This window comes from Streptomyces sp. NBC_01017, assembly GCF_045162795.1.
In the GTDB taxonomy this organism is placed as follows: domain Bacteria; phylum Actinomycetota; class Actinomycetes; order Streptomycetales; family Streptomycetaceae; genus Streptomyces; species Streptomyces machairae.
In genome coordinates this window covers 7732123-7788275 of record NZ_CP108683.1, presented here as the reverse complement: position 1 = coordinate 7788275, position 56153 = coordinate 7732123, and the positions used below count along the sequence as shown (strand labels likewise).

The 56153-nt window shown below is 71.3% G+C and carries 57 protein-coding genes and 1 riboswitch (2 of these 58 only partly in view); of the genes, 27 read left to right on the top strand and 30 right to left on the bottom strand.

Annotation, left to right across the window (positions count from 1 at the left end):
* The 4 genes from OG331_RS35755 to OG331_RS35740 form a co-directional block, all read left to right on the top strand.
* Window positions 1-189 carry the end of a beta-class carbonic anhydrase gene (locus OG331_RS35755; protein WP_406204106.1) on the top strand. 423 nt of this gene lie to the left of the window's left edge, so the window shows 189 of its 612 coding nt (coding positions 424-612); its start codon lies beyond the left edge, outside the window; it ends in the stop codon at window positions 187-189.
* A gap of 232 nt (window positions 190-421) precedes the next feature.
* Complete coding sequence (locus OG331_RS35750) at window positions 422-1465, top strand: AAA family ATPase (RefSeq protein ID WP_406204103.1); 1044 nt, start codon at window positions 422-424, stop codon at window positions 1463-1465.
* On the top strand, window positions 1462-2835 hold the full coding sequence (locus OG331_RS35745) for a DUF58 domain-containing protein (protein ID WP_406204100.1): 1374 nt from the start codon (window positions 1462-1464) through the stop codon (window positions 2833-2835). The genes OG331_RS35750 and OG331_RS35745 overlap by 4 nt, the downstream gene beginning before the upstream one ends.
* Complete coding sequence (locus tag OG331_RS35740; protein WP_406204097.1) at window positions 2832-5216, top strand: DUF3488 and DUF4129 domain-containing transglutaminase family protein; 2385 nt, start codon at window positions 2832-2834, stop codon at window positions 5214-5216. Before OG331_RS35745 ends, OG331_RS35740 begins: the two co-directional genes overlap by 4 nt.
* 142 nt (window positions 5217-5358) lie before the next feature.
* On the opposite strand, the gene OG331_RS35735 is transcribed toward OG331_RS35740, so the two are convergent.
* From OG331_RS35735 to OG331_RS35725, 3 genes are all read right to left on the bottom strand, one after another.
* Complete coding sequence (locus tag OG331_RS35735; protein WP_328882228.1) at window positions 5359-5751, bottom strand: DUF3040 domain-containing protein; 393 nt, start codon at window positions 5749-5751, stop codon at window positions 5359-5361.
* A gap of 290 nt (window positions 5752-6041) precedes the next feature.
* The gene (locus OG331_RS35730; protein WP_406204093.1) at window positions 6042-6869 is read right to left on the bottom strand and encodes a class I SAM-dependent methyltransferase; all 828 of its coding nucleotides are present in this window, start codon (window positions 6867-6869) and stop codon (window positions 6042-6044) included.
* Between the two features lie 212 nt (window positions 6870-7081).
* The gene (locus OG331_RS35725) at window positions 7082-7672 is read right to left on the bottom strand and encodes an SAV_6107 family HEPN domain-containing protein (protein ID WP_406204090.1); all 591 of its coding nucleotides are present in this window, start codon (window positions 7670-7672) and stop codon (window positions 7082-7084) included.
* A gap of 169 nt (window positions 7673-7841) precedes the next feature.
* On the opposite strand from OG331_RS35725, the gene OG331_RS35720 reads away from it, so the two are divergent.
* The 5 genes from OG331_RS35720 (at window position 7842) to OG331_RS35700 (ending at window position 14017) form a co-directional block, all read left to right on the top strand.
* Window positions 7842-8615 (top strand): ATP-binding cassette domain-containing protein, encoded by a 774-nt coding sequence (locus OG331_RS35720; protein WP_406204087.1) that lies wholly within the window; start codon window positions 7842-7844, stop codon window positions 8613-8615.
* On the top strand, window positions 8587-10671 hold the full coding sequence (locus tag OG331_RS35715; RefSeq protein ID WP_406204084.1) for a YhgE/Pip family protein: 2085 nt from the start codon (window positions 8587-8589) through the stop codon (window positions 10669-10671). The genes OG331_RS35720 and OG331_RS35715 overlap by 29 nt, the downstream gene beginning before the upstream one ends.
* Window positions 10672-10694: 23 nt before the next feature.
* Window positions 10695-11324 (top strand): TetR/AcrR family transcriptional regulator, encoded by a 630-nt coding sequence (locus tag OG331_RS35710; protein ID WP_328882223.1) that lies wholly within the window; start codon window positions 10695-10697, stop codon window positions 11322-11324.
* Between the two features lie 387 nt (window positions 11325-11711).
* Window positions 11712-12326 carry a DUF4126 domain-containing protein gene (locus tag OG331_RS35705; RefSeq protein ID WP_406204080.1) on the top strand — a complete coding sequence of 205 codons (615 nt, stop codon included), beginning with the start codon at window positions 11712-11714 and terminating at the stop codon, window positions 12324-12326.
* Window positions 12327-12499: 173 nt separating this feature from the next.
* Window positions 12500-14017, top strand: a complete 1518-nt coding sequence (locus tag OG331_RS35700) for a phytoene desaturase family protein (RefSeq protein ID WP_406204077.1) — start codon at window positions 12500-12502, stop codon at window positions 14015-14017.
* A gap of 30 nt (window positions 14018-14047) precedes the next feature.
* On the opposite strand, the gene OG331_RS35695 is transcribed toward OG331_RS35700, so the two are convergent.
* The 6 genes from OG331_RS35695 to OG331_RS35670 all read right to left on the bottom strand — a co-directional run bounded on the left by OG331_RS35695 (window position 14048) and on the right by OG331_RS35670 (window position 19399).
* On the bottom strand, window positions 14048-15013 hold the full coding sequence (locus OG331_RS35695) for a hypothetical protein (RefSeq protein ID WP_406204074.1): 966 nt from the start codon (window positions 15011-15013) through the stop codon (window positions 14048-14050).
* Window positions 15014-15070: 57 nt separating this feature from the next.
* Window positions 15071-15994, bottom strand: coding sequence for a methylenetetrahydrofolate reductase [NAD(P)H] (metF, locus tag OG331_RS35690; protein ID WP_406204072.1), 924 nt, complete (start codon window positions 15992-15994; stop codon window positions 15071-15073).
* Between the two features lie 136 nt (window positions 15995-16130).
* A complete protein-coding gene (thiE, locus tag OG331_RS35685) occupies window positions 16131-16793 on the bottom strand; it encodes a thiamine phosphate synthase (RefSeq protein WP_406204069.1) in 663 nt (220 codons plus the stop codon).
* Window positions 16794-17320: 527 nt separating this feature from the next.
* Window positions 17321-17686 carry an Rv2175c family DNA-binding protein gene (locus OG331_RS35680; RefSeq protein WP_406204066.1) on the bottom strand — a complete coding sequence of 122 codons (366 nt, stop codon included), beginning with the start codon at window positions 17684-17686 and terminating at the stop codon, window positions 17321-17323.
* A 76-nt stretch (window positions 17687-17762) separates the two neighbouring features.
* A complete protein-coding gene (locus OG331_RS35675; RefSeq protein WP_406204063.1) occupies window positions 17763-18992 on the bottom strand; it encodes an NAD(P)/FAD-dependent oxidoreductase in 1230 nt (409 codons plus the stop codon).
* A gap of 32 nt (window positions 18993-19024) precedes the next feature.
* On the bottom strand, window positions 19025-19399 hold the full coding sequence (locus OG331_RS35670) for a hypothetical protein (protein WP_406204060.1): 375 nt from the start codon (window positions 19397-19399) through the stop codon (window positions 19025-19027).
* 52 nt (window positions 19400-19451) lie between these two features.
* Window positions 19452-19563, top strand: a riboswitch (TPP riboswitch).
* Between OG331_RS35670 and thiO the strand changes: the two genes are divergently transcribed.
* From thiO to OG331_RS35640, 6 genes are all read left to right on the top strand, one after another.
* Window positions 19561-20727: a glycine oxidase ThiO gene (gene thiO / locus OG331_RS35665; RefSeq protein ID WP_406204057.1), complete on the top strand. Its 1167-nt coding sequence runs from the start codon at window positions 19561-19563 to the stop codon at window positions 20725-20727. Its footprint overlaps the riboswitch before it by 3 nt.
* Window positions 20724-20936 (top strand): sulfur carrier protein ThiS, encoded by a 213-nt coding sequence (gene thiS / locus OG331_RS35660; protein WP_406204054.1) that lies wholly within the window; start codon window positions 20724-20726, stop codon window positions 20934-20936. Before thiO ends, thiS begins: the two co-directional genes overlap by 4 nt.
* 3 nt (window positions 20937-20939) lie before the next feature.
* Window positions 20940-21734 carry a thiazole synthase gene (locus OG331_RS35655; protein WP_406204051.1) on the top strand — a complete coding sequence of 265 codons (795 nt, stop codon included), beginning with the start codon at window positions 20940-20942 and terminating at the stop codon, window positions 21732-21734.
* A gap of 131 nt (window positions 21735-21865) precedes the next feature.
* On the top strand, window positions 21866-23806 hold the full coding sequence (pknB, locus tag OG331_RS35650; protein ID WP_406204048.1) for a Stk1 family PASTA domain-containing Ser/Thr kinase: 1941 nt from the start codon (window positions 21866-21868) through the stop codon (window positions 23804-23806).
* A 74-nt stretch (window positions 23807-23880) separates the two neighbouring features.
* On the top strand, window positions 23881-24783 hold the full coding sequence (locus OG331_RS35645; RefSeq protein WP_406204045.1) for a deoxyribonuclease IV: 903 nt from the start codon (window positions 23881-23883) through the stop codon (window positions 24781-24783).
* A 106-nt stretch (window positions 24784-24889) separates the two neighbouring features.
* Complete coding sequence (locus OG331_RS35640; RefSeq protein ID WP_406204042.1) at window positions 24890-25378, top strand: DUF4396 domain-containing protein; 489 nt, start codon at window positions 24890-24892, stop codon at window positions 25376-25378.
* A gap of 24 nt (window positions 25379-25402) precedes the next feature.
* On the opposite strand, the gene OG331_RS35635 is transcribed toward OG331_RS35640, so the two are convergent.
* Window positions 25403-26035, bottom strand: coding sequence for a sulfite oxidase-like oxidoreductase (locus OG331_RS35635; RefSeq protein ID WP_328882208.1), 633 nt, complete (start codon window positions 26033-26035; stop codon window positions 25403-25405).
* 176 nt (window positions 26036-26211) lie between these two features.
* On the opposite strand from OG331_RS35635, the gene bfr reads away from it, so the two are divergent.
* Window positions 26212-26688, top strand: coding sequence for a bacterioferritin (gene bfr, locus OG331_RS35630; protein ID WP_328882207.1), 477 nt, complete (start codon window positions 26212-26214; stop codon window positions 26686-26688).
* Here bfr and OG331_RS35625 read toward each other — a convergent pair.
* Together OG331_RS35625 and OG331_RS35620 are read right to left on the bottom strand one after the other, a co-directional pair.
* Window positions 26685-26918, bottom strand: a complete 234-nt coding sequence (locus OG331_RS35625) for a (2Fe-2S)-binding protein (RefSeq protein ID WP_328884504.1) — start codon at window positions 26916-26918, stop codon at window positions 26685-26687. The two genes, bfr and OG331_RS35625, sit on opposite strands and share 4 nt — an antisense overlap.
* A 144-nt stretch (window positions 26919-27062) precedes the next feature.
* Window positions 27063-28415 (bottom strand): class II 3-deoxy-7-phosphoheptulonate synthase, encoded by a 1353-nt coding sequence (locus OG331_RS35620; RefSeq protein ID WP_406204038.1) that lies wholly within the window; start codon window positions 28413-28415, stop codon window positions 27063-27065.
* 103 nt (window positions 28416-28518) lie between these two features.
* Here OG331_RS35620 and OG331_RS35615 point away from each other — a divergent pair, with 103 nt between their 5' ends.
* Both OG331_RS35615 and OG331_RS35610 read left to right on the top strand, forming a co-directional pair.
* Window positions 28519-28575 carry a trp operon leader peptide gene (locus OG331_RS35615; RefSeq protein ID WP_071528813.1) on the top strand — a complete coding sequence of 19 codons (57 nt, stop codon included), beginning with the start codon at window positions 28519-28521 and terminating at the stop codon, window positions 28573-28575.
* Window positions 28576-28693: 118 nt separating this feature from the next.
* On the top strand, window positions 28694-30628 hold the full coding sequence (locus OG331_RS35610) for an anthranilate synthase family protein (RefSeq protein ID WP_406204036.1): 1935 nt from the start codon (window positions 28694-28696) through the stop codon (window positions 30626-30628).
* On the opposite strand, the gene OG331_RS35605 is transcribed toward OG331_RS35610, so the two are convergent.
* From OG331_RS35605 to OG331_RS35585, 5 genes are all read right to left on the bottom strand, one after another.
* A complete protein-coding gene (locus tag OG331_RS35605) occupies window positions 30580-31575 on the bottom strand; it encodes a 2-hydroxyacid dehydrogenase (RefSeq protein WP_406204033.1) in 996 nt (331 codons plus the stop codon). The two genes, OG331_RS35610 and OG331_RS35605, sit on opposite strands and share 49 nt — an antisense overlap.
* A gap of 112 nt (window positions 31576-31687) precedes the next feature.
* Window positions 31688-32716: a 6-phosphofructokinase gene (locus OG331_RS35600; protein WP_406204031.1), complete on the bottom strand. Its 1029-nt coding sequence runs from the start codon at window positions 32714-32716 to the stop codon at window positions 31688-31690.
* Window positions 32717-32864: 148 nt separating this feature from the next.
* Window positions 32865-33566 (bottom strand): response regulator, encoded by a 702-nt coding sequence (locus OG331_RS35595; protein WP_391402990.1) that lies wholly within the window; start codon window positions 33564-33566, stop codon window positions 32865-32867.
* The gene (gene macS / locus OG331_RS35590) at window positions 33563-34801 is read right to left on the bottom strand and encodes a MacS family sensor histidine kinase (protein WP_406204028.1); all 1239 of its coding nucleotides are present in this window, start codon (window positions 34799-34801) and stop codon (window positions 33563-33565) included. Before macS ends, OG331_RS35595 begins: the two co-directional genes overlap by 4 nt.
* A 34-nt stretch (window positions 34802-34835) precedes the next feature.
* The gene (locus tag OG331_RS35585; RefSeq protein WP_406204025.1) at window positions 34836-35567 is read right to left on the bottom strand and encodes a lysophospholipid acyltransferase family protein; all 732 of its coding nucleotides are present in this window, start codon (window positions 35565-35567) and stop codon (window positions 34836-34838) included.
* Between the two features lie 195 nt (window positions 35568-35762).
* Here OG331_RS35585 and OG331_RS35580 point away from each other — a divergent pair, with 195 nt between their 5' ends.
* The gene (locus tag OG331_RS35580; protein ID WP_406204022.1) at window positions 35763-36542 is read left to right on the top strand and encodes an alpha/beta hydrolase; all 780 of its coding nucleotides are present in this window, start codon (window positions 35763-35765) and stop codon (window positions 36540-36542) included.
* Window positions 36535-37179 carry a hypothetical protein gene (locus tag OG331_RS35575; protein WP_406204019.1) on the top strand — a complete coding sequence of 215 codons (645 nt, stop codon included), beginning with the start codon at window positions 36535-36537 and terminating at the stop codon, window positions 37177-37179. The genes OG331_RS35580 and OG331_RS35575 overlap by 8 nt, the downstream gene beginning before the upstream one ends.
* Before the next feature lies 1 nt (window position 37180).
* Here the strand turns inward: OG331_RS35575 and OG331_RS35570 are convergent, their stop codons facing one another.
* The 6 genes from OG331_RS35570 to OG331_RS35545 form a co-directional block, all read right to left on the bottom strand.
* Window positions 37181-37930, bottom strand: a complete 750-nt coding sequence (locus OG331_RS35570; protein WP_406204016.1) for an endonuclease/exonuclease/phosphatase family protein — start codon at window positions 37928-37930, stop codon at window positions 37181-37183.
* A 113-nt stretch (window positions 37931-38043) separates the two neighbouring features.
* Complete coding sequence (locus OG331_RS35565; protein WP_369270505.1) at window positions 38044-38997, bottom strand: ROK family glucokinase; 954 nt, start codon at window positions 38995-38997, stop codon at window positions 38044-38046.
* A 139-nt stretch (window positions 38998-39136) separates the two neighbouring features.
* Window positions 39137-39631 (bottom strand): DUF5304 domain-containing protein, encoded by a 495-nt coding sequence (locus tag OG331_RS35560; RefSeq protein ID WP_406204012.1) that lies wholly within the window; start codon window positions 39629-39631, stop codon window positions 39137-39139.
* 57 nt (window positions 39632-39688) lie between these two features.
* Window positions 39689-40864, bottom strand: coding sequence for an ArsA family ATPase (locus tag OG331_RS35555; protein WP_406204009.1), 1176 nt, complete (start codon window positions 40862-40864; stop codon window positions 39689-39691).
* 148 nt (window positions 40865-41012) lie between these two features.
* On the bottom strand, window positions 41013-41453 hold the full coding sequence (locus tag OG331_RS35550; protein WP_406204007.1) for an SRPBCC family protein: 441 nt from the start codon (window positions 41451-41453) through the stop codon (window positions 41013-41015).
* Window positions 41454-41585: 132 nt separating this feature from the next.
* On the bottom strand, window positions 41586-42383 hold the full coding sequence (locus tag OG331_RS35545) for a metallophosphoesterase (RefSeq protein WP_406204004.1): 798 nt from the start codon (window positions 42381-42383) through the stop codon (window positions 41586-41588).
* A 310-nt stretch (window positions 42384-42693) separates the two neighbouring features.
* Between OG331_RS35545 and OG331_RS35540 the strand changes: the two genes are divergently transcribed.
* A complete protein-coding gene (locus OG331_RS35540; protein ID WP_406204001.1) occupies window positions 42694-44490 on the top strand; it encodes an AMP-dependent synthetase/ligase in 1797 nt (598 codons plus the stop codon).
* A gap of 41 nt (window positions 44491-44531) precedes the next feature.
* On the opposite strand, the gene OG331_RS35535 is transcribed toward OG331_RS35540, so the two are convergent.
* Window positions 44532-45674, bottom strand: a complete 1143-nt coding sequence (locus OG331_RS35535) for a glycosyltransferase family 4 protein (RefSeq protein WP_365064751.1) — start codon at window positions 45672-45674, stop codon at window positions 44532-44534.
* Window positions 45675-45793: 119 nt separating this feature from the next.
* Here OG331_RS35535 and OG331_RS35530 point away from each other — a divergent pair, with 119 nt between their 5' ends.
* Entirely contained in the window at window positions 45794-47029 is a 1236-nt protein-coding gene (locus OG331_RS35530) for a glycosyltransferase 87 family protein (protein ID WP_406203998.1), read from the top strand.
* Here the strand turns inward: OG331_RS35530 and OG331_RS35525 are convergent.
* Entirely contained in the window at window positions 46990-48309 is a 1320-nt protein-coding gene (locus tag OG331_RS35525; protein WP_406203995.1) for an MATE family efflux transporter, read from the bottom strand. The two genes, OG331_RS35530 and OG331_RS35525, sit on opposite strands and share 40 nt — an antisense overlap.
* 90 nt (window positions 48310-48399) lie before the next feature.
* On the opposite strand from OG331_RS35525, the gene OG331_RS35520 reads away from it, so the two are divergent.
* Window positions 48400-48930: a PadR family transcriptional regulator gene (locus OG331_RS35520; protein ID WP_406203992.1), complete on the top strand. Its 531-nt coding sequence runs from the start codon at window positions 48400-48402 to the stop codon at window positions 48928-48930.
* On the opposite strand, the gene OG331_RS35515 is transcribed toward OG331_RS35520, so the two are convergent.
* The 5 genes from OG331_RS35515 to OG331_RS35495 form a co-directional block, all read right to left on the bottom strand.
* Window positions 48918-50120, bottom strand: coding sequence for a hypothetical protein (locus OG331_RS35515; RefSeq protein WP_406203989.1), 1203 nt, complete (start codon window positions 50118-50120; stop codon window positions 48918-48920). The two genes, OG331_RS35520 and OG331_RS35515, sit on opposite strands and share 13 nt — an antisense overlap.
* A gap of 65 nt (window positions 50121-50185) precedes the next feature.
* Window positions 50186-51199 (bottom strand): NlpC/P60 family protein, encoded by a 1014-nt coding sequence (locus OG331_RS35510; protein ID WP_406203986.1) that lies wholly within the window; start codon window positions 51197-51199, stop codon window positions 50186-50188.
* A 228-nt stretch (window positions 51200-51427) separates the two neighbouring features.
* On the bottom strand, window positions 51428-52462 hold the full coding sequence (locus tag OG331_RS35505; protein ID WP_406210507.1) for an NlpC/P60 family protein: 1035 nt from the start codon (window positions 52460-52462) through the stop codon (window positions 51428-51430).
* 211 nt (window positions 52463-52673) lie between these two features.
* On the bottom strand, window positions 52674-54017 hold the full coding sequence (locus OG331_RS35500; RefSeq protein ID WP_406203983.1) for an NYN domain-containing protein: 1344 nt from the start codon (window positions 54015-54017) through the stop codon (window positions 52674-52676).
* A 37-nt stretch (window positions 54018-54054) separates the two neighbouring features.
* On the bottom strand, window positions 54055-54294 hold the full coding sequence (locus OG331_RS35495) for a hypothetical protein (RefSeq protein WP_406203980.1): 240 nt from the start codon (window positions 54292-54294) through the stop codon (window positions 54055-54057).
* A gap of 164 nt (window positions 54295-54458) precedes the next feature.
* Between OG331_RS35495 and OG331_RS35490 the strand changes: the two genes are divergently transcribed.
* The 4 genes from OG331_RS35490 to OG331_RS35475 all read left to right on the top strand — a co-directional run.
* Window positions 54459-55244 (top strand): rhomboid family intramembrane serine protease, encoded by a 786-nt coding sequence (locus OG331_RS35490; protein WP_406203977.1) that lies wholly within the window; start codon window positions 54459-54461, stop codon window positions 55242-55244.
* A 42-nt stretch (window positions 55245-55286) separates the two neighbouring features.
* Window positions 55287-55568 carry an Lrp/AsnC ligand binding domain-containing protein gene (locus OG331_RS35485; RefSeq protein WP_328428302.1) on the top strand — a complete coding sequence of 94 codons (282 nt, stop codon included), beginning with the start codon at window positions 55287-55289 and terminating at the stop codon, window positions 55566-55568.
* A gap of 81 nt (window positions 55569-55649) precedes the next feature.
* The gene (locus tag OG331_RS35480; RefSeq protein ID WP_406203974.1) at window positions 55650-55946 is read left to right on the top strand and encodes a small secreted hydrophilic protein; all 297 of its coding nucleotides are present in this window, start codon (window positions 55650-55652) and stop codon (window positions 55944-55946) included.
* A 199-nt stretch (window positions 55947-56145) separates the two neighbouring features.
* Window positions 56146-56153 carry the beginning of an ATP-binding protein gene (locus tag OG331_RS35475; protein ID WP_406203971.1) on the top strand. The gene runs 1438 nt beyond the window's last position, so the window shows 8 of its 1446 coding nt (coding positions 1-8); its start codon is at window positions 56146-56148; its stop codon lies beyond the right edge, outside the window.

Below are 56153 nucleotides of genomic sequence, written 5' to 3'. Positions count from 1 at the left end.
ACCGAGCTGGAGCTGGAGGTCGGCCAGCGCCCCGCCTGGGCGGTGGAGTCCTTCCGCGACGTCGACCAGGACGTGCGGCAGTCGATGCAGCGCGTGCGCACCTCGCCGTTCCTGGTGCACACCGACGACGTGCGCGGCTTCGTGTTCGACGTGAAAACGGGTCTGCTGCGCGAGATCGACCCCGCGTAACGCTCCGCTGCACCTGTCGTTTCGCTGTCAATTCGGCCTCGGGAGCGCACAAAAGGCCCTAAGCCCTGACATATCGCGGACAGTTGTCCACAGTCGAGTGACACGAATCGGTAACGGCAGCAAGAATGCGAGTGTGGCAGTACGCGGAACGTTTCACGCGTGGTGTCCGTGTTCAAGGGGTGGGCCGGTCCGCATCGCGTCGGCCCGGAAAGAACGGGCCGAGGAGGGCCGGGTGACGACCTATGACGATCGAGCGAGCCTCACTGATCTGACCGCCACTGCGGAGCGTGTCCGCAGTTCGGTGGAGGGTGTGATCGAGGGCAAGCCCGAGGTCGTACGGCTTTCGCTGACCGTACTGCTCGCCGAGGGACATCTTCTGATCGAGGATGTCCCCGGCGTGGGCAAGACAATGCTGGCCAAGGCGCTGGCGCGATCCATCGACTGTTCGGTCCGGCGAATCCAGTTCACGCCCGACCTGCTGCCGTCCGACATCACCGGTGTGTCCATCTGGGACCAGCAGCGCAAGGACTTCGAGTTCAAGCCCGGCGCGATCTTCGCCCAGATCGTGATCGGCGACGAGATCAACCGTGCCTCGCCGAAGACCCAGTCCGCGCTGCTGGAGTCCATGGAGGAGCGCCAGGTCACGATCGACGGGCAGACCTACGAGCTGCCGAGCCCCTTCATGGTGGTGGCCACGCAGAACCCGGTCGAGATGGAGGGCACCTACCCGCTGCCCGAGGCCCAGCGCGACCGCTTCATGGCCCGCGTCTCCGTCGGCTACCCCAGCGTGGAGGCCGAGCTGCAGATGCTGGACGTGCACGGCGGTGCCTCGCCGCTGGAGGACCTGCAGCCGGTGGCGCACGCCCACGACATCGTGAAGCTGATCGACGCCGTCCGCGGCGTCCACGTGGCCGAGCCGGTCCGGCGGTACGCGGTGGAGCTGGTCGCCGCCACGCGCACGCACCCCGACCTCAGACTCGGCGCCTCGCCGCGCGCGACGCTGCATCTGCTGCGCGCGGCGAAGGCGTCAGCAGCCCTGAGCGGCCGGGAGTACGCGCTGCCGGACGACGTGCAGGCCCTCGCCGTGGCCGTCCTGGCCCACCGCCTGCTGCCCACCGCACAGGCCCAGCTGAACCGGCGTACGTCCGAGCAGGTCGTCCAGGAGATCATGCAGCGCACCCCGGTGCCCGCCGCGCCCCAGCAGCAGACCGGCTTCGGGGGCCTCGGCCGGGGCACTCCGACGTACGGCCAGCAGCCGCCGCGGAGGCTGGGATGACCTTCGGTGGGACCGGCCAGGCGGAGGCGGACCGCGGTGAGAAGAGCGGGGTCCGCACCGCGCTGGCCGGTCTGACCACGCGTGGCCGCTCCTTCCTGGCCGCCGGCATCGCGGCCGCGATCTGCTCCTACGTCCTCGGGCAGAGCGACCTGCTGCGCGTCGGGCTGCTGCTCGCGGTGCTCCCGCTGGTCTGCGCGACGGTGCTGTACCGCACGCGCTACCGGGTCGCGGGCAGCCGCAGGCTCTCCCCCGCGCGCGTGCCCGCCGGCAGCGAGGCCCGTGTCCATCTGCGGATGGACAACGTCTCCCGGCTGCCCACGGGCCTGCTGATGCTCCAGGACCGGGTGCCGTACGTCCTCGGACCCCGCCCCCGCTTCGTCCTGGACCGGGTGGAGGCGGGCGGCCGCCGCGAGGTGTCGTACCGCGTGCGCTCCGACCTGCGCGGCCGCTATCCGCTGGGCCCGCTGCAGCTGCGCCTGAGCGACCCGTTCGGCATGTGCGAGCTGACCCGCTCCTTCTCGACGCACGACACCCTGACGGTCATCCCGCGCGTGGAGCCACTGCCGTCGGTGCGCTTCAGCGGGGAGGCGAAGGGCTACGGCGACGGGCGGCACCGCTCGCTCGCGCTGGCCGGCGAGGACGACGTGATCCCGCGCGGGTACCGCTACGGCGACGATCTGCGCCGCGTGCACTGGCGCTCCACCGCCCGGTACGGCGAGCTGATGGTGCGCCGCGAGGAGCAGCCGCAGCGCGCCCGGTGCACGGTGCTGCTGGACACCCGGGGCCCGGCTTTTCAGGGCGCGGGCCCGGACTCGCCCTTCGAGTGGGCCGTGTCGGGCACGGCGTCCGTGCTGGTCCACATGCTCGAACGGGGCTTCTCGGTGCGGCTCCTGACGGACACCGGCAGCTCGGTGCCCGCCGAGGGCGCCGACGGGTTCGCGGGCGCGAGCCAGGAGTCGGCGGACGCGGCCGGGCTGATGATGGACACCCTCGCGGTGATCGACCACTCGGACGGTACGGGTCTGTCGCGGGCGTACGACGTCATGCGCGGCGGCAACGAAGGGCTGCTGGTCGCCTTCTTCGGCGACCTCGACGAGGAGCAGGCGGCGGTGGCCGCCAAGATGCGGCAGCGCAGCGGGGGCGCGGTGGCCTTCGTGCTGGACAGCGGGTCCTGGGTGCGGGAACCCACCGATGTGCCCGGCGCGTTGGACAGGGGCGAGGAGCGGCTGCGGATGCTGCGGGAGGCGGGCTGGACGGCCCTGAGCGTGCCGCGGGGAGCTTCGCTGGACGAGTTGTGGCGCCAGGCGGACCGTGCGCGCACGGACGCCGCCGCGATCAGTGGCGCGTTCGGCGAGGGGGGACGGGTATGAGCGGGCGGACACGGATGGCGCTGAGCGCCGCGGCGGCCACACTGATGGCGGCCTGTGCCCTGCTGCCCCTGGTCTCCCCGGTCACCTGGCTGCTGCAGGCGGTCTTCCTGCTGGCGATCCAGACGGGCGTGGGCATGGCGACCCGGCGGGTGCCACTGGCCCGGCCCCTGACGGTGGCGGCGCAGGCCCTGGCCGCCCTGATGCTGCTGACCCTGACCTTCGCCAACCAGCAGGCGATCATCGGAGTGATCCCGGGGCCGGAGGCGTTCGCCCACTTCGGCGAGCTGCTGCAGACGGGCGCGGACGACGTCAGCCGGTACTCGATCCCGGCGCCGCTGTCGGACGGCATCCGGCTGATGCTCATCGGCGGTGTCCTGATCATCGGCCTGGCGGTGGACACCCTGGCGGTGACGTTCCGCAGCGCCGCCCCGGCCGGGCTGCCGCTGCTGGCGCTGTACTCCGTCGCCGCAGGGCTGTCCGAGGGCGGCGCGGACTGGCTGTGGTTCCTGGTCGCCGCCGCGGGCTATCTGATGCTGCTCCTGGCCGAGGGGCACGACCGGCTCTCGCAGTGGGGCCGGGTCTTCGGCGGGGCACCGCGGATGCCGGGCGGGGAGCCGACCGGCGCGGTGGCGCCCGTCCGTACCGGGCGGCGCATCGGCGTGGTCGCGCTGGGCATCGCCCTGGCGGTGCCGCTGGCCCTGCCCGCGATGAACGGCGGTCTGCTGGACGCCGCAGGCACGGGGGTCGGCTCCGGCAGCGGGAGCGGCGGCACGATCTCCGCGGTGAACCCGCTGGTGTCGCTGCGCGACAGTCTGAACGTGGACGAGGACCGCGAGGTCCTGTCCCTGAAGACCGACACGGCCGACCTCTCGAACATGTACCTGCGGATCGTCTCCCTGGACGACTTCGACGGCACCACCTGGCAGCCGGCCAAGCGCAACATCCAGGCCGTGCCGAACGAGTTCCCCACGCCCTTCGGCCTCGGCCCGGACGTCCAGCGCTCACAGGTCGAGACGACCATCTCGGCCGCGGACTGGTACGCGCAGAACTGGCTGCCGATGCCGTACCCGCCCAGCGGCGTGGACATCGCGGGCAACTGGCGGTACGAACCGCTGGGCATGACGGTCGTGGGCGACCGCCGCCAGACCACACGCGGGGCGACGTACACCGTGCGCAGCCTCGACGTGCAGCCGACGGCGAAGCAGCTCGCGGACGCGCCGGAGCCGCCCGCGGCCCTGAAGCGTGAGTTCACCGAGCTGCCCGACACTCTGCCCACGGTGGTGGCCCGGACCGCGCGCCAGGTCACCGAGGGGGCGGCCAACCCCTACGAGCGGGCCGTCAAGCTCCAGGAGTACTTCGCCGTCACGGGCGGCTTCCAGTACGACACGAACGTCAAGGTGGGCAGCGGCCGGCAGGCGATCGCCCGCTTCCTGAAGGACAAGCAGGGCTTCTGCGTCCACTTCTCCTTCGCGATGGCGGCGATGGCCCGCTCGCTGGACATACCGGCACGGGTGGCGGTGGGCTTCGCGCCCGGAACCCCGCAGGGCGACAACTCCGTCTCGGTGGGGCTGAAGGACGCGCACGCCTGGCCGGAGCTGTACTTCGAGGGCGTGGGCTGGACCCGCTTCGAGCCGACGCCGACCCGTGGTTCGGTGCCGTCGTACACCCAGTCGGACACGACCGGCTCGACGCTGCCTGACGTGGCGCGGCCCTCGCAGTCGACCAGCACGGGGCCCTCGGCCTCGCCCTCGACGAGCGAGAGCTGCGCGGGGCAGAACCCGGATCTGTGCGCGAGCGAGTCCCCGGAGGCCGCGCTCGTCACGGACGACGACGGCCCGAAGTGGTACGTCATCCTGGCGTGGGCCCTCGGAGGGGCCGCGGCGCTGCTGATCCCCTTGGCGCCGATGCTGTGGCGGCTGCGGACGAGAGCGGTCAGACTGGGAGGGCACGGTCGCACCGAGGCGGACGCGTCGCTCCACACCCTGGCGGTCTGGCAGGAACTCACGGACACCGCCTGGGACTTCGGCATCTCCCCGGACGACTCCCAGACCCCGCGGAAGACCGCCGCCCGCATCGTTCGGCTGGGCCAACTCGACCCACCGGCCGCGGCCTCGGTGCACCGGGTGGCCGACGCGGTGGAGCAGGTCCTGTACGCCCCCACGCCGCGCCCGCCGGCCGGCCTCGCGGAGGACGTCCGCGGCGTCCTGTCGGACCTCGAGTCCAAGTCCGCCTGGACGACGAACCTGCGCGCCCGTCTGGCCCCACGCTCCAGCGCGCGGGTCGCCTGGGCCCTGTCGGACTGGTGGATCAACGTCAAACGGCGCGCCGCAGCGGCCCGCCCGACGTGGCGCAGGCCGTCAACGCCGGGTCAACGGGGGTGACTGGTCGGCCCACGGTCGCCGGGGCCGGGCCCCGGCTCACCCGGCCGGACGCAGGCGCACGTCACCGGGCGTAGGCATACGTCAGGGGGTGACCACCCACCGGTGGTCACCCCCTGCGTCTGTTCGGGAGCTGCTCGTCGAGCTAATGGCCGCCCTGTTCGTCGCGGCGGCGCTGCCAGCGCTGTTCGATACGGTCCATCATGGAGCGCTTCTGACGTGGCTGGCGGCGTGTCTGCTGGCCGCCCGCGGGCTGTTCGCCCGGCTTGGGGGCCTTGCGCCAACCGGTCACGGCGAGTACCGCACAGCCCAGCATGACGAGGAAGCCCACCACGCTCAGCCACACCTGCTTGGCGACCATTCCAGCCATGAGGAGCGCGATACCTACGAGGAAGCCCGCGACCGCCTGGTAGACCCGTCGCCGGGTGTACGTACGCAGCCCGCTTCCCTCAAGCGCTGTCGCGAACTTGGGATCTTCGGCGTACAGCGCTCGCTCCATCTGCTCGAGCATTCGCTGCTCGTGCTCCGAGAGCGGCACGGAGTCCTCCTCATCGTGCAGTCGCCGGGGCGACCCGGGGGGTCCCTTCAGGATAGGCAGGGAATCGCCCCCGTGAAACCCGCCCCTCTACGCCAATTGGCCAACCGGGCTCCGTCATGACGTCCCGACTCGCTGAGATCTGCATTCCCCAGCGGCCGACACGTCATGCCGGAACGGTCTCCCTCGATCATACGGCGCCGCGCGGCCGATCGGGGGGCCTGTGGCGTACTCCATGTGCAGCCAAGCCCCTGATCAACGGCGCGCGCCCGGGGGCGCTCACGGAAAGCGGCTCAGGCCTCGGCGGTCCCCCGCGTCTCGCCCAGCACGTGGAGCTGCGTGGCCACGGAGTGGAAGGCGGACAGCTCCGCCGCGGCCTCCTCCAGCTTCAGCAGCGCCTCCAGAGCGCCGGGCTCGGTGTCCACCAGCACGCCCGGGACCAAGTCGGCGAAGACCCGTACGCCGTGCACGGCACCCACCCGGAGGCCGGCGCCCTCGACCAGCCCGGTGAGCTGCTCGGCGGTGAAACGGCGCGGCACGGGGTCACCCTGGCCCCAGCGGCCGTCCGGGTCCTGGAGGGCCTGCTTGGCCTCCTTGAAGTGACCGGCGAGGGCCCGCGCCAGCACGGCGCCGCCCAGACCGGCTGCGAGCAGGCTCAGGACGCCCTCGGCACGCAGGGCGGCCACGGCGTTGCGGACGCCCTCGGCGGGGTCGTCGACGTACTCCAGGACGCCGTGGCACAGCACGACGTCGTACCCGCCGCGCTCGACCACGTAGAAGAGGCCGTGGGCGTCGCCCTGGACGCCCTGCACCCGGTCGGCGACCTCGGCCTCGGCTGCGCGCCGCTCCAGGGCGAAGAGCGCGTTCGGGCTGGGGTCGACGACGGTGACGCGGTGGCCGAGGCGGGCGAGGGGCACGGCGAAGTTGCCGCTGCCGCCCCCGGTGTCCAGGACGTCCAGCGCCTGCCGCCCCGTGGCCTTGACCCGGCGGTCCAGGGCGTCCTGGAGGACCTCCCAGACCACGGCGGTACGGAGCGAGGCCCGGGGTTGAGAGGGGCCGGAGCGCAGCGACGCCCGTTGAGGGTGGTGGGGGGAGGCGGGCGGGCGCATCGGGTCCGACACGGCGATTGACTCCTCGGCGCGGCGCCGCCGACTGCACGGCGGAGCGAACGGGCTGCCTCCCGGCCGCCCGGGGTCACGGGAGGAGGAAGGCTTCAGGCGCCCTCCACCCTATTGCCTACGACGGCCCACCCGGTCATCGCGGTGCCGGGTGACGCCGACGCCGTAGCCCCCGGCAAGGCGGCCGGTACACCCCCCGATCCACGGAACCTCCCTCAGCCCGCGTCCGGCATGTCGTCCCGCGCGTGACGGGAGCCGTCAGCCTCCTCCCCGTCCGTCCCGTGCGTCCCGTCCATGTCCGGCCGTGGCTGGGGCAGGACCGGCTGGAGCACCAGCATCCGCTCGACGAGGCGCAGGAACATCGCCACATCGCGTATCAGGTCGTCGGCGTCCCGGCGGCTGGCCGCGCCCTGGATGCCCGCCTCGGCCCGGGCGCGGCGCCGGGCGCCGGAGGCGAACAGCGCGCTCCACTCGGTGAGTTCGGGTGCGATTTCGGGGAGCACTTCCCATGCGCTCCTGATGCGGGCCCGGCGCCTGGGACTTGGCTCCGGGCGCCCCCGCGCGGCGAGCACGGCGGCGGCGATGCGCAGGGCGGCGAGGTGGGCTGTGGCGTAGCGCTCGTTCGACGTTTCCAGCACGGCGGTTTCGTCCAGTCCGGCACGGGCCTGGGCGAGCAGGTCGAGGGCGGCGGGCGGGGCCGTGGTCCGGCGGAGGACGGGGTGCACGTCGTTCGCCGGGCCGGTCAGTGAGGGGGCAGGGCCGGTGGCGCGGCGCCGGCGGGCGGCTGCTGCGTGATAGTTGGCCATGACGAACCTCCTGTCGTCTGTGTGACGGCACGCCCTGATACGGGATGCCGTATGTGCCCATCGTGAGGTATGGCACTGACAATCCGTTCTGACCTGGGATTTTGCTTCGATCGAGAGTTCGGGCTAACTTTTGCACTGACCAGTCAGTTCAAATGAAGAGGGGGCAGGGATGGGGGGAACCGTGGCCGCGACCGGCGTCACGGCCCAGGGTCTCGGCCTCGAAGGGCCCCGCGGATGGGCGTTCCGCGGGGTCTCCTTCGAGGCGGAGGCCGGCTCGCTGATCACGATCGAGGGACCGTCCGGCACGGGCCGTACGTGTCTGTTGCTCGCGCTCACCGGGCGGATGAAGCCCACCGAGGGGTCCGCCACCGTGGACGGGGCCGAAGTGCCCAAGCGGATGGCGGCGGTACGGCGCGTCAGCGCCCTGGCCCATGTCCCGGGTGTGACCGACCTGGACCCGGCCCTGACCGTCGCCGAGCACCTTCGCGAACGGGCGCTGCTGCAGCGGCGGTTCGGCGACTCGTTGCGCGGGCTGCTGCGGCACCGTGGCGAGCGGAGGACGAAGGAGCGGCAGCGGATCGACGCCGCGCTGACGGCGGCGGGGTTCGACCTGGACTCCCTGCCCAAGGGCTCGCGTACGGCCGTACGGGATCTGGAGCGGCTGGAGGCGCTGCGGCTGTCCGTCGCGCTGGCCCTCATCGCGCGCCCACGCGTGCTCGGTGTCGACGACTCCGACCTCAAGCTCTCGGACGCCGAACGGGCCGAGGCCTGGGCGCTGTTGAAGTCGATCGCCGAGACCGGGACCACGGTCGTGGCGGTGTGCAGCGAGGCCCCCGACGGGACGGTCAAGGTGTCGACCCAGGCGGCCGACGAGGCACCCGAGCCCGAGGAAACCGACGGAAAGGAGGCCGCCGATGCGCTCGCCGAGGCTGGCCGCGCTTGAGCTCCGGCGCTTCGGCCGGGGGAAGCTGCCGCGTGCCGCCCTGGTCGCGCTGCTGGTACTGCCCCTGCTGTACGGCGCCCTGTACCTGTGGTCGTTCTGGGACCCGTACGGCCGTCTGGACCGGATCCCCGTGGCGCTCGTGAACGACGACAAGGGGGCGAGCGTCGAGGGCAAGAAGCTCGCCGCCGGCGACGACATCACCAAGGGGCTGCGCGAGAGCGACGTGTTCGACTGGCGGGAGGTGAGTGCCGCCGAGGCCCGGAAGGGCGTCGAGAACGGCACCTACTACCTGTCGCTGACCATGCCGGACGACTTCAGTGAGCGGATCGCCTCCAGTTCGGGTGACTCCCCGGAGACGGGCGCTCTTCAGGTGCGTACGAACGACGCGAACAACTACATCGTCGGGCAGATCTCGCGGACGGTCTTCAGCGAGGTGCGTGAGGCCGCGTCGACGAAGGCGTCGCGGTCGTTCCTGGACAAGATCTTCGTCTCGTTCTCCGACATCCACGGCAAGACGGTCAAGGCCGCGAACGGCGCCGACAAGCTCGAAGGCGGCATCGGGAAGGCGGAGAAGGGCTCCAAGGACCTCGCCGACGGGCTGAAGGACGCCAAGAAGGGCAGCGGCAAGCTGTCCACGGGCCTGAAGAAGCTCAACACCGGCGCGGGCGATCTGGAGGACGGCTCCAGGCGGGTCGCGGAGGGGACGCAGACGCTGGCCGACAAGGTCAACGGGGTCGACAAGAAGATCGGGCCGTTCCTGAAGGACAACGAGAAGACCATCGGGGACACCGCCCAGCTGGTCGCCGACACCTCGGGCGCGATCCGCAACAACCTCGACGACCTGGTGGAGCGCGCCCCAGGCGCCGCCAAGGGCGCCCACACGGCGTCCGACGCGCTGAACCTCATCCACAAGGCGCGCTGTGAGGACCCGGTACTGCCCGACCCGGCCTGCGCCGACCTGAAGAAGGCGAAGCAGTCGGCCGCGGACGTGGCGGTGATCGCCGACGACCTCAACACGCTGATCGCCGACCAGGACGGCGACCTGAAGAAGCTCGACAAGCACCTCGCCACCCTCCAGAAGCAGTCCCAGGCGCTCGCCGACCGCGCGCCCCGCCTCTCCGAGGACCTCGACGACGCCGTCGCGAGGATCAACAAGCTGAACCAGGGGGCCGGCAAGGTCGCCGCGGGCGCCAAGAAGCTGCACTCGGGCCTCGGCTCGGCCAAGTCCGGCGCGGCGGACCTGGACAGCGGCGTGGGCGAGCTCAAGTCCGGCGCGGTCGACCTCAACGGCGGCATCTACAAGCTCGTCGACGGCTCCGGGAAGCTTTCGGACGGGCTGCACGACGGTGCCGGGAAGATCCCCGACTACGACAAGAAGGCCCGCGAACAGCGCACCGAGGTCATGTCCGACCCGGTCCAGCTCGTCTCCCGGGACATGCACAAGGCGCCCAACTACGGCACCGGATTCGCCCCGTACTTCATCCCCCTGTCCCTGTGGGTGGGCGCGATGGTGGCGTACATGGTGATCACGCCGATGAACCGGCGCGCGCTCGCCGCGGGCGCCTCGGCGTGGCGGATCGCGCTGGCCGGCTGGCTGCCCGTGGTGGCGATCGGGGCGCTGCAGACGGTGGCCCTGATGTCGGTGCTGCACTGGGCCGTAGGGCTGCAGATGGTGCGGGCGGCCGGGACGGTGGGCTTCCTGTTCCTCGTGACGGCATGCTTCGCGGCGATCGTGCAGTGGCTGAACGCGCGCTTCGGCGCGGCGGGCCGGATTCTCGTCCTGGCCTTCCTGATGCTGCAGTTGACGTCCGCGGGCGGCACCTATCCCGTGCAGACCAGCCCGGGCTTCTTCAACGCGCTGCACCCCTTCCTGCCGATGAGCTACGTCGTGGAGGCGCTCAGGAGGCTCATCACGGGAGGCGGGCTCGAACCGGTGTGGCACGCGTGCGTGGTGCTCGTCGCCTTCACCGCGGGCGCCCTCGCGCTGACTGCCCTGTCGGCCCGTCGCCGGCAGGTGTGGACGCTCGACCGGCTGCACCCGGAGCTGACCCTGTGAAAGCGCGCGGCACAATCAGGCCCATGGAAAGCAGCAACGCCGCGTCGGGCGGCAGCACGCGCCGTGAGGCCACCCGGCAGAAGCTCTACGAGGCGGCCGTCACGCTCATCGCCGAACAGGGCTTCTCCGCCACCACCGTTGACGAGATCGCCGAACGGGCCGGGGTGGCGAAGGGCACGGTCTACTACAACTTCGCCAGCAAGTCGGTCCTCTTCGAGGAGCTTTTGCGCCACGGAGTCGAACTCCTCACCGCGTCCCTGCGGGAGGCGGCGGAGAAGACCGCGCGGGACGGCGGCAGCAAGGTGGACGCCCTGGACGCGATGATCCGCGCGGGGCTGGTCTTCATCGACCGCTACCCGTCCTTCACCCAGCTCTACGTCGCCGAGCTGTGGCGGACGAACCGGGCCTGGCAGTCCACGCTGATGGTGGTCCGGCAGCAGGCCGTGGCGGTCGTCGAGGGCGTGCTGCGCGAGGGCGTGGACAACGGCGAGTTCAGCGAGGAGATCGACGTCCAGCTGACTGCCGCCGCCCTGGTCGGCATGGTCCTGGTGGCGGCGCTGGACTGGAAGTCGTTCCAGCCGGAGCGCTCCCTGGACGACGTGCACTCGGCGCTGTCCCGGCTGTTGCAGGGCCGGGTGAGCGGGCGCCACTGACGCGACAGGCGTCGTACGCACACGAAAGCGCCGGTCCGACGGTGGCCGCGTCCCCCGCGGGCCACTGTCGAACCGGCGCCCTCTCGTGCTCCCCCGTACTCCCCCGTGTCCCCCCGCTGGACCCCCGTCCGGTCGTTCCCCCGGGTCCCCCGTCTCGCTCCCGCCGACGCCGGGCCGGCGGAAGGAGCGGATCCGGGGCCCGCTCCGATTCCGGCGCCCCGTGTCGCCGGTGCCGGAGCCGATCCCCTTCTCCGTGCCCCCACTCTCTCGTTCCGGCAGGTCGGGCCCCATCCGCGCGCGTACTCAACTCACCGACTAGGTACGCGTACTCAGAACTGCGCACTCATCCCCAAGCCCCGCCGTTGCCGACTGGTTACGATCGCGTCCGTGTCCATACTTCCCTTGATCTTCACCAGCGCCTGGGCCAGCGGCGTCAACTCCTACGCCGTGGTCCTGCTGCTCGGCGTGTTCGGCGCGACGGGGCTGAGCGACGAGGTGCCCGAGGCGCTGCAACGGCCCGACGTACTGATCGCGGCCGGCGTGCTGTTCCTCTGCGAGGCCGTCGCCGACAAGATCCCGTACGTGGACTCGGCCTGGGACTCGGTGCACACCGTGATCCGGCCGGTGGCGGGCGCGGTGGTGGCCGCGCTGCTCGCCGGGCAGAGCGGGTCGCTGCCCGAGCTGGCGGCGGGCGCGGTCGGCGGTTCCACGGCGCTGGTGAGCCACCTGGTCAAGGCGGGCACGCGGATGGCGGTCAACACCTCGCCGGAGCCGTTCAGCAACATCGTGGTGAGCATCGCCGAGGACCTCGGGGTCGGCGCCCTCATCACCCTCGCGATCTTCTACCCCGTCGCCGCGGCGGTCATCGCGGGCGCCCTGCTGCTCGCCGGGCTGCTGCTGCTCCTCTTCCTGGTCTCACGGATCCGTCGCTTCCTGCGCCGCAGGGCGGAGCGCCGGGAGGAGAAGCGGCTCGCCCAGGCGGTGGGGCAACGGCCCGGCTGAGGCGGCCGCGCAGCGCCTCGGCTGCGCTTGCGCCCGAGGTCAGGGAGCCGTTGTCAGTGGCGGCCGATGCTGCATTCTCCCGGGGGATAACCCCCGGACCCCCAGCAGACAAGCAGGTCAGCCGCAGTGACCGGCGCGAACATCGCAAAGCAGGCCCAAGTAAAGTCCCACGCATGGCAAGGATTGCGGTGATCGGCGCCGGGATGGGCGCGATGGCGGCCGCTGCCCGGCTCGCCGTCGCGGGCCACCGGGTGGCGGTGTACGAGCGTGCGGAGACGTACGGCGGAGCGGTGCGCCGCTTCGAGCGCGACGGCTTCGGGTTCGACACGGGCCCGGGGCTGCTCCCCCTCCCCGCCGTGTACCGCGATCTGTTCATCAAGACCGGCAAGGAGCCCCTGGAGGCGTGCGTCGAGCTGGTCCAGGTCGACCCGTCCGCGCGGCATGTCTTCGCGGACGGCACCGAGGTCAGTCTGCCGAACGCGTCGCGCGCGGGCATCGTGACAGCCCTCGACGAAGCGCTGGGCGCCGGTACGGGCGGCCGGTGGGGCGACTTCCTGGTCCGCGCCCGCGAGGCCTGGGACCGCACGCGCAGACCGCTGCTGGAGGAGCCCCTGTGGCCGAACTGGCAGGTGCTGGCCGAGCGCGAGCCCTACCCTGCGGTGCCCCACAAGCGGTTCCTGCGCACCCGCCGGGCCGGCACCCTCGCCGAGGTCGGCGCCTGCGAGCTGCGCGACCCCCGGCTCGTCGCCCTGCTGGAGAGCCACGCGCTCGCGTACGGCCTGGATCCGCGCGAGACCCCGGCAAGTGCGGCGGTGCTGCCGTACCTGGAGCACGCGTTCGGGATCTGGTATGTGCGGGGCGGCATACGGGAGTTGGCGCGGGCGGTCTACGAGCGGTGCGTGGCCCGGAAGGTCGAGTTCAGCTTCGGCGCGGAGGTCTCCGGGGTGCTGGAGAAGGACGGCCGGGCGGCGGGGCTGGAGTTGGCCGACGGTTCGGTGGTGGAGGCCGACTTCGTGGTCTCCGGGGTCGCCCCCGGGGTGCTGGACCGCCTCGTCCGGGGCGGCACGGCGCCGCGCGGCGAGGGCGAGGTCGCGCCCCAGCGCGGGGCGGCGAGCCGTCTGACGGTGCTGCTGGCGCTGCGCGGGGCCCGGCCGGAAGGCGCGGCGCACCGCACTGTGGTGCACGCAGAGGACCGTGAGGCCGAGTTGGACGCCTTGTTCGGGACGGCCGGGGGCATGGCCGCCCGCGCCACGGTCACCGTCCTGCGGCCCGACGACCCGGGGCTGGTTCCGGACCCCGGGCATGAGGCGATCACGCTCACTTCGACGGTGCCTGCACAGCCTGACCGGAGTGGGGCGGAATCGGAGGTCTTCGCCCGGCACGCCGAGGACCTGATCACGGTCGCGGAGCGTGCCGTCCCGGACCTGCGTGACCGGCTCCTCTGGCACGAGGTGCGTACGCCCGCCGACATCGCGGAAGAGACCGGCGCGGAGGGCGGCGCGGTTCCGGCACCCGCGCTGGCCGCGGCGGAGGGGCGTCTGCTGCACGCGTCCAACAGCACGGCCGTATCCGGCCTGTTCACGGTCGGCGGCTGGTCCCACCCGGGCGGCGGGCTCCCCCACGCCGGCATGTCGGGCGCGCTGGTGGCGGGACTGATCCTGGAGGGGCCCGAGTTCCGGGGCTCTCAGTGACCCGGGCGTGAGCCGGGCCGGGCCGGGCCGTCAGAAACGGTACTGCTCGTCGTACCCCTGCCCGTGCCCCTGCTGCTGGCCGTCGCCCTGGTACGGGTACTGCTGCTCGGGCGGGAGTTCGCCGCCGTACGCCTCGTCGGTGCGCTGCTGCGGGACCCAGACGCCGCCGGCCGGCGTCTCGCCGCCATAGGTGCCGGTGGCGTACTGGTCCTGGGTGTAGCCCTGCTGGCCGTACTGCTGCTGGCCATAGGCTTCGTAGGAGACGCCGCCGTAGGTCTGGGTGCCGATGTACGGGTCGGAGTACGCGGCGTACTGCTGCTGCTGGCCGGTGGCGTCGTAGCCGTACTGCTGCTGGTCGTAGCCGGTGTAGCCGTCGTACGCGTAGCCCTGGTCGGCCGTCGCGTACTGGTCCTGGTGCTGGCCGGGGGCCGCGTAGTTCTGGTCGGCGGCGGCGTAGGCGGGGTCGCCGCCGTATATGCCGTAGGAGCCCGTGTCGTCCGGCAGGGGCTGCGGTTCATACACGGAGGTCGTCTCGGCGGCGGTGGGCTGAGCTGCGCGTGACGGGGTGAACACGTCGTCGCGGTCGTAGTCGTCGCCGTAACCGACGCCGTCCTGGCCGTACTTGGCGTCGTTGCGTGCGTAGCCGTCCTCGGCCGCCTCCAGGTCGGAGACCTCGAGGGTCGGTTCCTGGCGGTCGGGCTCACCGCGGCGGCGCTTGGCGGCGGCCAGCGGGCCCAGGGCCGGCGCGGAGACCGCCCAGCCGGCCGAGAAGCCGCGGCGGAACGACAGCGTGACGTAGGTCTGGCCGACCGCGAACGCCGCCGCGCCCAGACCGATGACGATGACGGAAGGAATCAGCACCCCGACCACGACGCCGAGGAACCCGACGAAGGCGAGCAGCCGCCAGCGCAGCCGCGCCTTGTACTGCAGCAGCACCTCGCCCAGCAGCCACAGCGCGACGACGCCGAATGCGATGTAGAGGACCGTCCAGCCCATGTACGCCCCTCTCCCAGTGGCCGCCTACGCAGTGTGACGTATATCAGGACGGCCGGTCTAGGCCTGCGGTGGGTGGTGCAGGCCCAGGCTTTCGTAGATTTCCAAGGTAGCTGTGGAGTTGTTGAGCGTGATGAAGTGCAGTCCGGGCACTCCCTCGGCCAGCAGCCGCGCGCAGAACTCCGTGGCGAACTCGATGCCAATGGAGCGTACAGCCGCGGGATCGTCCTTGGCTGTGAGGATCCGCTCTTTCAGGGCGGCCGGGAAAGCGGCGTTGGTGAGGGAGGGGATGCGGTCCAGCGTCTTTACGCTGGCGATCGGCATGATCTCCGGGATGATCGGGGTGTCACAGCCCGCGGCCGAAACCCGGTCGCGCAAACGCAGGTAGTCCTCCGGTTCGAAGAACATCTGCGTGATCGCGTAGTCCGCGCCCGCGCGGCACTTGTCGATGAAGTGACCGACGTCCGCCTCCCAGTCGGCGGAGCGCGGGTGCATCGCGGGGAAGGCCGCCACGCCCACGCAGAAGTCACCGGAGGCCTTGATCAGTTCGACGAGTTCGGCGGCGTAGGTGAGGCCCTGCGGATGCCGCACCCAGTCGCCCAGCGGGTCGCCGGGCGGGTCGCCGCGCAGGGCGAGCATGTTGCGGATCCCGGCGTCGGCGTACTGCCCGATGATGTTGCGCAGGTCGGCCACCGAGTGGTCGACGGCGGTGAGGTGGGCGATCGGGGTGAGCGTGGTGTCCGAGGCGATCGCCTCGGTCGCCTTGACCGTGCCCGCGCGGGTGGAACCGCCCGCGCCATAGGTCACGGAGACGAAGTCGGGTCCTACGGCCTCGACCCGGCGCAGCGCGTTCCACAGGTTCCGCTCGCCCTTCGGGGTCTTGGGCGCGTAGAACTCGAAGGAGTACGTCGTCTTTCCGGTCGCGAGCATCTCGCGCACGGTACGAGCGTGGTCCGATCTGATGGATGCGGTGCCGAGGGCCATACTCGCAGGTTAGCCAGGGGGCCCCGGTCCCCCAACCGGACGCCGGACATTTGCCCGATTTGCCGGTTTGTTGTCCACGCCTTGGACAAACGTCAGGAAATCCGGGGTCGGGGTACCCACCGGGGCAGGCGGGGCACTACCCCTGCCGCAGCCGCTTGGCGAACTCCGCCGCCGCCGCGCCCGGGTCGTCCGCCTCCGTGATCGCCCGTACGACGACGGCACGGCGGGCGCCCGCCTCCAGCACCTGGTCGAGGTTGGCGAGGTCGATGCCGCCGATGGCGAACCAGGGCCGGGCGGTGCCGAGGGCGGCCGTGTGCCGGACCAGGTCGAGACCGGGGGCGTGGCGGCCGGGCTTGGTGGGGGTAGGCCAGCAGGGGCCGGTGCAGAAGTAGTCGACGCCCTCCTGGACGGCGGCCGCGGAGGCCTCGGACCCGGAGTGCGTGGAGCGGCCGATGAGGACGTCGTCGCCGAGGATCGCGCGGGCCGCGGGTACGGGGAGGTCGCCCTGGCCGAGGTGCAGGACGTCGGCGCCGGCGGCATGGGCCACGTCGGCACGGTCGTTGACCGCGAGGAGCTTGCCGTGCCGGGCGCAGGCGTCGGCGAAGACCTTCAGGTGCTCGAGTTCCTCGGCCGCCTCCATGCCCTTGTCCCGCAACTGCACGATGTCGACGCCCCCCGCCAGCACGGCGTCCAGGAACTCCGCGAGGTCGCCCTGCTGCTTGCGGGCGCCGGTGCAGAGGTAGAGCCGGGCATCGGCGAGCTGGGCGCGGGCGGTGCCTGCGGTGACGGTGTCGGACATACGGTGCCCCCTGTGGTCGGGTTGCCGGACGGGTGACGTCGGGCGGGTGCCGGACGGTGGCACGGTAGCCGGAGCTGGGCGCGACGTCGTGGAGCGGTGGGGTGTGGTGGGCCGGGGCGGGGTGGCACCGGACCCGGCCGCCGGTGCGGGCGAGCCTGACTTCGAGCCCGGGGACGCCCTGCTTCGAGCCCAGGGGCGGCGCCCTCCGACGGCGGCCTCGACCGCGGTGCGGCACGGGCCGACGCGGCGGGCCCGGCCGACCCGCGTCGGCCGGACGGCCGAAGCCTCCGCACTTACGAAGCTTACGAAGACGCCGTCGCGCCGGTGGCCTGGGAGCCGACCCCCGGCCCCGAGCGGGAGCGGCAGGTTCTCCCCGCCGCTCCCCGTCACTCACCACCGTGCGGTCACTCCCCACCGTGCGCCACGCGCGTCCCGCCGCCGGCTCCGGGCCGCAACTACCCGCGGCCGTGGCCTTGGGGCTGCCCCGGCCCGTGCGCCGGACGGTGTTCGGATCGGTGGGTTCGGACTCAGACGGCAAGCGCCTGGGCGCGGCGCTTCACCTCCGTGCCGCGATTCTCACTGAGTGCTTGCGCGGGGGTGCCGGGCAGGCTGTCGTCGGGGGTGAAGAGCCACTCCAGCATCTCTTCGTCCGTGAAGCCGTCGTCCCGCAGGAGCGTCAGGGTCCCGGACAGGCCCTTGACGACCTTGTCCCCGTCGATGAAGGCGGCGGGGACGTGCAGTGCGCGGTTCTCACCACGGCGTACGGCGATGAGCTGGCCGTCCTTGACCAGCTGCCGGACGCGGGTCACCTCGATGCCGAACATTTCGGCGATGTCGGGGAGGGTGAGCCAGGCGGGGACGAGAGCATCGGTTTTTGCGTCAATCTCGGTCACGGAACAAGCCTGCCATCTGCCACTGACAGTCGGAAGCCAGGCCGGTCCGCCCGGGAGGACCTGTTGGGGTGACGTGCTACGCCACCGCCCCTTTCATCGGCCGTCCCGGATCCTTCAGCAGCTCCGCGTTCACCGGCGTGCCCGCCTCGATCAGCCGTCGGCCCTGCGCCAGATCCCTCGGCCGGCCCACCGCCAGCAGGGCGACGAGCCGGGCACCCCGCAGCCAGCAGACGGTCCAGGCGGGGCCCGACGGGTCGCCGCGCCACAGAAGCGTGTCGGCGGCGGCGTGATGGCCGGCGTACTGGACGAAGCGGCCGAACTGCTCGGACCAGAAGTACGGCACGGGGTCGTAGATCGCGGAGCTCTCGCCGAGGATGTTCGCGGCGACCGTGCGCGGGCCCTGGAGGGCGTTGTCCCAGTGGTGGACCAGGAGGCGCGCGCCGTACCGCCCCGACGGGAAGGAGGCACAGTCGCCGACCGCGTAGACGTCCGGCACGGACGTGCGCAGGCGCTCGTCGGCCACGACGTCGCCCTGTACGCCGAGCTCGATGCCCGAGCCCGCCAGCCAGGCCGTGGCGGGCCGCGCCCCGATGCCGACCACGACCGCACCGGCGGGCACCCGCGAGCCGTCGTCGAGGACCACCTCGCCGGGCTCGACGCGCTCCACGCGCGCGTGCGTACGCAGCACCGTCCCGCTGTCCTCGTACCAGGCGGTCATCGGCGCGGCCACCTCCGCGGGCAGCGCACCCGCGAGCGGCCGCTCGGCCGCCTCCACGACCGTCACCGCGCAGCCCGCCTCGCGCGCGGCCGTGGCGAACTCCGCGCCGATCCAGCCCGCGCCGACGACCACGATGTCGTGCTGCCGGGCCAGCACCGGCCGCAGCCGCTCGGCGTCGTCCAGGGTGCGCAGCAGATGCACGCCGGGCACGCCCTCCGCGCCCGGCAGCCGGATCGGTTCGGCGCCGGTGGCGAGGACGAGGACGTCGTACGGGACGGGCCCGGCCTCGGTGTCCAGCTGGTGCTCGGCGGGGCGCACGCCCAGCACCTCTCGCCCCAGCTGGAGTTCGACGCCGAGCGCCTCGAAGTCGACGTCGAAGGCGGAGCCCTCGGCCTTGCCGAGCAGCACGGCCTTGGACAGGGGCGGCCTGTCGTACGGCTGGTGGGGCTCGGCGCCGATCAGTGTGACGGTGCCGGTGTAGCCCTGTTCCCGCAGGGCGACCGCCGTCTGTACGCCGGCCATGCCCGCGCCGGCCACGACCACGCGGCGTGCCGCTGACGTGCCCCATTGCTGCGTCTGCTCGCTCACCTGATCACCATAGACAACTGACTATTTGTCAGTCAGGGGGCGTGCTCAGTGACCTGCTGCACAACCTCGACCGGAAGCTGCTCCACCACGCTGGTCCCGCTGCCCGTCTGCGACTCCCATTCCCAGGTCTCCTCCAGCCGCACCCGCCCGTCGGGGAGCTCGACCACCGTCGACGCACAGTGCCCCGACGACGTCGTGCCGTCCCGCTTGAGCTGCACGTACCGGAAGTCCAGCCGGTCGCCTTCCCTGGTGCCCACGAGATGGCCGCGTACGACGTCGCCGCCCGTGTACTCGGCCCAGATCTCGCCGTCCTTCTCGTGGTACGTGAACCGGGTGCGGGTACCCACCTGACCTGGGGCCTGGTCCGCGACCGGGGCGAGGACGAGACCGTCGAGCGAGCGGGGCATGGACGCGGGCTCCCTTACTGAGACTTCGGGCGGCGGGCTAGGGTGGCCAACGTAGAGCACTCGCGGGAGCCCGGACGCACCGGGCTGAGAGGGAGGCTGGCGGCCTCCGACCGTACGAACCTGATCCGGGTCATGCCGGCGAAGGGAGGGGCTGGACGCCCATGTCGCGTACGCGAACCTCAGACGTCCTCGTCATCGGGGGCGGCATCATCGGCCTGGTCACGGCGTGGCGGGCCGCGCAGCGCGGGTTCACGACGGCTGTCGTGGACCCCGAGCCGGGTGGCGGAGCCGCCCAGGTGGCGGCCGGGATGCTGGCCGCCGTCACGGAACTGCACTACGGCGAGCAGACCCTGCTCGGCCTGAACCTCGCCTCGGCCCGCCGCTACCCGGACTTCACGGCCGAGCTGACCGACCTGACCGGCCATGACCTCGGCTACCGCCGGTGCGGCACGCTCGCCGTCGCGCTGGACGCGGACGACCGCGCCCATCTGCGCGACCTGCACGCCCTGCAACGCCAGTCCGGCCTGGACTCCGAGTGGCTGTCCGGGCGGGAGTGCAGGCGCCTGGAGCCGATGCTCGCGCCGGGCGTGCGCGGCGGGCTGCGGGTGGACGGCGACCACCAGATCGACCCGCGGCGGCTGTCCGGGGCACTGGTGGCCGCGTGCGAGCGGGCCGGAGTGGTCTTCCACCGGGCCTGGGCCGAGCGCTTCGACGTCGTCCGGGACCGCGCCGCCGGAGTCACCACGGCGGACGGCACCGAGCTGCGCGCGGGCCAGGTCGTCCTCGCGGCCGGGAGCCTCAGCGGACGTCTGCCCGGGGTCCCGGACGACGTACTGCCGCCCGTGCGCCCCGTGAAGGGACAGGTGCTGCGGCTGACCGTGCCGCAGCGGTACGCGCCGTTCCTGAGCCGGACCGTGCGGGCCGTGGTGCGGGGCAGCCAGGTGTATCTGGTGCCGCGTGAGAGCGGCGAGCTGGTCGTGGGGGCGACGAGCGAGGAGCTGGGCTGGGACACCACGGTGACCGCGGGCGGCGTGTACGAGCTGCTGCGCGACGCGCACGAGCTGGTGCCGGGCATCACCGAACTGCCGCTCACCGAGACGCGGGCCGGCCTGCGCCCGGGCTCCCCCGACAACGCGCCGCTGCTCGGCCCGACCGAGCTGGACGGGCTGTCGCTGGCCACCGGGCACTACCGCAACGGCGTGCTGCTCACGCCGGCCACCGGCGACGTCATGGCGCACGTCCTGGCCACCGGTGAGCTCCCGGACGAGGCCCGCGCCTTCACCCCCAGGCGCTTCAGCGCCGCCGCACTCACGGAGCAGCCCGTATGAGCGTCCCGGTCACCATCTCGGTCAACGGCGAGCGTCGGCAGATCGAGCCGGGCACGGCTCTCGACGCGCTCGTGAAGTCCCTCACCGCGGCGCCCTCCGGAGTGGCCGCCGCCCTCAACGAAACCGTCGTCCCGCGTACGCAGTGGCCGTCGACGTCCCTCTCCGAGGGGGACCGCGTCGAGGTCCTGACCGCCGTCCAAGGAGGCTGAACCATGGCCGACGATCCCTTTGTCATCGGGGGTACGTCCTTCACGTCCCGTCTGATCATGGGCACGGGCGGGGCGCCCAGCCTGGACGTGCTGGAGCGGGCGCTGGTGGCGTCCGGGACGGAGCTGACGACGGTCGCGATGCGGCGGGTGAACGCGTCGGTGCACGGCTCGGTGCTCTCGGTGCTGGAGAAGCTCGGGATCCGGGTGCTGCCGAACACGGCGGGGTGCTTCACGGCGGGAGAGGCCGTGCTGACGGCCCGCCTCGCGCGCGAGGCACTCCGCACGGATCTGATCAAGCTGGAGGTCATCGCCGACGAGCGGACGCTGCTGCCGGACCCGATCGAGCTCCTTGACGCTGCCGAGACGCTGGTGGACGACGGGTTCACCGTGCTGCCGTACACCAATGACGATCCCGTGCTGGCGCGGAAGCTGGAAGACGTCGGCTGCGCGGCGATCATGCCGTTGGGGTCGCCGATCGGCTCGGGGCTCGGTATCCGCAATCCGCACAACTTCCAGCTGATCACGGAGCACGCGCGCGTGCCGGTGATTCTGGACGCGGGAGCCGGTACGGCGTCGGACGCGGCGCTCGCGATGGAGCTGGGGTGCGCGGGTGTGATGCTCGCCTCAGCGGTGACGCGGGCCCAGGAGCCGGTGCTGATGGCCGACGCGATGCGGCATGCGGTGGAGGCGGGGCGGCTGGCCCACCGGGCGGGGAGGATTCCGATGCGGCACTTCGCGGAGGCGTCGTCGCCGGTCGAGGGCCTGGCGCGGCTGGACCCGGAGCGGCCCGCGTTCTGAAAGCCGTTCTGAACGCACGTTCGATGGAAAGTCTTCGGCCAGTGAGGCGTCCGTCACAGGTCAGCTTCAGTCCCGCCCCGATCCCGGCCGAACCGAGAGGCGTGTCGGTGTCGGCTCGTACACTCACCTGCGTGGATACGACCCTTCAAGACCCTCTGGTCGGGCAGGTGCTCGACGGCCGGTATCGCGTGGACGCGAGGATCGCGGTCGGCGGGATGGCCACGGTCTACCGGGCCGTGGACACCCGCCTCGACCGTGTGCTCGCGCTCAAGGTGATGCATCCCGCGCTGGCGGTCGACGGGGTGTTCGTCGACCGGTTCATCCGGGAGGCGAAGTCCGTCGCCCGGTTGGCCCACCCGAACGTGGTGCAGGTCTTCGACCAGGGCACCGACGGGTCGTACGTCTATCTCGCCATGGAGTACGTCGCGGGCTGCACCCTGCGCGACGTGCTGCGCGAGCGCGGGGCGCTGCAGCCCCGCGCCGCCCTCGACATCCTTGAGCCGGTGCTGGCCGCGCTCGGCGCCGCGCACCGCGCCGGGTTCGTGCACCGGGACATGAAGCCGGAGAACGTCCTCATAGGGGACGACGGCCGGGTCAAGGTCGCCGACTTCGGGCTCGTGCGGTCCGTGGACACCGTGACCAGCACCACCGGTGCCGTGCTGGGCACCGTCTCCTATCTCGCGCCCGAGCAGATAGAGCAGCCCGGCGCCGCCGACGCCCGCGTCGACGTGTACGCGTGCGGTGTCGTGCTCTACGAGATGCTCACCGGCGACAAGCCGCACGACGGGGACTCCCCCGCCGTGGTGCTCTACAAGCACCTGCACGAGGACGTCCCGCCGCCCTCGGCGATCGTGCCGGGGCTGGCGTACGAGCTCGACGAGCTGGTCGCGTCGGCCACCGCACGCACCCCGGACATCCGTCCGTACGACGCGGTGGCGCTGCTCGCGCTGGCCCGGGACACCCGCGCCGCACTGAGCGCGGAGCAACTGGACGCTGTGCCGCCACAGGCGCTCACGGCGGAGCACAGCAATGCCGACGACCGTACGAGCGTGATCCCGCGCGCGCTGAACATCCAGCGGCCGCTGCCCGTGAACGAGGACGAATCGGAGCGCGAGGCCGTCTTCAACAGGACCAGCCGGCTGGAGTCGCCGCCCCCGCCGCCCCGGCGCCGGTCACGGACGTCGCGCGCTCCGCGCGGGCCGCTCGTCATCGTCGCCGCCGTGCTGCTGGCCCTCGGCCTCGGCGTCGGCATCTGGTACATCAACTCCGGCCAGTTCACCGAGGTCCCCCCGCTGCTGTCCAAGACCGAGGCGCAGGCCCGGGACCGGCTGGAGGACTCCGGGCTCGACGTCGGCAAGGTCGAGCGCGCGTTCAGCGACACCGTCAAGCGCGGCACCGTCATCAGCACGGACCCGGACACGGGCGCCCGCATCCGGCACAACGACTCCGTGAGTCTGGTCATCTCGGCGGGACCGGAGACCGTGAAGGTCCCCGACCTGGAGGGCTACCGGCTGGACAAGGCGAGGACCGTCCTGAAGGACAGCGGCCTCGAACCGGGCATGGAGACCCGGGAGTTCAGCGACGACATCGCACGGGGCTCCGTGATCTCCGCCGACCCCGGGACGGGCACCAAGGTCCGCTCCGGCTCCGCGGTCGCGCTCACCGTCAGCAAGGGCACCCCGGTCGACATCCCGGACGTCATCGGCGGGAGCCTCGACGACGCGAAGGCCGACCTGGCCGAGGCCGGCCTGAAGGTGAAGGTCGCCCCCGCGCGGGTCAACTCCGAGTTCGACGCGGGCCAGGTCGCCCAGCAGTCGCCGACGGAGGGCAAGCAGGCCGCCAAGGGCGACACCGTGACGCTGACGCTGTCCAAGGGCCCCGAGATGATCGAGGTCCCGGACGTGGTCGGTGCCAGCGTCGACGACGCCACGACCGCGCTGGAGTCGGCCGGCTTCCAGGTCGACGAGGACCGCGGCCTGCTCGGACTGTTCGGCGACACGGTCAAGAAGCAGTCCGTGAAGGGCGGGAAGACGGCGCCGAAGGGGTCGACGATCACGATCACCATCCGGTGACGGGGCGCAGCGGCGGGCGGTCAGTCGCAGGGTCCCCGCACGGGACCCCTCCGCGCGCATGACACCCTGAACGGGTGAAGATCCAGCAGTCCGCCACCCCGGAACCCGCCCCCGCCGCCCCGTCCCGCAACCCCATCGGCGGCCACGTCCCCGTGGCCGGCGGCCTCAGTTCCGTCGGGCTCACCTACGCCCACGACCTCAAGGCCGAGACGGTCCAGGTCTTCGTCGCCAACCCGCGCGGCTGGGCCACGCCGGCCGGGAATCCGCGGCAGGACGAGGAGTTCCGCGCGGTGTGCGAGGCCGAGTCGATCCCGGCGTATGTGCATGCGCCGTATCTGATCAACTTCGGCTCGCACACCGAGGCGACGGTCGAGAAGTCGGTGGAGTCGCTGCGGCACTCGCTGCGGCGCGGGCGGGAGATCGGGGCACTGGGCGTGGTCGTGCACACGGGCAGCGCGACCGGCGGCCGGGAGCGGGCCGTGGCGCTCAAGCAGGTACGCGAGCACATGCTGCCGCTCCTCGACGAGCTGAGCCACGACGACGACCCGTTCCTGCTGCTGGAGTCCACCGCCGGGCAGGGTTCCTCACTGTGCTCGCGGACCTGGGACTTCGGGCCGTACTTCGAGGCGCTGGACGCCCATCCGAAGCTGGGCGTGTGCCTGGACACCTGCCACATCTTCGCCGCCGGCCATGACCTGACCGGCCCGTCCGGCATGCACCAGACGCTCGACCTGCTGGTGGACACCGTCGGCGAGGGCCGGCTGAAGCTGATCCACGCCAACGACTCCAAGGACGTCGTCGGCGCCCACAAGGACCGGCACGAGAACATCGGCGCAGGTCACATCGGCGAGGACCCGTTCCGGGCGCTGATGACGCACCCGGCCACCGAGGGGGTACCGCTGATCATCGAGACACCGGGCGGCAAGGAAGGGCACGCGGCGGACGTGGAGCGGCTGAAGAAGCTTCGCGACGGGTAACCCGACCCGGCAGAACAGGACAGGACAGGGTTGGGTTGGGAATACCCCTGGGGGGTATACGGTTCTTGCTCGGTGCAGGAACCGTAACCTGGCATTGGGGGCACTCATGCAGCACGAAGCGCACGCGGCACACGCGCACCACCACGAGATGGCCGCGACCAGCAGCTGGGCGATGGCCGTCCGGGCCACGCTGCACTGCCTCACCGGCTGCGCCATCGGCGAGGTGCTGGGCATGGTGATCGGCACCGCGCTCGGCTGGGGCAACGTACCGACCCTGGTCCTGGCGATCATCCTGGCCTTCTTCTTCGGCTACGCGCTCACCCTGCGCGGCGTACTGAAGGCGGGCGTCGACCTGCGTGCCGCGCTCAAGGTGGCGCTGGCCGCGGACACCCTGTCCATCGCCGTGATGGAGCTGGTCGACAACGGTGTGATCGTGCTGTGGCCCGGCGCCATGGACGCCGAGCTCGCCGACCCGCTGTTCTGGTGGGTGCTGGCGATCGCGCTGACCGTCGCCTTCGTTCTGACGACCCCGGTCAACAAGTGGATGATCGGCCGCGGCAAGGGGCATGCGGTGGTGCACCAGTACCACCACTGAACGCCCCGGTACGACCACCGAAGGTCACAGCTCAGGCCCGTCCCCGGGCTCCTCCTGGTACGAGTACCGCTGTTCCTTCCACGGGTCCCCGAGGTTGTGGTACCCGCGCTCCTCCCAGAACCCGCGCCGGTCGGCGGTCATGTACTCCACGCCCCGGACCCACTTGGGGCCCTTCCAGGCGTACAGATGGGGGACGACCAGACGGAGGGGGAATCCGTGCTCCGCCGTGAGCAGTTCGCCGTCCTTGTGGGTCGCGAAGATCGCGAGATCGGAGGCGAAGTCGGCGAGGCGAAGGTTGGAGCTGAAGCCGTACTCGGCCCACACCATCACATGCGTGACGGCCGGGGCGGGCGGGGCGATGTCGAGGATCGTACGGGCCGGAATGCCGCCCCACTCCGCGCCGAGCATGCTGAACTTCGTGACGCAGTGCAGATCGGCGACGACGGTCTTGTACGGCAGCGCCGTGAACTCCTCATGGGTCCAGCAGTGCTTCTCGCCGTCGGCGGTGGCCCCGAACACCCTGAACTCCCAGCGTTCGGGCCGGAACTTGGGGACCGGGCCGTAGTGCGTGACCGGCCAGCCGCGCTGCACTCGCTGTCCCGGCGGAAGCTCGGCGTGTGCTGCTGCTCCACCCTCGCGCTCTGCCGGCTGACCCATGTGTCCATCCTGACAGACCGGGGGCAGTGCACCTGACCACACCCCTCCACAATTCACCGCAAACTGGACTAAGCATGCACTTACTTACTAAGTGAAGACTTACTGGACGATCTTCGTCAGCGGTGGAATCATGCGGCCCAACCCGCCAGTTACCACGCGTGGAAGGAGCCTCTGCGATGCAGGGCGACCCCGAGGTCCTCGAATTCCTCAACGAGCAGCTGACCGGCGAGCTCACGGCGATCAACCAGTACTGGCTGCACTACCGGATCCAGGACAACAAAGGCTGGACCAAGCTCGCCAAGTACACGCGTGAAGAGTCCATCGATGAGATGAAGCACGCGGACAAGCTCACCGAGCGCATCCTCATGCTGGACGGCCTGCCCAATTACCAGCGGCTGTTCCACGTGCGGGTCGGCCAGACGGTCACCGAGATGTTCCAGGCCGACCGCCAGGTCGAGGTCGAGGCGATCGACCGCCTCAAGCGCGGCATCGAGGTGATGCGCACCAAGGGCGACATCACATCCGCGAACATCTTCGAGTCGATCCTCGAGGACGAGGAGCACCACATCGACTACCTGGACACCCAGCTGGAACTCATCGAGAAGCTCGGTGAGGCGCTCTACCTCGCGCAGCAGATCGAGCAGCCGAGCTAGGCCGCGTCCTCAAGATCGGCGAGCAAGGGTTCACCCTGGTCGGCCAGCTCCCGGCGCGGGCAGGCACCCCTGCCCAGGAGCGCCTGGATACGGCGCACACACGAACCGCAGTCCGTTCCTGCCTTGCAGGCCGAAGCTATCTGGCGGGGAGTGCAGGCACCGCCCTCCGCGTGCTTCTTGACCTGCTGCTCGGTGATGCCGAAGCAGCTGCAGACGTACACGCGGTTCACCTCCCGGCGGGATCGATGCGCCATCCCCTTGATCGGTGAGGCTAACCTAACCTTACCCGTCGCACAGGAGCCATAAAAGTGGGGTGGGGCGCGGATCGTATGTGATCCGCGCCCCACCCCCTTTGCATGTAACAACCGAACCGACTACTGGTCCCTGTACATCTCCGCAACGAGGAACGCCAGGTCAAGCGACTGGCTGCGGTTGAGCCGCGGGTCGCAGGCCGTCTCGTAGCGCTGGTGCAGATCGTCGACGAAGATCTCGTCGCCGCCGCCCACGCACTCGGTGACATCGTCGCCGGTGAGCTCCACGTGGATGCCGCCCGGGTGGGTGCCGAGGGCCTTGTGGACCTCGAAGAAGCCCTTGACCTCGTCGAGCACGTCGTCGAAGCGGCGGGTCTTGTGACCGGAGGCCGCCTCGAAGGTGTTGCCGTGCATCGGGTCGGTCACCCAGGCCACGGTGGCACCCGAGGCGGTGACCTTCTCGACCAGCTCGGGGAGCTTGTCGCGGACCTTGTCGGCGCCCATCCGGACGATGAAGGTCAGCCGGCCCGGCTCACGCTCGGGGTCCAGGCGCTCGATGTACTGCAGCGCCTCCTCGGCCGTCGTGGTCGGGCCGAGCTTGATGCCGATCGGGTTGCGGATCTTGGAGGCGAACTCCACGTGCGCGTGATCCAGCTGCCGGGTGCGCTCACCGATCCACACCATGTGGGCGGAGACGTCGTACAGCTGCCCGGTGCGCGAGTCGACCCTGGTCAGCGCGGACTCGTAGTCGAGCAGCAGCGCCTCGTGCGAGGAGTAGAACTCGACGGTCTTGAACTCCTCCGGGTCGGCCCCGCAGGCGTGCATGAAGTTCAGTGCCTGGTCGATCTCGCGGGCGAGCTGCTCGTAGCGCTGGCCGGACGGGGACGACTTCACGAAGTCCTGGTTCCAGGCGTGCACCTGGCGCAGGTCGGCGTAACCGCCGGTGGTGAAGGCGCGCACCAGATTGAGCGTGGAGGCGGATGCGTTGTACATCCGCTTCAGGCGCTCGGGGTCCGGGATGCGGGCGGCCTCGATGAAGTCGAAGCCGTTGACCGAGTCGCCGCGGTACGTCGGCAGGGTCACGCCGTCGCGGGTCTCGGTGCCCTTGGAGCGCGGCTTGGAGTACTGGCCGGCGATGCGGCCGACCTTCACCACGGGGACGGACGCGGCGTACGTCAGCACGGCGCCCATCTGGAGCAGCGTCTTGAGCTTGTTGCGGATCTGGTCGGCGGACACCGCGTCGAAGGCCTCGGCGCAGTCGCCGCCCTGGAGGAGGAACGCCTCTCCCTTGGCGACGGCCGCCATCCGGGCGCGCAGCTGATCGCACTCGCCCGCAAAGACGAGCGGCGGATACGACTCGAGGTCCGCAACGACTGCGCGCAGAGCCTCGGTGTCGGGGTACTCGGGCTGCTGCGCCGCGGGCAGGTTTCGCCAGGTGTTGCCAGCGCTCGCGCTGGTCTTAGCGTTCACGGTCACGACCTCAACATTACGGGGTCGGGTAGGGCGTCCTGCCCCATGCCCAGCAATTGAGACACGGGGTACACGACTCGGACACCCGACATGGGATAAGGTGCCTCGCATGTTCGCGCACTCGACCCAGAACTGGTGGTGGACCGCTCATCCGGCGGCCCACTGACTGCGCGTACGACAGACTTCGCGAAGGCCGCCCGAGGGGCGGCCTTCGGCGTTTTCCGGGTCGTTCCTCTCCACCGAATCCACAGATCCACTGATCCACGGAGAAGGAGCACGGACCCATGAACCTGCTCGGCTTGCCGGACGACCCCCGCCCGTTCGCCCTGCTGCGCCGCCGCACCCCGGGCCACGATCACGAGACCGTCGAGGTCATGATCGGCCCGGTCAGCACCTACGACAGACTGGCCGACCTCCCCGCCGAGGGCCTGGCGCTGGTCCCCTTCCGGCAGATCCGCGAGCGCGGCTTCGACGTCCGTGACGACGGCACGCCGCTGTCGGTGCTGATCCCCGAGGAGACGTACGAGATCCCGCTCGCCGACGCCCTGGCGCAGCTCCCCGCGCACGACGTGCGGGTCGAGGGCGGCGGCTTCGACGTCGGCGACGAGGAGTACGGCGAGATCGTCGGGCGGGTGCTGCGCGAGGAGATCGGGCAGGGCGAGGGCGCGAACTTCGTGATCCGGCGGACGTACGAGGGCGAGATCCCGGGGTTCGGACGCGCCGACGCGCTCGCGCTGTTCCGGCGGCTGCTGGAGGGCGAGCGGGGCGCGTACTGGACGTTCGTCGTGCACACCGGAAATCAGAAAGGGCCCGTAGGGCCTTCCTTGGAAGGGCGGGGGCGGGAGACGGGTGGGCGCACGCTGGTCGGGGCGAGCCCCGAGGTGCACGTGCGGATGTCCGGCGGGACCGTGATCATGAACCCGATCAGCGGGACGTACCGCTACCCCGCCGAGGGGCCGACGCCCGGGCATCTGCTGGACTTCCTCGCCGACGGCAAGGAGATCGAGGAGCTGTCGATGGTCGTCGACGAGGAGCTCAAGATGATGTGCACCGTCGGTGACATGGGCGGCGTGGTCGTAGGGCCCCGGCTGAAGGAGATGGCGCACCTCGCGCACACCGAGTACGAGCTGCGCGGGAAGTCCTCGCTGGATGTGCGTGAGGTCCTCAAGGAGACCATGTTCGCGGCCACCGTCACCGGCTCGCCCGTGCAGAACGCCTGCCGGGTCATCGAGCGGCACGAGGTCGGCGGGCGCGGCTACTACGCCGGTGCGCTGGCCCTCCTCGGACAGGACTCCGGCGGCGCCCAGACCCTCGACTCCCCCATCCTGATCCGCACCGCCGACATCGACGCGGCCGGACGGCTGCGGGTGCCGGTCGGTGCCACGCTGGTGCGGGGGTCGGACCCGGCGAGCGAGGTCGCGGAGACCCACGCCAAGGCGGCGGGCGTACTGGCGGCTCTGGGCGTACGGCCGGGAAGGCCGCGCGAGGAGTCCGTACGGCCCTGCCTCGCCGACGACCCACGCGTGCGTGCCGCGCTCGACGGGCGCCGGGCGTCGCTCGCACCCTTCTGGCTGCGGATGCAGGAGCCGTCCGCCGAGCTGAGCGGTCACGCCCTGGTCGTCGACGGGGAGGACACCTTCACGGCGATGCTCGCCCATGTGCTGCGGTCGAGCGGCCTGGAGGTGACCGTGCGGCGCTACGACGAGCCCGGCCTGCGGGAGGCGGTACTCGCGCACGAGGGGCCGGTCGTGCTCGGCCCCGGCCCCGGCGACCCCTCGGATCTCGCCGACCCGAAGATGCGGTTCCTGCGGGAGCTGACCGCCGAGGTCATCCGGAATCACCGGCACGGTGTGCTCGGCGTCTGCCTCGGGCACGAGCTGATCGCGGCCGAGCTGGGGCTGGAGATCGTACGCAAGGAAGTGCCGTACCAGGGCGCGCAGACGACGATCGAGCTGTTCGGGCGGCCGGAGACGGTCGGTTTCTACAACAGCTTCGTGGCGCGCTGCGACGACGAGGCCCTCCTGGAGCTCACCGCGCACGGCGTCGAGGTCAGCCGGGCCGGCAACGGGGAGGTCCACGCGGTGCGCGGGCCCGGCTTCGCCGGCGTGCAGTTCCACCCGGAGTCGGTCCTGACGCTGAACGGCGCCGCCGTCGTGCGGGAGCTGGTGGGTCAGCTGCGCGGGACCAGCACGTTCTCGGAGCGGCGGCCCGCTGTGTAGTCGAGGACGTTCTTCAGCGTGGTCTCGACGATCTGGCCGACGGCGTCCTGGGTGTAGTACGCCTGATGGGAGGTGACCAGGACGTTCGGGAAGGTGACGAGGCGGGCCAGGGTGTCGTCCTCGATCGCCTGGAGGGACTTGTCGAGGAAGAACAGCCCGGCCTCCGCCTCGTACACGTCGAGGCCGACGCCCGTGAAGCGGCCCTCGCGCAGCTCGGCGACGAGGGCCGCGGTGTCGATGAGGCCGCCGCGGCTGGAGTTGACCAGGACGGCGTCGTCCTTCATCGACTTCAGGGCGTCCGCGTCGATCAGGTGCAGGGTCTCCGGCATCAGCGGGACGTGCAGGCTGACCAGGTCGGACTCGGCGAGGAGCTGGTCCTTGGAGACGTAGCGCATGCCGAGCTGCATGCAGGCGGGGTTCTCGGCGACGTCCCAGCCGAGGAGGTTCATGCCGAAGCCGTGGGCGATCCGCGTGAATGCCTCGCCGATCTTTCCGGTGCCGAGGACGCCGGCGGTGCGGCCGTGCATGTCGCGGCCCATCAGGCCGTCGAGGCGGAAGTCGAAGTCACGCGTGCGCGTGGAGGCGCGGACGATGCGGCGGTTGACCGCCAGGGCGAGGGTCCAGGCGAACTCGGCCACGGCGTGGGGCGAGTAGTACGAGACCCGTGCGACCGTCATGCCGAGGCGCTCGGCGACCTTGAGGTCGATGTTGTTGAAGCCGGTGGAGCGCTGGGCGACCATCCGGGTCCCGCCGGCCGCGAGGGTCCCCAGGACGCGGTCGCCGAGGTCGCAGTTGACGCTGGTGCAGACGACCTCGTGGCCGGTGGCGATGGGGGCGGTGTCCCCGTTGAGGAAGACGTCCAGGCAGCGGACCTCGTGGTGACCCCGGAAGGCCTGCTCGATCAGGGGCTTCTCGTCGGCCTGGACACCGAAGGCCATGATCTCCAAGACGGCTCCCTTCGTGGGGCTATGGGCCGAATATACGGCCCACAACCCCACGTCGCCGGGCGGAAAGCAGCCGCCGGAACGCGGCCGCCGGAACACCGCCGGCGAAGGCCGGTCAGCCGAAGAAGACGCCGACCTCTTCGTACAGCTTCGGATCGACCGTCTTCAGCTTGGCCGTGGCGTCCGCGATCGGGACGCGGACGATGTCGGTGCCGCGCAGGGCGACCATCTTGCCGAAGTCGCCGTCACGGACCGCCTCGATGGCGTGCAGTCCGAAGCGGGTGGCGAGCCAGCGGTCGAAGGCGCTCGGGGTGCCGCCGCGCTGGATGTGCCCGAGGACGGTCGTACGGGCCTCCTTGCCCGTCCGCCGCTCGATCTCCTTGGCCAGCCACTCGCCGACGCCGGACAGCCGGACGTGCCCGAAGGAGTCCAGCGACTGGTCCTTGAGCACCATGTCGCCGTCCTTCGGCATGGCGCCCTCGGCGACGACCACGATCGGGGCGTACGACGCCTTGAAGCGCGAGGTGATCCAGGCGCAGACCTTGTCGACGTCGAAGCGCTGCTCGGGGATGAGGATGACGTTGGCCCCGCCGGCCAGCCCGGAGTGGATGGCGATCCAGCCGGCGTGACGGCCCATCACCTCGCAGACGAGGACGCGCATATGGGACTCGGCGGTGGTGTGCAGCCGGTCGATCGCCTCCGTGGCGATGCCGACCGCGGTGTCGAAGCCGAAGGTGTAGTCGGTGGCGGACAGGTCGTTGTCGATCGTCTTCGGTACGCCGACGCAGGGCACGCCGTACTCGTCGGACAGCTGCGTGGCGACACCCAGGGTGTCCTCGCCGCCGATGACGATGAGCGCCTCGACCTCCTGCTTGGCGAGGTTCTCCTTGATGCGGCGGATGCCGCCGTCCTGCTTCAGCGGGTTGGTCCGCGAGGAGCCGAGGATGGTGCCGCCGCGGGGCAGGATGCCGCGCACCGCGGGGATGTCGAGACGGATGCTGTCGTTCTCGAGCGGACCTCGCCAGCCGTCCCTGAAGCCGACGAAGTCGTAGCCGTACTCCTGTACGCCCTTGCGGACGACGGCCCGGATGACGGCGTTGAGACCGGGGCAGTCGCCGCCTCCGGTCAGTACTCCGACCCGCATGGAAATGTCCCTTCGCCGCGGTTGCCTGATGAGGCCACGCTAATGGTGATACAGGTCACACAGGGATGGGCGGGAAGGGCAATTCCGGTGAAGTGTCAGGCGGTTGGTTTACGCACCGGTTCGTTCATCGGGTCAGCGGATCGCCGGATCACTCGTCGTCGAGGCCGCGCTCGATGGCGTATCGGACCAGCTCCACCCGGTTGTGCAACTGGAGCTTGCCGAGGGTGTTCTGGACGTGGTTCTGGACCGTGCGGTGGGAGATGACGAGGCGTTCGGCGATCTGCTTGTAGCTCAGGCCCTTGGCGACGAGCCGCAGCACCTCGGTCTCGCGCTCGGTGAGCTGCGGGGCCCCCGGCTGGTCGGTGTCCGGTGCGGCCGGCGCCGGCTCGGAGGCGAGGCGGCGGTACTCGCCGAGGACCAGCCCGGCCAGGCCCGGCGTGAACACCGGGTCACCGACGGCGGTTCGGCGCACCGCGTCCAGCAGCTCCTCCGTGGACGCGGACTTCAGCAGATACCCGGTCGCGCCGGACTTCACGGCCTCCAGGACGTCGGCGTGCTCGCCGCTCGCGGACAGGACGAGGACGCGCAGGGCCGGGTTGTGGCCGACGAGTTCCTTGCAGACCTGGACGCCGGGCTTGGCGGGCAGGTTGAGGTCGAGCACCAGGACGTCCGGGGCGGCGGCCTTGGCACGGCGTACCGCCTGGTCACCGTCGCCGGCGGTGGCGACCACGTCGAAGCCGGACTCGGCCAGGTCGCGGGCGACCGCGTCGCGCCACATGGGGTGGTCGTCGACCACCATGACCCTGATCGTGCCCTGCCGTGCGTCCGGTCCGCTCGCGGTGTCCGTCATCGCTGCTCCGCCTTCCCCCGTGAAGAGCTGCTGTCCTTCGGTACTTTCAGTTCCACTTCGGTGCCCTGCCCCGGCACCGAGATCAGCTCGGCGGTGCCGCCGAGATCCCGCAGCCTGCCGCGGATCGACAGGGCGACCCCGAGCCGCCCCTCGCCCTCGGCCTGGGCGAGCCGGCCCTCGGGGATGCCGGGTCCGTCGTCCCGTACGGTGACGATCACCTCGTCGGGTTCGTCCTCGACGAGGATCCACGCACGCGCGTGCTCCCCCGCGTGCCGGCGGACGTTGTCCAGGGCGGCGCCGACGGCCGCGGTCAACTCCCGCGCCGCGGCCGGGGTCAGGGACACGGGCGCGCCCGGCTCGGCGAGGCTGACCATGGCGCCGGCATACGGGGCGAGCAGCACACGGAGATCGACCGGACCGGCGGGACCGGTGGAGTCGTCGGGCTCCTCGACGGCCCGTACGACCGCGCCCTGGGCGGCGTCCTCCGACACCCTCGACAAGGGCACCAGGCCGCCCGAGACCAGCGTCCGCAGCGCGACCTCCTGCTCGCCCGCCATCCGGCCCAGCTCGGCCGCCTCGCCGCCGATGACGGCACCGCGCCGCTGCACCATCGCCAGCACCTGGAGCACACTGTCGTGGATGTCCCGGGCGAGCCGCTCCCGCTCCCGCGTCGCCGCCTCGATCTCCAGGGCCCGCGCGAGGGTGCGCTCGGAGGCCCGGGCGACCTCGACGACGTAGCCGATGGCGATGGACGCGATCCAGACGAGCAGCACCATGTGGACGGTGTCGCGGGTCGGTACGCCGGAGCGATGGACCAGGTTGGCGGCGGCGACCAGCGTGGAGGCGAAGGCGGCCCAGCGCCAGCCGCCCTTGATGGCGAACGCCAGCACGGCGCCCGCCGTCCATATCGACGGCAGCGTCGGGGCCCCGGCGTCGATCCGCTCGGGTGACTCGGCGAGCCGCGTGAGCAGGATGCCGGCCAGGGCGATGGTGAGGTCGACGGCGAGGAAGCGCTTGGTGCAGCTCGCGGCGTTCGCCACGCGGGGCAGCGTGGCCAGCGTCCAGACGGTCAGGACCGCGAAGTAGCCGATGGCCACCCAGGGACGAGTGACCTCGTCGTACGCGCTGACGAAGAGCCCGATCGCGTACACCAGGGTCAGCACCCGGTATCCGGTGAGCGCACGCCACAGCGGCTGCTCGACCGACATCCTCATGACCCGCTCGCGCTCGGCCATGCCCCCCACCCCTCGGCTCAGTGTGCGGCCGACTCTATTCGGACAGTTCCTTCTTCTTGCGCGCCTGTTCCTTCTCGGCCTTCGCGGCCTCCGCGATCTGCCGCTTGGCGGCGGTCGCGTACATGTCGACGTACTCCTGGCCGGAGCGCTTCATGATCTCGTACATGACCTCGTCGGTCAGCGCGCGGAGCACGAAGCGGTCGTGCTCCATGCCCTGGTACCGGCCGAAGTCCAGCGGCCTGCCGATCCGGATGCCCGGCCGCATGAGCTTGGGCATGACCTTGCCGGGCGGCTGGATCTTCTCCGTGTCGATCATGGCGACCGGGATGACCGGCGCTCCGCTGGCGAGCGCCACGCGCGCGAGGCCGCCGGGCTTGCCCCGGTAGAGCCGGCCGTCGGGCGAGCGTGTGCCCTCGGGATAGATACCGAACAGCTCACCGCGCTCAAGGACGTCCGTGCCGCTCTTGATGGCCGCCTCGCCCGCCCCGCGCCCGCCGGAGCGGTCCACGGGCAGCTGGCCGACGCCCTTGAAGAACGCGGCCGTCAGCCGACCCTTGACGCCCGGAGTGGTGAAGTACTCGGCCTTCGCGATGAAGGTCACCTTGCGGTCGAGGACCGCGGGCAGGAAGAACGAGTCCGAGAAGGAGAGGTGATTGCTCGCGAGGATCGCTGGGCCCTCGGCGGGAATGTTCTCCAGGCCTTCCACCCAGGGCCTGAAGGCGACCTTCAACGGTCCCCCGATGGTCACCTTCATCGCGCCGTACAACAACCGAGTGCCTCCTGTGTCTGTCGCTCAGACCTTAACCCGGAGCACTCCCAATGACTCCGACGACCCTGGTCGGTGTCAGTGCGGTCGCGTACGGTGAAGGACACCTGGATGTATCGACTTGCGGCTCCGCCGCGTGGGTCGTTGTGGTTCCTCTCGTCCATGTCGTCCTTCTCACGAACAGGAGACCGTAAGGTGCCGGTCCTTCCTGGAGCAGAGCCCTACCGCCGTGCCGGTGGTGAGGTCGGGGTTCTGCTCTGCCACGGCTTCACCGGTTCCCCCCAGTCGCTGCGCCCCTGGGCGGAGTCCCTCGCCGAGCAAGGGCTCACCGTCTCGCTGCCGCTGCTGCCGGGACACGGCACGCGCTGGGAGGACATGCAGCTCACCGGCTGGCAGGACTGGTATGCCGAGGTGGACCGCGAGCTGCGCAGCCTGCGCGAGCACTGCACCCGGGTCTTCGTGGCCGGCCTGTCCATGGGCGGCGCCCTGGCCCTGCGGCTCGCCGCGAAGCACGGGGAGGACGTCGCCGGGGTGCTGGTCGTCAACCCGGCGAACAAGATCCACGGGCTGTTCGCGTACACGCTTGCGGTGTCCCGCCACTTCGTCCGTACGGTGCCGGGGATCGTCAGCGACATCGCGAAGGAGGGCGGCGTCGAGATCGGGTACGACCGGGTGCCGCTGCACGCGGCCCACTCGCTGCGGACCTTCTTCCGCCTGGTCGACGGCGAGCTGCCGCAGGTCACCCAGCCGCTGCTGCTTCTGCGCAGCGCCCAGGACCACACCGTGCCGTCCGCGGACTCGGCCCGGATCCTGAGCAGGGTGTCGTCGACGGACGTAACGGAGGTCGTGCTGGAACAGAGTTATCACGTGGCGACGTTGGACCATGACGCGAACCGGATCTTCGAGGAGAGCCTCGGCTTCATCGGCCGGCTCGCAACCGGCGTCGGCAAGGGAAGGACGACCGCACGTGGCTGAGCACGACTCCGACCGCGAAAGGCGCGAGGACCGCGACGATCGCGAGCCGGAAGAGCAGCACGTCCCGTTCGACGAGGACGCAGCCTGGGCCGCGATCGTCGCCGGGTTCGGCGACGAGCCGCCGGACCCGCCCGGCTCGAAGCCCTACAAGTCCGTGGAGGACCTGGCCCTGCCGGAGTCCGACACCAACGACGAGACGGGCGGCAGGAGGGACGAGGAGCCGACGGCCGGGCAGGGCGACAAGGGCGCGAAGGTCAAGCAGACCGACGAGCCCAAGGAGGACGAGCCCGCCAAGTCCCTCGGCAGCTCGATCTCCTTCGCCCCCGGCGTCGGCCCACGCGACTACAGCGTGCCCGAGCCGGCCGAGGACGACTTCGACGCCGACGACGAGGGCCACTTCGTCCCGCCGGAGCCGCCGCCCCTGCCCGCCGCCGACGCGACCGCGAAGTTCGCCTGGCTCGCGGTGATCGGCGGGCCGGTCCTGCTGCTGCTCGCCGTCGTGCTCAACTGGGACATGACGTGGTGGCTGGCCACCCTGGGCATCGGCGGGTTCCTGGGCGGGTTCGCCACGCTTGTGATGCGGATGAAGACGGACGACGAGGACGAAGGCGATCCGGGGCGGGGCGCGGTCGTCTGACCTACTGAGCTGCCGGGACTCTGAGGGCGGCCAGGACCGGAAGGTGGTCCGTGGCCGCCCTCAGGTCTGTCTGCATGATCCCGGGAAGGCCGATGGGAACCCCGCATCCGACCACCTCGATGCCCTTGGTCGCGAAGATCGCGTCGATACGTTGATGCGGGTCGGCCGGCGTCGAGGTGTACTCCTCGCCCCAGGGGCTGGTGGCCCAGCAGTCCTGGAGGCCGTCGGCCAGCCGGTGGAAGGTGCGGCCGCCGGGGCGTTCGTTCAGGTCGCCGCCCGCGACGGCGTGCTCGACGCCCATGCCGGCGAGGCGGTCGAGCAGCATGCCGCCCTGTTCGTAGCGCTCGTCCTTCTGCAGGGAGAGGTGACAGCAGAGCACGCCGAGACGGGCGCCGCCGAAGCGGACCACTGCCGTGGCGAAGCCGCGTCTGTGGAGTCCGGGGGTGAGCGGGAGGAGTACGTCCTCGGTGCGTTCGATCGTCGCCCGGAGCGAGCAGAGGATCGCCGGGCCCGCGGCCGTGGCGCCGCCCGTGAGGATCACGAGGTTCGCCGCGCGGGCCAGGCGGGAGAGTTTCTTGCGCCAGCGGAAGAAGCGGGGGGCTTCCTGGATGAGGACCAGGTCGGGGGCGCAGGCGGTGATGACGTGGGCGAGGGCGTCCGTGTCGTCGCGCATCGAGCGGATGTTGTAGCTGAGTACGCGGATGAGGGCGGAACCGTCGGGCTCTGTGTGGGAGTTGGGCAGCAGCTCCATGTGGATCAATTTACGCCCCATGGCTCGGGGCGCGAGGTTCATGGCGACAGCCGGTCGTACGTGGCTGGTCGCGCAGTTCCCCGCGCCCCTGGAGAGTTGGACCCACCGGCCCTTTACATGATCGGGTCGGGCTCCCGGGCCAGGTCCGCCGCGCCCACCAGGCCCGCCTTGTTGCCGAGCTGGGCGGCGATGACGTCCGCCACCGGGCGCCAGTTGCCGCCCACGAGCCAGCGCTTGTAGGACTTGCGGATGGGGTCGAGGACCAGTTCGCCCTCGTCCGAGAGGCCGCCGCCGACGATGAAGGCGGACGGGTCGAAGAGGGAGGCCAGGTCGGCGAGGCCGGCGCCGGCCCAGCGGGCGAGCTCGCGGTAGGAGTCGACGGCGACCGGGTCACCCTGGCGGGCGGCCATGGAGATGTGCTTGCCCTCGATGCCCTCGGGGCTGCCGTCGCCCATGCCGAGCAGGATCTCGGCGCTCTCCGGGGTGGCGTTGGCGCGCTGCTTGGCGTAGCGGACGAGGGCGCGGCCGGAGGCGTACTGCTCCCAGCATCCCTGGCTGCCGCAGCCGCAGAGCAGGCCGTCCGGCACCATGCGGATGTGGCCGAACTCGGCGGCCACGCCGTAGTGGCCGCGGCGCAGCTTGTTGCCGATGATGATGCCGCCGCCGAGGCCGGTGCCCAGCGTGATGCAGATGACGTTGCGGTGGCCCTTGCCGGCGCCGAACTTGTACTCGCCCCACGCGGCCGCGTTGGCGTCGTTCTCGACTACGACCGGGAGGCCGACGCGCGCCTCGACCTTCTCCTTGAGCGGCTCGTTGCGCCAGTCGATGTTGGGGGCGAAGTAGACCTCGGAGCGCTGACGATTGACGTAACCGGCCGCACCGATACCCACGCCGACGATCTCGTGCCCGGCGCGCGCGCCCTCCACCGCGGAGGCGATGGCGTCCACGATGCCCTCGGGCGTGCCCGGGGTCGGCACCTTGTGGGTCGAGAGGATGTTGCCTTCCTCGTCGACCACGCCGGCCGCGATCTTCGTGCCGCCGATGTCGACGCCGATGGTGAGTCCCATGAATCCCTCAGTTTCGGTCGAGCCCCGCTACGGCCAACCGTACCCGAGCCCCTGTCGTCGCAGTCCCCGTCGTCCGCCCGGCGGACGGGGCCGGCCGAGGCCCTGAACACGGGGCTCGGCTCATCCGTCGACCGGGGAATCAGTCCAGGTCGATGCGCTCGCCGGGACCGGGCTCGTCGCCTCGGTCGGGACGCTCGTCCAGGTCGTGCCCGCCCGTCTCCCGGGTGGTCCAGCGCTGTTCCTGGGCCTGGACCGCGGAGCGGTAGGCAGCGAGGAGTTCGCCACCGGCCGCGGCCAGGTGGTCGAAGACGTCGGGGTTGCGCTCGATGACGGGCTCGACGGCGGCCTTGGCCTGCTCCACGACCTGCTTGACCACCTGCTGGGCGGCGGGTCCGGCGACCGCGCCGAGCAGCGGGGACTGGAGGGTCGAGAGCTTGTCCGCGACGGCGTCGACGAGCTTGCGCAGTTCCTCGGCGGCGGAGCCCGGGGGCGTGCCGTACTGGGTGCGGCGGCGGGCCTTCTCCTCCGCGAGGTCCTCGGCGCACGCCGTGGCCCAGGCGTCGGCGTCGGTCGCCCGTACCTCGTCGATCGCCTCGTGCTTGTCGGCGTCGGACGTGGGGAGCTCTTCGCTCATGACGGACTCCTGACTACGGTTCGTCTCTACGACGTTACCCGAACGGGCGTACCTGCTTCACCGGGTCCTCGGCCACAGACCCGGATCCGGCGCGAACCGGATCCGCAGCTCGCCGTCGCGCAGCCCGGCCCCGTCCACACCGCACCGGCGCAGGGCGGACGGCAGGGGCACGATACGCCGGAACTGTCCCGCGGTGAGGACGAGTTCGTCGCCGCGCCGGACGAGGTCGAGTTCGTCGCGTACGGCGCCGGGCAGGGGAATGTGCCAGACGAGGACGCCGTCCTCGGCCAGCCGGTCGACGACGGGCCACTCCACGGTGGACGACGTCGTGTTGACGGCGGGCACAGCGAGCGCGGCGAGGTCGTCGGCGCCCCGGGGGTCCCGTCCGAGGTGGCCGACGCCATGGACGTCATGGTCCTGCTGCCACTCCTCCAGGACCTTGCGCTGCTGGGTGACGGGTCCGTCGAGCCAGCTGCCCGCCGTGGCCTCCGCCTCCGGCAGGACGCGGTTGGCGATCAGCAGGTCGGGGCGCAGGCCGCGCAGGGCGAGGGCGAGGGTGGCGGCGCGTACGGCGTCGGCGCCGGCCGGGCCGGGTTCGGCGACCAGCCGTACGACGGTGTCGCGGTCGTCGACCACGGCTTCCACGGCGGCGAGCTCGACGTCCCAGCGGGCCGCGGTCTCGTACAGCCACTCCGCGGGCATCGGAACTCCGGCCAGCCGCCCCAGGACGGGCCGCAGCGCGCGGGCGGCCTGCCGTTCGGAGGGGATCAGCCGGCGCAGGTAGCGGCGCAGCTCCTCGGGGAGCGAGAGCAGGGCGAGGGCCTGCGGGGTGGCGGGCAGGTCCACGACGAGCAGCTCGTGCCGCTCGGCGAGGGCCGCGTCCCGCAGCGCCCGCAGCAGTGCGAGCTCCTCGGCCCCGGGGAGCGGAGTGACCTCTTCCGGGTCCAGCCGGGAGGCGCCGAGGAGGTCGAGGGCGGTGGAGGCGCGTTCCTGGAAGCCGGCGAGGTCGTCCCGGAAACTCAGCGCCGCGTCGGGGCGCCAGGCGGTGAGGGTCTCGCTGACCTGTGTCGGCGTCACGCCGGTCGGCACGCCGAGAGCGGCACCGAGGGTGTCGGTACGGTCGCCGCCGAGCAGGAGGGTGCGGGTGCCCTCACGGGCGGCGGCGAGCGCGGTGGCAGCGGCGACGGTGGTACGACCGCTGCCGCCGGGGCCCGTGATCAGGATGGTGCGCATGGGGGTGAACCGTAACGGACGTCGGGATCAAGGCCGCTCGAAACGCAGCCCCGGCCTGACGACACCGACTACCCATGTGACGCCGGTCCAGGCGTTCCAGCCCGTCCGGCGTTCGAGAACGAGGGCAGGGGCGGCGGGGGCGAACCCCCTACTTGCCCGACTCCACCCGCTTCTTCAGCCCCGCCAACGCGCGGTCGATGATGACCTTCTCGGCCTTCCGCTTGATCATCCCCAGCATCGGGATCTTGACATCCACCGTCAGCTGGTAGGTGACCTCGGTCGATCCCGCGCCCGCCGGCTTCAGAATGTACGAGCCGTCCAGCGACCGCAGCATCTGGGACTTCACCAGCGTCCAGGACACCTCGTTCGCGCCGGTCCAGGTGTACCCCAGTACCTGGTCGTCCTTGATCGCCCCGGCGTCCATGACGAGCCGGACCTGCTCGGCGCGGCCCTGGTCGTCGGACTTGAGGACCTCCGCCTCCTTCACCTCACCGGTCCAGTCCGGGTAGCGGGCGAAGTCGGCGATCACCCCCATGACATCGGCCGGTGCCGCCTCGATCATGATGCTCGAGCTGGTGTGTTCCGCCATCGCCGTGGCTCCTCCAGATGCGGGCCGGTAAGAAGTCGTGGTGCGCACGAGTGCGCAGCGTGAAGGCTACCGCGCGCCCGACCAGCCGACTTCACCCCCACCTGCGATCCCGGCCGGATCCCGGCGGCCCGCTCACCATTCCAGCGCCCACGGCTTCCCCGACCCGGCGAAGTGCCCCACGTTCACGCACTCCGTCGCCCCGATCCGCATCCGCCGCACCAGCGGCTGATGGACGTGCCCGAAGAGGGAGTAACGGGGACGCGTACGGCGAATCGCCTCCAGCAGTGCCCTGCTCCCCCGCTCGAAGCGCCGCGCCACGGTGTCGTACACCAACTCGGGGACCTCCGGCGGAATGTGCGTGCACAGCACGTCCACCTCCCCCACGGCCTCGACCTTGGCGGCGTACTCCTCGTCGCTGATCTCGTAGGGCGTCCGCATCGGCGTCCGCAGGCCGCCGCCCACGAACCCGAAGGTCCAGCCCCCGATCTCCACCCGCTCCCCGTCCAGCACCGTCGTACCCGGCCCGGCGTACTCGGGCCACAGGGGCGGCATGTCGACATTGCCGTACGTGGCGTACGTCGGCGTCGGGAACGCCGCGAACATCTCGGCGTACTGCTTGCGCACCGCCTTCTCGATCACGGCACCCCGGTCCGAGCCGATCCCGGCCCACAGCCGCGCCCCGAACTCGCGCGCCTCGTCGAAGCGCCGGGCGGTGCGCAGCGCCACGATGCGGTCGGCGTTCTGCGCGCCGAACAGGTCGGGGAAGATGCCGCGCGAGTGGTCGGCGTAGTCGAGGAACAACACCAGGTCGCCGAGGCAGATCAGGGCGTCCGCGCCCTCGCCGGCTTTGGCCAGGTCACGGGCGTTGCCGTGCACATCACTGACCACGTGAACGCGGGTCCGGCGGTTTCCGGTCGGTGTCGGTGCCATGGCGATCAAGGGTAGGCGTGTGCGGCAAACGTGAACAGTGGCGGCGGGACCCATGGTTACTGGCCAGTCGTCAGACGGCTCGACTACTGTGCGCGCAGAAGCACCCATCCGTGAAGCACCCATCGTGTGACGCAGCGAACATCTCGTCGGGACCCCCTGTCGAAGAAGCCATACCGGCGGGTAACGTCCGGTCGGTCCAGTCGTGCTCAGGATTTCAACTTGTGAATCCCTGAGCACCTGCCCGAGCCTTGGACCGCACCGTCGCATCACACAACGTCGTGGCGCCGGCGCCCTATGAGGAGCAGCAGTCTTGCGCGAGTTCAGCCTTCCGGCTTTGTACGAGGTCCCTGCGGACGGCAATCTGACCGACATCGTCCGCAGAAACGCCGCGCAGCACCCGGACGTCGCCGTCATCGCCCGCAAGGTGGGCGGTGCCTGGCAGGACGTGTCGGCCACCGTGTTCCTCGCGGAGGTGCACGCGGCCGCGAAGGGGCTCATCGCCGCCGGTGTCCAGCCGGGCGACCGGGTGGGCCTGATGTCCCGTACCCGCTACGAGTGGACCCTGCTCGACTTCGCGATCTGGTCGGCGGGCGCGGTCACCGTGCCGGTGTACGAGACCAGCTCGCCCGAGCAGATCCAGTGGATCCTCTCCGACTCGGGCGCCACCGCCTGCGTCGTCGAGCTGGACAGCCACACGGCCGCCGTCGAGTCGGTGCGCGATCACCTGCCCGCCCTCAAGCACGTCTGGCAGATCGAGGCCGGTGGCGTCGAGGAGCTGGGCCGGCTCGGGCAGGACATCAGCGACGCGACGGTCGAGGAGCGCAGCTCGCTGGCGAAGGCCGACGACCCTGCGACGATCGTGTACACGTCCGGTACGACGGGCCGCCCCAAGGGCTGTGTCCTCACCCACCGCAGCTTCTTCGCCGAGTGCGGCAACATCGTCGAGCGCCTGCGGCCCCTGTTCCGCACCGGCGAGTGCTCGGTCCTGCTCTTCCTCCCGCTCGCGCACGTCTTCGGCCGCCTGGTGCAGGTCGCGCCGATGATGGCGCCGATCAAGCTGGGCACCGTCCCGGACATCAAGAACCTCACCGACGAGCTGGCCTCGTTCCGGCCGACGCTGATCCTGGGCGTCCCGCGCGTCTTCGAGAAGGTCTACAACTCGGCGCGCGCCAAGGCTCAGGCGGACGGCAAGGGCAAGATCTTCGACAAGGCGGCGGACACGGCGATCGCCTACAGCAAGGCGCTGGACACCCCGTCCGGCCCGGCCGTGGGCCTGAAGATCAAGCACAAGGTCTTCGACAAGCTGGTCTACAGCAAGCTGCGCGCGGTGCTCGGCGGCCGGGGCGAGTACGCCATCTCCGGCGGCGCCCCGCTGGGCGAGCGGCTCGGGCACTTCTTCCGCGGCATCGGCTTCACGGTCCTGGAGGGCTACGGCCTGACCGAGTCCTGCGCCGCCACCGCCTTCAACCCCTGGGACCGGCAGAAGATCGGCACGGTCGGCCAGCCGCTGCCGGGCTCGGTCGTGCGGATCGCGGACGACGGGGAGGTGCTGCTGCACGGCGAGCACCTGTTCAAGGAGTACTGGAACAACCCGGGCGCGACCGAGGAGGCGCTGGCCGACGGCTGGTTCCACACCGGTGACATCGGCACCCTCGACGAGGACGGCTACCTCAGGATCACCGGCCGCAAGAAGGAGATCATCGTCACCGCCGGCGGCAAGAACGTCGCCCCGGCCGTGATCGAGGACCGGATCCGGGCGCACGCGCTGGTCGCGGAGTGCATGGTGGTCGGCGACGGGCGGCCGTTCGTGGGCGCGCTGGTCACCATCGACGAGGAGTTCCTGGACCGCTGGTGCGCGGACCACGGCAAGCCGGCGGGTTCCACCCCGACGTCGCTGCACGAGGACCCCGACCTGCTGGCAGCGATCCAGTCGGCGATCGACGACGGCAACGCCGCGGTGTCGAAGGCGGAATCGGTGCGGAAGTTCCGGGTTCTGCCCGCCCAGTTCACGGAGGACTCGGGCCATCTGACGCCGTCGCTGAAGCTGAAGCGCAACGTCGTGGCGAAGGACTACGCGGACGAGATCGAGGCGCTCTACCGGAAGTAGTCTCCCGGCGCCATCCGGGCTGCCGGGTACTCGTCGTCGGCCTACAGCAGCGTTTGCAGCTTCTCCGCCAGCAGGTCCCAGCGCCACTTCTCCTCGACCCACTCCCGGCCCCGCTCGCCCATCCTTCGGCGCAGCTCGGGGTCGCCGAGGAGTGTCGTGATGCGGTCGGCCGCCTCCTCCGGGGAGCCGCCTCGCACGACCCAGCCCGTCTCGCCGTCCAGTACGGCATCCGGCGCCCCGCCCGAGTCGCCCGCGACCACCGGCAGGCCCGTGGCCGAGGCCTCCAGGTAGACGATGCCGAGGCCCTCGACGTCCAGGCCGCCCCGGCGGGTTCGGCACGGCATGGCGAAGACGTCGCCGGCGCCGTAGTGGGCGGGCAGCTCCGACCAGGGGACGGGGCCGGTGAAGTGGACCGAGTCGGCGACACCCGTGTCGTGGGCCAGCTTGCGGAGGTCCTTGTCGTACGGGCCGCCCCCGACGATCAGCAGCACGGCGTCCGGCTCGGCGGCCAGAATGCGGGGCATGGCCAGGATCAGGGTGTCCTGCCCCTTGCGGCGCACCAGCCGGGACACGCACACGACCACCGGCCGGTCCGTCAGCCCCAGCCGCGCGCGGACCTCGTCGCCGCCCGAGCCGGGATGGAAGGTCTTCTCGTCGACCCCCGGCGGCAGCTGCACCATCCGCGAGGCCGCGTCCGGCGTCAGCGCGGTGGCGATCCGCGAGCGTGTGTACTCGCCCAGGTAGGTGATCGTGTCCGTCGACTCCCCGATCCGGCGCAGCAACTGCCGGGCCGCGGGCAGCTGGGCCCACCCCGCCTCGTGGCCGTGGGTCGTGGCCACAAGCCGTTCGGCGCCGGCCCTGCGCAGCGCCGGTGCCATCAGGCCGAGCGGGGCCGCCGCCCCGAACCACACCGACGTGCAGCCGTGCTCGCGCAGCAGCCCGACCGCGCGCCGGGTCGCCGCGGGCGTCGGCAGCAGCATCGTCGTGCGGTCCCGTACGACCGTGAAGGGCTGGTCGGCGTCGAAGGCGGCGGTGGCCTCGATGCCCTCGCGGCTGCGCTTCCAGGTGGAGGCGTAGACGACCAGCCGCTCCGGGTCGAGCCGTAGCGCCATGTTGTGCAGGAACGCCTGGATGCCGCCGGGGCGGGGCGGGAAGTCGTTGGTCACGATCAGGGTCTTGTGCACGCCGCCGACCCTACCGAAGCAGCCGTTCACAGCCGGGGCCCGGCCAGGTGTGTGGCCTGCACACAGGTGGACAGGACATCATGTCTCACTGAGGCGGCAAGCGAACGGCAGGGGATCCGGTGGAGACGACGGGCACGCGGCGGTCCTTGGCGTGGCTGCTGGGGATCTGGGGCCTGACCAGGGTGGTCCTGCTGCTCTTCGTGTTCAAGGTGTACGTCTTTCCCGGCCCGGACGTCACCAGTGACGTGTCGGTGATCTACCAGGGCTGGTACGAGGTGCTGCGCACCGGAACGTTCCCGCTGGACGACGTCACCTGGCAGTACCCGCCCGCCGCCGCGCTGCCGATCCTGTCCCCCGCCCTGGTGTTCTGGCTGGACTACACGTCGGCGTTCTTCGTCCTCGCCTTCACCGCCGACCTGGTCGTCCTGCTGCTCCTGCTGTACGCGGGCGTGCGGCCCGGCCGGACGCTCGGCGGCGCCTGGGTGTGGGTGGCGGGCGTGCCGCTGCTCGGGCCGACGGTGTACGCCCGCTACGACGTGATGGTCACCGCCGTCGCCGTGGCCGCGCTGCTGGCGGGCGCCCGGCATCCCCGGCTGATGGGCGCGCTGACGGCCTTCGGGGCGATGCTGAAGGTCTGGCCGGTGCTGTTGCTGGTCGCGGCCCGCAGGCGCGGCACCTGGCTGTCCGCCGCGCTGACCGCCGGCGCCACAGGGGTCCTGTTCGCCGTCGCCATGCCCGGCGCGTTCGCCTTCCTGACCTTCCAGCGCGACCGCGGCACCGAGGTGGAGTCGCTGGGCGCGCTGGTCTTCCATGTGGCCCGGCAGTACGGCTGGGACGGCCAGGTGCTGCTGAACTACGGCTCGGTGGAATTCCTCGGCCCGTACGTCGACGTCGTCAGCACGGCCGCCCTCGTCCTGAGCGGGCTCGCCTTCGGCTGGCTGCTGCTGTGGCGGCTGAGGGCGCGGCGGTTCCTGTCACACACGCTCGCGGACGCGGCGTTCGTCGCGGTGCTGATGTTCGTGACGACGAGCCGGGTGATCAGTCCGCAGTACCTGGTGTGGCTGGTCGGCCTCGCGGCGGTGTGCCTGTGCTTCCGCGGCAGCCGGATGACGCTGCCCGTCGGCCTGGTCCTCGCGGCCTGCTTCGTGACGGTCCTGGAGTTCCCGGTGTGGTTCGCGCACGTCGTCGCCAGCGACGGCCTCGGCGTCACCCTCCTGTTCCTCCGCAACGGCCTGCTGGTCCTCGCCACGCTCCTCGCGGCCCGCGAGCTCTGGCGCTCGACGGTCACCCGTACCGCCCCGGCCCCCGTACCGGCTCAGGCGGCCCGCGCCAAGGAAACGTCCCTGCCGTCCTGACGCCGGGCCTTCATCCGAAGCAGTACCAGGACCGCCGCGCACTGCACCGCCATGGCCGATCCCAGCGCCAGGCACACGCCCGGCAGACCGAGGCCGGACAGCCCGTACGCGAGCGGCAGCTGTACGGCCGTACCGAGCACGGTCACCCGCAGCAGCAGGGGCGCTCCCCCACTCCCCTCGAAGACCCCGCCGAGGGAGATGAAGCAGGCCATCAGGAGCAGGTAGGGCCCGATGCAGCGCAGGAAGAGCACACCGGCGTGGGCGACGCCGGGACCGGCCCCGAAGGCGGCCATGATCCAGGGCGCGGTCACGCCCAGCAGTACGGCCGCCGCGAGCGCGAAGGCCCCCGCGAGCTGCACCGCCTGCCGTCCGATCGCCGACCGCGCGTCCGCACCGCCGCCGAGCAGATGCGCGGTGTGGATGGCGGCGGCCTGGCGTACGGCGTAGAAGCCCATGGTGGCGACGTACAGGACCTTGTACGCGATCGAGTACGCGGCCACCGCCGTCACGCCCAGCCGTGCCACGATCGCGACCAGCGCCAGCGCGCCCGCCTGCCGCACGGTGAAGTCGGCCGACATCGGCAGCCCGGTCCGCAGTGTCCGCCGCAGCGCGTCCCCGGCCGGCTCGGCGGGCGGCGCCTCGGCAGCCGCGCGCAGCAGCCGGTTCCTCCGCAGCGCGGCCAGCCCCACGGCGAGGGCCACGCTCCGGCACAGCACCGTCGAGGCGGCGGCGCCAGGGACGCCGTAGGCCTGGATGAGGAACGGGTCGCAGACCAGGATCAGCCCGCCTGCGAGCAGCGCGAGCCGCATGGGCGTCCTGGTGTCGCCGGCCCCCTTGAGGATGCCGTCGACCAGGGTCTGCGCGAAGAACACGGCGATACCAGGCAGCGAGATCGCGAAGTACCGCACGGCGAGGGGCAGCGCGGCCCCGTCACCGAGCACCAGCCGCGCCAACGGCTCACGCCCCAGAAACCCAGCCGCCACGACCACCGGCGTGACCAGCGCCCAGACCGCCCATCCCCCGCGCACCGCCGCCCGCACCGCGCCCGGATCCCGCGCGCCCCTGGCGTGCGCGACCAGCACGGTCGTACCGGAGCCGAAGACGAGGGCCACGCCGAGCAGGACGTTCTCGGTGTTGGTCGCGACGGCCACGGCGGCCACCGCCGGGCCGCCGAGCCGGGAGACCCAGACGGTGTTGATGATTCCGGCGGCCACGGAGGCGAGAAGCGAGAAGTAGACGGGGTGGGCGAGCGAGATGAGCTGCTTGCGGTGCGCGTTCACTGTCCGAGCCCCCTCAATGCATCGAGACACCTCGATTCGAGGTAGCTCGATAAGAGGTATCATGGCGCCATCACGCCCGCAAGGAGGACCATGCTGGAGCTGTCGATCCTCGGCTTCCTGGCCGAAGAGCCGCTGCACGGCTATGAGTTGAAGGAGCGGATCAAGGCGCTGAGCGGCCATGTCCGCCCCGTCAGCGACGGTGCGCTCTATCCGGCGATCACACGACTGATCAAGGCCGGGAAGCTCGACGAGCACACGGAGCCGGGTGCGGGCGCCGCCCCGCGCCGGATCCTCTCCCTCACCGAGGCCGGGCGCGAGGACCTGCTGGAGCGCCTGCGCCACCCCAAGCAGGTGGAGATCACGGACCAGGTCCGCTTCAACACGCTCCTGGCCTTCCTACGGCACCTGCCGGACCGCCGGGAGCAGGCCGGAGTGCTGCGCCGTCGCCTGGAGTTCCTCACCGCACCCACGAGCTTCTTCTACGACGGCGGGCAGCCCGTCCGGGCGGAGGAGGCGCAGGACCTTTTCCGGCAGGGCATGCTGCGGGTCGCCCGGGCGACGGGTGAGGCGGAGCGTGCGTGGCTGACGGAGGCGATCGCGCTGCTGGATCAGCCGAGCTGAGCCCGCAGATAGTCCCGCCACTCCCCCGTGAACTCCTCCAGCGACGTCCCGAGTACGTCCTTCAGAGCGCCCTCCACCGCGCCGGCCCGCTTCTCGTGGGCCCCCACGGCCCGGTAGAACTCGGCGAGCCTGACCTCGCCCCAGCGGTCCGCGATCAGCCGGCAGGCCAGCCAGCCGCTCTCGTAGGCCCGCGCCAGCCTCCCCGCGTCGCCGGTGAAACCGAAGTCCGCGTCCGCCGGGAGTTCCTGGGGCGCCCGGCCCTCGGTCACCGCCTGCCACAGCTCCGGCGCCGCCTGGGACGGGGAGCGGCCGCTGCCGAGGTAGCCGATCCAGTCGGCGTAGCCCTCGGACAGCCACAGCGGGGTGGCCTCGGTGGTGTGGGCGCGGGTGGCGACGTGGGTGCTCTCGTGGGTGAGAACGACCTGCTTGCCGGTGCTGCCGAGGACGCCGTACGCGTCGGGGTTGACGATGATCCGGTCCGCGGGCGCGCTCGCCGGGGCGCCGGTCTCCCCGGTGGTCACCGCGGCGATCCCGCGATAGGAGGACTCGGGCGAGCCGAGCAGGCCCGCCATGCCGGCCAGCGACATCGGTACGAGGATCACCACGCGCCGGGGCCAGTCCGTGCCCCACGCCTGGGAGACGGCCGGCACGGCGTGGTCGGCCAGCTCGGCGTACGACCGCAGTGCCGCTTCGGACTGCCCGACGCCCAGGACGAGGCTGTCGTCACCGCGTACGGCGCTCACCTCGCCCTGGTCCCAGAGCTGTTCGGCGGAGCCCTTCGCGGGCCGCTCGGCCTCGACGTACCAGTGGCCCTCCACGTCCAGGCGCAGGCTCAGGGTCCGGCCGGCGCTGACGGGAGCCCGGTCGTGGCCCTGGACGCGGTAGCGGAGCTCGGCGTCGGCAAGGGCGGTGTCGCCGGTGCGCCGCAGGGCGGTCAGGCGGTACGACCAGTCGGCCAGGGGCACCGCGCCCAGGTTGCCGAACCAGTCCCGGGCGCCCGAGCGCAGGAACGCCGTCTCGTCACGGTCGAGTATCGCGGCCGCCCGGCGGTCGAGGACCTGCTGCACCTCGGCCTTGGCGCTGTCCGTGGTGGGCCGCCCGCCGCAGCCCACCAGCGAGACGAGCAGCAGACAGAGCGCGACGACGACGCGCGTTCCCCGCGCCCCCGACGCCCGCCTTCGACCAGCCATTTCCCGATCGTACGGCGGCGACGGCACGAAGGTCAGACCCGCGCCGCAGCGGCCTCGGCCCCGCGTCAGACCCGGGTGACCGTCGCCCCGGGCATCATGCCCACCGGGTCGTAGCGCACGGGGGCACCGGGGTAGGGCGCGTGGATCACCTGGCCGTTGCCCACATACATCCCGACGTGGCTGGCGTCGCCCCGGTAGGTGACCACGTCGCCGGGCTGGGCCTCGGAGAGCGGGACCTGCCGGCCGGCGTACCGCTGTCCCTGCGAGGTCCGCGGCATGGCGACGCCGGCCTGGGCGTACGACCACTGGATCAGGCCCGAACAGTCGAAGCCGGAGGGACCGTTGGCGCCCCAGACGTACGGCCTGCCCAGCGCCGAGTGGGCGGCGGCGACGGCGGCTGCGGCGCGGCCCGAGGGGGCCACGAGGCTCCCGAAGTCGGGCATGCCTGCGCGCCCGGAGCGGGAGGCGCGGTCGTAGGCGGCACGGTCGGCCGCGGTGAGGGAGTTCAGCAGCCTGCGGGCCTGGGTGAGTTTGCGCTCGACGGTCCGCTTGTGGACGGCGACGGCCTTGCGGCTCTTCTCCAGGTCGACGAGTTTCCCGGTCGCCTCGGAGCGTTCCTGGGCGAGTTGGCGCATCGCGTCCTGCAGATCCTTGAGCTCGCCGGTCTGGTGGGCGCTGAGCCGGGCGATGCGGGCGGCCTTGTCGAGGTAGTCGGCCGGGTCGTTGGAGAGCAGCAGCGCGAGCGACGGATCGAGGCCGCCGGACCGGTACTGGGCACCGGCCAGCGAACCGAGCGCGTCCCGCTTGGAGTTGATGTCCTCCTGCTGCCGGGCGATCCGGTCCTGCGCGTCGGTCACCTGCTTGCGGAGCTTGTCGGCACGCTCGTCGGCCCTGTTGTAGGCCTCGGTGGCCTTCTCGGCCTCCTCGTAGAGGCGGTCCACCTTGGCCCGGGTGTCGTCTTGTGGCTCGGCCGAGGCCGGTACGACCCCCAGGGCCGTGGCGGCGGCTGACATGACGCAGAGCGCTGCTCCGGCGCCCCGGTCGAACCCGGTCGATGCAAGGCGGCGATGGGACCCCACGGGAGCCGCTCTCCTTCCGCTGGCGGACAAGGACCTTCCCCGGCGAGCGGGGAAACGCGGCAGACAGTAGCTCCGTGCCGGGGTGTCGACCAACGACCGAAGCGGGCACACAAAGTGACGCCCCGCCTCTGACGCAGGTCATGGGCGGGGCGCGGGGTCAGCAAGTGGTGTCGTGATTCGCCCGTTCGGGCGGCACGTGGTGTTGATCTTGCGGGTGTTCGGCCGGGGTCAGATCCGGACGCCGAACTGGAACGGCATGTTGTTGATCGACTCGTAGCGGACGACCGTGCCGCTGCGCGGGGCGTGCAGCACCTGGCCGTTGCCCGCGTAGAAGCCGACGTGGTGCAGATCGCCGTAGAAGATGACCAGGTCGCCGACCTTGAGCTGACTCTGCGAGTAGATCCTGGTGCCGGCGTTGGCCTGGGCCTGCGAGGTGCGCGGGATGGAGACGCCGGCCTGGGCGTAGGCCCAGGAGGTCAGGCCCGAGCAGTCGTAGGAGGCGGTGCCGGTGGCGCCGTAGACGTACGGCTTGCCGATCTGGCTCTGGGCGGCCTGGAAGGCGGCCATGGCCCGGCCGGAGGCGGAACCGGTGTTGCCGAGGTCCACGCGGTCCGCGGCGGAGCGGCTGGCGCGCTGCTCCTCGGCGGCGAGGGCGGCCTTCTCCGCGGCCGTCAGCGTGTTGAGCAGCTTCTGCGCCTCGCCGAGCTTGCCCTGGACCTGCTTCTTCTTCTTGCCCAGTTCGGTGCGGGTGGAGGCGAGGTCCTTGAGCTTGTCGGACGCCTCGGCGCGCTGCTGGGAGAGCTCGCGCTGCTTGTCCTGGATCTTCTTCAGCGAGTCGACCTGCTGGGCGCTCAGCTGGTCCATGGTGGACGCCTTGTCCAGGTAGTCGTCCGGGTCGGACGACAGGAACAGCTGGACGGAGGAGTCGATGCTGCCGGTGCGGTACTGGGCGGCGGCCGCGAGGCCCATGCTGTCGCGCAGCTCGTTGAGCTCTTCCTGGCCGCGGGCGACGTTGTCCTGGATCGTGGAGATCTCCTTCTGGAGCTTCTCCTGCTTCTCCTTGGCGCCGTTGTACTTCTCGGTGGCCTGCTCGGCCTCCTCGTAGAGCTTGTCGACCTTGGCCTTGACCTCGTCCTTGCTCGGCTTCTCGCTGGGGGCCGCGTTGGCGGCCTGCGCACTGATGGCCACGGCAGCGGCGGCAGCGGTGGTCAGCACGGTCACTCGTGCTCGGCTCGGCTGCTTGGGTCGACGGTGGGACGCCACGGAGGTGAAACCCTTCTTGTGAGTGATCACCCGCTCGGAGGTTCGAGGCCAGACCCTAGTGACCCAGTTGTGATCAGATCAAATCCTCACACGAAAATTCTCGTCACACCAATCATTCTTTACACACAACTCACATCGCGTGACGCAGGATTGACACTAGGTCGCGCAGGATTGACGCCAATTCGGGCATTGCGTCCGTACGTTGGCGTTATCAGGACAGTCGCTTGAGAAGCACCGCAGAAGCCACCGGCCGCGCTCCGGCCCGGGCGACCCCGTCCGCCACCTCACGGTCGGTCGAGGCGACGATGACCGGACGGCCCGGCGGCTCGGCGCGCACCAGCTGCCGGATCAACTCGTCGGCGGTGACGCCCGGTTTGGAGAACAGCACCCGCACCCCGCGCGGCGGCGCGAGAAGCACCGGCGCGGCCAGCTCGGCCCCGTCGAAGACACAGGTCACCTCGGCGCCGGTCTGCGCGGCGAGCTGCGAGAGCTGGCCGAGCAGCCTGAGCCGCTGCTTCTCCAGGGGCATCTGGGGATAGCCCGTCTTGGTGACGTTGTAGCCGTCGACCACCAAGTGCGCCTGGGGCAGGGCGAGGAGCTGGTCGAGGATCGCGGGGTCGTTCTCGGACAGCGCCCGGGCGGCGATGTCCTTCGGGGTCATTCGTCCCGGTTCGACCGCGTCCACGGTCTCGGCGGGCCGTACGGAGACCGGCGGCAACGCCAGCTCCCGGCGCAGCCCTTGGGCGGAGTCCAGCAGGGTGTCCAGAAGCAGGCGTACGCGCATGTCCTCGACGCTGCGGCCCTCGCGTGCGGCCCTGCGCGTGGCCTCCAGGGCGGCCTCGGCCTCCCCGAGCCGCGCCTTGAGGCGCCGGCTCTCGCTCTCGGCCGCGGAGACCTGGGCGTGCCCCTCGGCACGTACGGTCTCGATCTCGCCGTGCACCTTGCGCAGGGCGGCCTCGCCGCGCTTGACGTCACTGAGGGCCGAGCGCAGCTTTCGGTGCAGCGATTCGGCTTCCTTCTTCGCCGCGTCCAGCTCGGTGCGCAGCCGCTCGGTCTCGTGCCGGGTGTGCTCACGGGCCTGGGCGAGCTCCTCGCGCAGCCGCTCCAGCTCGGCGCGGTTCTCCTCGTCGACGCGCTCGGCGTCGGCGCGCTGGGCCTCCTCGCCGGCCGCGGTGACCAGCTTGACCCAGCCGGTGGGGCGCAGTACATAGGCCGCGGCCGCCACGTCGAGGGGGTCCGCGGCCGGGGGCGCCGAGCCGGCGTCGAGGGCGCCGGCGAGTTCCGGCTGGGCCTCTCTGAACTTCTCCCCGATGCGCTGCCGGAACAGCGGATCGGTCTCCAGCGCCGCCGCCATGGCGTTGCCGGCGAACTTGGCCCGGCGGTTCGGCGCGAATCTGGCGTACTGGCGCAGCTGTGCGGGCAGTTCGCCGACGGTCAGTCCGCCGAACCCGTCGGACACGATCTGCACGACCTTGCGCCGTACACCGTCGGGCAGCGGACGGTCGAGCACCTCAGCGGCGCCGTCGTCCGGCCCCCCGCCTTGTGTCTCCACCATCCGTCACACCCCAATGCCTGTGCGGGGGCCGCTCCCGTCAGGAGTCGGCGCCCGGCCTGTCCACGAGTTCCACCTTGTCCACGGCGTTGCACCAGCGGCAGCACACCGACTCGATGGTCTCACTGAGCACCTCGCGCTCCTCGATCTTGGGCTCACCGGCCAGATCGAGGTGGACGTACTCCACGACCTTGGACGAGCGCGTCACGTCGAAGCGCGTGAGGTTGCCGCAGAGGGTGCAGCGCCACCGCGTCGTGGTGGTCGGCAGGGGAACCGTCATCGTGACTGTGCTCTTTCCTTCTAGACCTTCTATTGTCCGCGACGCGCCGGGCCCCGGTGCGTGTGGCTCGTAACCCTACGGCCTGGCGGGTACCCACCGCCCGTCCGTCCAGGGCGGCGAGGCGGTCTGTGCGTGTGCGTCCAGTTACGTCATGCTCTGTGTCCATGATCGGCAACTGGAGCGTGGCGCATTTCGGGACTCGGTTCGCCAGGGCGGGCCGACCGGTCCGGTCCGTCCTGCGGTCCTCGGCGCCGGTGACGTACGGGCTGATCATCCTGTGCTGCCTGGTCTTCCTGATCGGCCCGGCGGCGGGACTCAATGCGGCGTACGGCTCCGGCGACGGGCTGCTCGCCGCTCAGCGGGCCTATTTCCATCGCTGGGGTGTCGTGCCCGCGGAGCTGTTCGAGGGGGCGCCCCGGGCCGTCCTCACCCCCGCGACGGCGCTGTTCGTGCACGGCAGCTGGGTGCACCTGCTCGGCAACATGCTCTTCCTCTACGTCTTCGGCGTGATGACCGAGGAACGGATGGGCCGCCTCCAGTTCACGCTCTTCTATCTGGGCTGCGGCTACCTCGCCCTGCTGGGCTACGCGGCCGCCAACGACGACTCCACCCAGTCCCTGGTCGGCGCGTCCGGGGCGATCTCTGCCGTCCTCGGCGCGTTCCTGTTCCTCTTCCCCCGGGCGCGGGTGACAAGCCTGCTGCCGTTCCTGCTCTTCCTGCCGCTGCGCTTCCCGGCCTGGGTCGTGCTGCCTTTCTGGGTGGCGCTGCAGTGGGTGGCGGCGGGGCGGGCGGACCAGGGGCCGGGGGTGGCGTATCTGGCGCACCTGGTCGGGTTCGGGCTCGGCTTCGGCTTCGCGTGGGCCCGATTCCGCCCTACGACTGCTGTGTCTTCCCGGGGGACAACCCCCGGACCCCCGGCAGAACAACCAGGCCAACTGGACCACGAGTAGGGTGAGAGCCCCAGCAATGGCCTCCGAGGGAGAGAACCAACCGTGATCACCGCGATCGTCCTCATCAAGACCAGCGTGGACCGGATTCCCGAGATCGCGGAGCGGATCGCTTCGCTGGAGAGCGTCACCGAGGTCTTCTCGGTCACCGGTACGTACGACCTGATCGCCATGGTGCGGGTGAAGGAGCACGAGGATCTCGCCGAGGTCATTCCGGGCCGGATCAGCAAGATCCCCGGGGTGGAGGGGACGGACACGCACGTGGCGTTCCGTACGTACTCGCAGCACGACATCGAGGCCGCGTTCGCCATCGGACTGGACAGCTGAGAGCGGCCACGGCCCGATCATGAAGAGTTCTTCATCCTGGGCTCATCCTCGTGGCGGGGCCTAGGCCGCAGGATCGGCCGCATGGTCTTCTCGCACCGGATCGCGGCGCTGGCCGCCGTCGTGGCGATCCCCCTCGGCATCGCCGCGACCAGCTTCGCCCTCACCGACAACCCGGAGTCCCCCAAGGTCCCGGCCAAGGTGGAGCTGGACAGCGGCTCCCCCACCCCGACCCCGTCCCGGCCCTCACCGCCCCCGAGTGACGAGGTCGTCTCGCGGCCCCCGGTGACAGACGGCCCCACGAGCGACGACGATGCCGACGACGGCCCCGACCGGGAGACCGGGGACGACGACCGGGGCGAGCCCGGGGACGACGGCTAGAGGTGTCCCGTCGGGAACGTTCAGGGAGTCGGCGAGTTCAGGGGAGTCGGCGGGTGACGGCACTGCGGCTGAGGTTCTCCCCCGCGGGCGCGTGTGTGCCGGTGAGCGGGCACACGGCGTCCGGTGCCCGGACGGGGCGTGCGCGGTCCCGTCCGGGTCGGCGTGCCGCCTGCTCACCGCCCGGCCCCACGCCGTCGCCATGACCCG

Bases quoted from the DNA above. Each gene is read 5' to 3' on its own strand.
- metF (WP_406204072.1), bottom strand. From the start codon at position 15,994: ATGGCCCTCGGCACCGCATCCATCAGATCGGACCACGCTCGTACCGTG.
- OG331_RS35565 (WP_369270505.1), bottom strand. From the start codon at position 38,997: ATGGGACTCACCATCGGCGTCGACATCGGCGGCACGAAGATCGCGGCC.
- OG331_RS35720 (WP_406204087.1), top strand. From the start codon at position 7,842: ATGGGGGGAACCGTGGCCGCGACCGGCGTCACGGCCCAGGGTCTCGGC.
- OG331_RS35670 (WP_406204060.1), bottom strand. From the start codon at position 19,399: ATGCCCCGCTCGCTCGACGGTCTCGTCCTCGCCCCGGTCGCGGACCAG.
- OG331_RS35610 (WP_406204036.1), top strand. From the start codon at position 28,694: ATGAACCTGCTCGGCTTGCCGGACGACCCCCGCCCGTTCGCCCTGCTG.
- OG331_RS35745 (WP_406204100.1), top strand. From the start codon at position 1,462: ATGACCTTCGGTGGGACCGGCCAGGCGGAGGCGGACCGCGGTGAGAAG.
- OG331_RS35725 (WP_406204090.1), bottom strand. From the start codon at position 7,672: ATGGCCAACTATCACGCAGCAGCCGCCCGCCGGCGCCGCGCCACCGGC.
- thiE (WP_406204069.1), bottom strand. From the start codon at position 16,793: ATGTCCGACACCGTCACCGCAGGCACCGCCCGCGCCCAGCTCGCCGAT.
- OG331_RS35695 (WP_406204074.1), bottom strand. From the start codon at position 15,013: ATGGGCTGGACGGTCCTCTACATCGCATTCGGCGTCGTCGCGCTGTGG.
- OG331_RS35655 (WP_406204051.1), top strand. From the start codon at position 20,940: ATGGCCGACGATCCCTTTGTCATCGGGGGTACGTCCTTCACGTCCCGT.
- OG331_RS35520 (WP_406203992.1), top strand. From the start codon at position 48,400: ATGCTGGAGCTGTCGATCCTCGGCTTCCTGGCCGAAGAGCCGCTGCAC.
- OG331_RS35495 (WP_406203980.1), bottom strand. From the start codon at position 54,294: ATGACGGTTCCCCTGCCGACCACCACGACGCGGTGGCGCTGCACCCTC.
- OG331_RS35640 (WP_406204042.1), top strand. From the start codon at position 24,890: ATGCAGCACGAAGCGCACGCGGCACACGCGCACCACCACGAGATGGCC.
- OG331_RS35635 (WP_328882208.1), bottom strand. From the start codon at position 26,035: ATGGGTCAGCCGGCAGAGCGCGAGGGTGGAGCAGCAGCACACGCCGAG.
- OG331_RS35715 (WP_406204084.1), top strand. From the start codon at position 8,587: ATGCGCTCGCCGAGGCTGGCCGCGCTTGAGCTCCGGCGCTTCGGCCGG.
- thiS (WP_406204054.1), top strand. From the start codon at position 20,724: ATGAGCGTCCCGGTCACCATCTCGGTCAACGGCGAGCGTCGGCAGATC.
- OG331_RS35480 (WP_406203974.1), top strand. From the start codon at position 55,650: ATGGTCTTCTCGCACCGGATCGCGGCGCTGGCCGCCGTCGTGGCGATC.
- OG331_RS35600 (WP_406204031.1), bottom strand. From the start codon at position 32,716: ATGCGGGTCGGAGTACTGACCGGAGGCGGCGACTGCCCCGGTCTCAAC.
- bfr (WP_328882207.1), top strand. From the start codon at position 26,212: ATGCAGGGCGACCCCGAGGTCCTCGAATTCCTCAACGAGCAGCTGACC.
- OG331_RS35560 (WP_406204012.1), bottom strand. From the start codon at position 39,631: ATGAGCGAAGAGCTCCCCACGTCCGACGCCGACAAGCACGAGGCGATC.
- OG331_RS35515 (WP_406203989.1), bottom strand. From the start codon at position 50,120: ATGGCTGGTCGAAGGCGGGCGTCGGGGGCGCGGGGAACGCGCGTCGTC.
- OG331_RS35500 (WP_406203983.1), bottom strand. From the start codon at position 54,017: ATGGTGGAGACACAAGGCGGGGGGCCGGACGACGGCGCCGCTGAGGTG.
- OG331_RS35740 (WP_406204097.1), top strand. From the start codon at position 2,832: ATGAGCGGGCGGACACGGATGGCGCTGAGCGCCGCGGCGGCCACACTG.
- OG331_RS35595 (WP_391402990.1), bottom strand. From the start codon at position 33,566: ATGACGGACACCGCGAGCGGACCGGACGCACGGCAGGGCACGATCAGG.
- OG331_RS35490 (WP_406203977.1), top strand. From the start codon at position 54,459: ATGATCGGCAACTGGAGCGTGGCGCATTTCGGGACTCGGTTCGCCAGG.
- OG331_RS35710 (WP_328882223.1), top strand. From the start codon at position 10,695: ATGGAAAGCAGCAACGCCGCGTCGGGCGGCAGCACGCGCCGTGAGGCC.
- OG331_RS35555 (WP_406204009.1), bottom strand. From the start codon at position 40,864: ATGCGCACCATCCTGATCACGGGCCCCGGCGGCAGCGGTCGTACCACC.
- OG331_RS35700 (WP_406204077.1), top strand. From the start codon at position 12,500: ATGGCAAGGATTGCGGTGATCGGCGCCGGGATGGGCGCGATGGCGGCC.
- macS (WP_406204028.1), bottom strand. From the start codon at position 34,801: ATGGCCGAGCGCGAGCGGGTCATGAGGATGTCGGTCGAGCAGCCGCTG.
- OG331_RS35545 (WP_406204004.1), bottom strand. From the start codon at position 42,383: ATGGCACCGACACCGACCGGAAACCGCCGGACCCGCGTTCACGTGGTC.
- OG331_RS35570 (WP_406204016.1), bottom strand. From the start codon at position 37,930: ATGGAGCTGCTGCCCAACTCCCACACAGAGCCCGACGGTTCCGCCCTC.
- OG331_RS35550 (WP_406204007.1), bottom strand. From the start codon at position 41,453: ATGGCGGAACACACCAGCTCGAGCATCATGATCGAGGCGGCACCGGCC.
- thiO (WP_406204057.1), top strand. From the start codon at position 19,561: ATGTCGCGTACGCGAACCTCAGACGTCCTCGTCATCGGGGGCGGCATC.